57 protein-coding genes (2 of these 57 only partly in view) are annotated in these 56,026 nt (G+C 59.4%); 25 read left to right on the plus strand and 32 right to left on the minus strand.

Translation table 11 applies throughout. From position 1 onward, the window contains the following. Both lysA and ACR1XY_RS10235 read left to right on the plus strand, forming a co-directional pair. A protein-coding gene (gene lysA / locus ACR1XY_RS10230) for a diaminopimelate decarboxylase (protein WP_480592799.1) crosses the window boundary here: on the plus strand, window positions 1–11 show its 3' end. Its footprint begins 1,255 nt before the window's first position; only the last 11 of its 1,266 coding nucleotides appear in the window; the start codon falls outside the window, past its left edge; the stop codon is at window positions 9–11. A gap of 36 nt (window positions 12–47) precedes the next feature. After that, on the plus strand, window positions 48–2,585 hold the full coding sequence (locus ACR1XY_RS10235) for a TIGR02302 family protein (protein ID WP_480592801.1): 2,538 nt from the start codon (window positions 48–50) through the stop codon (window positions 2,583–2,585). Between the two features lie 18 nt (window positions 2,586–2,603). On the opposite strand, the gene ACR1XY_RS10240 is transcribed toward ACR1XY_RS10235, so the two are convergent. Then, entirely contained in the window at window positions 2,604–3,395 is a 792-nt protein-coding gene (locus ACR1XY_RS10240) for a zinc-ribbon domain-containing protein (RefSeq protein ID WP_480592803.1), read from the minus strand. Window positions 3,396–3,578: 183 nt separating this feature from the next. On the opposite strand from ACR1XY_RS10240, the gene ACR1XY_RS10245 reads away from it, so the two are divergent. The 4 genes from ACR1XY_RS10245 to ACR1XY_RS10260 are packed head-to-tail and all read left to right on the plus strand — an operon-like array spanning window position 3,579 to window position 6,484. Then, a complete protein-coding gene (locus ACR1XY_RS10245) occupies window positions 3,579–4,256 on the plus strand; it encodes a cell division ATP-binding protein FtsE (RefSeq protein WP_480592805.1) in 678 nt (225 codons plus the stop codon). Beyond that, on the plus strand, window positions 4,253–5,152 hold the full coding sequence (locus ACR1XY_RS10250; protein WP_480592807.1) for a cell division protein FtsX: 900 nt from the start codon (window positions 4,253–4,255) through the stop codon (window positions 5,150–5,152). Before ACR1XY_RS10245 ends, ACR1XY_RS10250 begins: the two co-directional genes overlap by 4 nt. After that, window positions 5,152–5,892 carry a lysophospholipid acyltransferase family protein gene (locus tag ACR1XY_RS10255; RefSeq protein WP_480592809.1) on the plus strand — a complete coding sequence of 247 codons (741 nt, stop codon included), beginning with the start codon at window positions 5,152–5,154 and terminating at the stop codon, window positions 5,890–5,892. The genes ACR1XY_RS10250 and ACR1XY_RS10255 overlap by 1 nt, the downstream gene beginning before the upstream one ends. Further along, window positions 5,879–6,484, plus strand: a complete 606-nt coding sequence (locus ACR1XY_RS10260; RefSeq protein ID WP_480592810.1) for a pyridoxamine 5'-phosphate oxidase family protein — start codon at window positions 5,879–5,881, stop codon at window positions 6,482–6,484. The genes ACR1XY_RS10255 and ACR1XY_RS10260 overlap by 14 nt, the downstream gene beginning before the upstream one ends. Window position 6,485: 1 nt before the next feature. Here the strand turns inward: ACR1XY_RS10260 and ACR1XY_RS10265 are convergent, their stop codons facing one another. The 12 genes from ACR1XY_RS10265 to mdh form a co-directional block, all read right to left on the minus strand. Next, on the minus strand, window positions 6,486–7,334 hold the full coding sequence (locus ACR1XY_RS10265; protein ID WP_480592812.1) for a TerB family tellurite resistance protein: 849 nt from the start codon (window positions 7,332–7,334) through the stop codon (window positions 6,486–6,488). A gap of 160 nt (window positions 7,335–7,494) precedes the next feature. Further along, a complete protein-coding gene (gene lpdA, locus ACR1XY_RS10270) occupies window positions 7,495–8,883 on the minus strand; it encodes a dihydrolipoyl dehydrogenase (protein ID WP_480592813.1) in 1,389 nt (462 codons plus the stop codon). 73 nt (window positions 8,884–8,956) lie between these two features. Further along, window positions 8,957–9,226 (minus strand): hypothetical protein, encoded by a 270-nt coding sequence (locus tag ACR1XY_RS10275; protein ID WP_170327189.1) that lies wholly within the window; start codon window positions 9,224–9,226, stop codon window positions 8,957–8,959. Between the two features lie 2 nt (window positions 9,227–9,228). Further along, window positions 9,229–10,740, minus strand: coding sequence for a 2-oxoglutarate dehydrogenase complex dihydrolipoyllysine-residue succinyltransferase (gene odhB / locus ACR1XY_RS10280; protein ID WP_480592815.1), 1,512 nt, complete (start codon window positions 10,738–10,740; stop codon window positions 9,229–9,231). 3 nt (window positions 10,741–10,743) lie between these two features. Next, entirely contained in the window at window positions 10,744–13,701 is a 2,958-nt protein-coding gene (locus tag ACR1XY_RS10285) for a 2-oxoglutarate dehydrogenase E1 component (RefSeq protein ID WP_480592816.1), read from the minus strand. Next, window positions 13,698–14,240 (minus strand): DUF805 domain-containing protein, encoded by a 543-nt coding sequence (locus ACR1XY_RS10290; RefSeq protein ID WP_480592818.1) that lies wholly within the window; start codon window positions 14,238–14,240, stop codon window positions 13,698–13,700. Before ACR1XY_RS10290 ends, ACR1XY_RS10285 begins: the two co-directional genes overlap by 4 nt. Beyond that, window positions 14,237–15,004, minus strand: coding sequence for a hypothetical protein (locus ACR1XY_RS10295; protein ID WP_480592820.1), 768 nt, complete (start codon window positions 15,002–15,004; stop codon window positions 14,237–14,239). Before ACR1XY_RS10295 ends, ACR1XY_RS10290 begins: the two co-directional genes overlap by 4 nt. A 68-nt stretch (window positions 15,005–15,072) precedes the next feature. Further along, window positions 15,073–15,954 carry a succinate--CoA ligase subunit alpha gene (sucD, locus tag ACR1XY_RS10300; protein WP_010443702.1) on the minus strand — a complete coding sequence of 294 codons (882 nt, stop codon included), beginning with the start codon at window positions 15,952–15,954 and terminating at the stop codon, window positions 15,073–15,075. 57 nt (window positions 15,955–16,011) lie between these two features. Next, window positions 16,012–16,647 carry a hypothetical protein gene (locus tag ACR1XY_RS10305; protein ID WP_480592822.1) on the minus strand — a complete coding sequence of 212 codons (636 nt, stop codon included), beginning with the start codon at window positions 16,645–16,647 and terminating at the stop codon, window positions 16,012–16,014. 6 nt (window positions 16,648–16,653) lie between these two features. Further along, the gene (gene sucC / locus ACR1XY_RS10310; RefSeq protein WP_480592824.1) at window positions 16,654–17,847 is read right to left on the minus strand and encodes an ADP-forming succinate--CoA ligase subunit beta; all 1,194 of its coding nucleotides are present in this window, start codon (window positions 17,845–17,847) and stop codon (window positions 16,654–16,656) included. Window positions 17,848–18,040: 193 nt separating this feature from the next. After that, the gene (locus tag ACR1XY_RS10315) at window positions 18,041–19,558 is read right to left on the minus strand and encodes a hypothetical protein (RefSeq protein WP_480592825.1); all 1,518 of its coding nucleotides are present in this window, start codon (window positions 19,556–19,558) and stop codon (window positions 18,041–18,043) included. A gap of 75 nt (window positions 19,559–19,633) precedes the next feature. Then, a complete protein-coding gene (gene mdh, locus ACR1XY_RS10320) occupies window positions 19,634–20,596 on the minus strand; it encodes a malate dehydrogenase (protein ID WP_480592827.1) in 963 nt (320 codons plus the stop codon). 161 nt (window positions 20,597–20,757) lie between these two features. Here mdh and ACR1XY_RS10325 point away from each other — a divergent pair, with 161 nt between their 5' ends. Beyond that, complete coding sequence (locus ACR1XY_RS10325) at window positions 20,758–21,513, plus strand: sulfite exporter TauE/SafE family protein (protein ID WP_480592829.1); 756 nt, start codon at window positions 20,758–20,760, stop codon at window positions 21,511–21,513. Here the strand turns inward: ACR1XY_RS10325 and ACR1XY_RS10330 are convergent. Next, window positions 21,510–21,809 carry a hypothetical protein gene (locus ACR1XY_RS10330; protein WP_480592831.1) on the minus strand — a complete coding sequence of 100 codons (300 nt, stop codon included), beginning with the start codon at window positions 21,807–21,809 and terminating at the stop codon, window positions 21,510–21,512. The genes ACR1XY_RS10325 and ACR1XY_RS10330 overlap by 4 nt on opposite strands. Before the next feature lie 169 nt (window positions 21,810–21,978). Between ACR1XY_RS10330 and ACR1XY_RS10335 the strand changes: the two genes are divergently transcribed. From ACR1XY_RS10335 to ACR1XY_RS10380, 10 genes are all read left to right on the plus strand, one after another. Then, window positions 21,979–22,836, plus strand: coding sequence for an HpcH/HpaI aldolase/citrate lyase family protein (locus ACR1XY_RS10335; protein ID WP_480592833.1), 858 nt, complete (start codon window positions 21,979–21,981; stop codon window positions 22,834–22,836). A 6-nt stretch (window positions 22,837–22,842) separates the two neighbouring features. Continuing rightward, entirely contained in the window at window positions 22,843–23,397 is a 555-nt protein-coding gene (locus ACR1XY_RS10340; RefSeq protein WP_480592834.1) for an NnrU family protein, read from the plus strand. Window positions 23,398–23,409: 12 nt separating this feature from the next. Beyond that, window positions 23,410–23,616, plus strand: coding sequence for a DUF1737 domain-containing protein (locus tag ACR1XY_RS10345; RefSeq protein ID WP_480592836.1), 207 nt, complete (start codon window positions 23,410–23,412; stop codon window positions 23,614–23,616). Further along, complete coding sequence (locus ACR1XY_RS10350) at window positions 23,616–24,644, plus strand: MaoC family dehydratase (RefSeq protein WP_480592838.1); 1,029 nt, start codon at window positions 23,616–23,618, stop codon at window positions 24,642–24,644. Before ACR1XY_RS10345 ends, ACR1XY_RS10350 begins: the two co-directional genes overlap by 1 nt. A 55-nt stretch (window positions 24,645–24,699) precedes the next feature. Next, the gene (locus tag ACR1XY_RS10355; protein ID WP_480592840.1) at window positions 24,700–25,362 is read left to right on the plus strand and encodes a DUF1194 domain-containing protein; all 663 of its coding nucleotides are present in this window, start codon (window positions 24,700–24,702) and stop codon (window positions 25,360–25,362) included. Window positions 25,363–25,575: 213 nt separating this feature from the next. Then, a complete protein-coding gene (gene sdhC / locus ACR1XY_RS10360) occupies window positions 25,576–25,959 on the plus strand; it encodes a succinate dehydrogenase, cytochrome b556 subunit (RefSeq protein ID WP_480592843.1) in 384 nt (127 codons plus the stop codon). Between the two features lie 11 nt (window positions 25,960–25,970). Further along, entirely contained in the window at window positions 25,971–26,342 is a 372-nt protein-coding gene (locus ACR1XY_RS10365) for a succinate dehydrogenase, hydrophobic membrane anchor protein (RefSeq protein WP_480592845.1), read from the plus strand. Between the two features lie 25 nt (window positions 26,343–26,367). Then, window positions 26,368–28,176 carry a succinate dehydrogenase flavoprotein subunit gene (gene sdhA / locus ACR1XY_RS10370; protein WP_480592847.1) on the plus strand — a complete coding sequence of 603 codons (1,809 nt, stop codon included), beginning with the start codon at window positions 26,368–26,370 and terminating at the stop codon, window positions 28,174–28,176. Between the two features lie 12 nt (window positions 28,177–28,188). Further along, window positions 28,189–28,968 carry a succinate dehydrogenase iron-sulfur subunit gene (locus ACR1XY_RS10375; protein WP_480592849.1) on the plus strand — a complete coding sequence of 260 codons (780 nt, stop codon included), beginning with the start codon at window positions 28,189–28,191 and terminating at the stop codon, window positions 28,966–28,968. A gap of 137 nt (window positions 28,969–29,105) precedes the next feature. Beyond that, window positions 29,106–29,252 carry a hypothetical protein gene (locus ACR1XY_RS10380; RefSeq protein ID WP_480592851.1) on the plus strand — a complete coding sequence of 49 codons (147 nt, stop codon included), beginning with the start codon at window positions 29,106–29,108 and terminating at the stop codon, window positions 29,250–29,252. Window positions 29,253–29,514: 262 nt separating this feature from the next. Here ACR1XY_RS10380 and deoD read toward each other — a convergent pair whose 3' ends face one another. The 3 genes from deoD to ACR1XY_RS10395 all read right to left on the minus strand — a co-directional run bounded on the left by deoD (window position 29,515) and on the right by ACR1XY_RS10395 (window position 32,655). After that, the gene (gene deoD / locus ACR1XY_RS10385; RefSeq protein WP_480592853.1) at window positions 29,515–30,228 is read right to left on the minus strand and encodes a purine-nucleoside phosphorylase; all 714 of its coding nucleotides are present in this window, start codon (window positions 30,226–30,228) and stop codon (window positions 29,515–29,517) included. 17 nt (window positions 30,229–30,245) lie between these two features. Next, window positions 30,246–30,563 carry an H-NS histone family protein gene (locus tag ACR1XY_RS10390; RefSeq protein WP_480592855.1) on the minus strand — a complete coding sequence of 106 codons (318 nt, stop codon included), beginning with the start codon at window positions 30,561–30,563 and terminating at the stop codon, window positions 30,246–30,248. 124 nt (window positions 30,564–30,687) lie between these two features. Next, the gene (locus tag ACR1XY_RS10395) at window positions 30,688–32,655 is read right to left on the minus strand and encodes a methylmalonyl-CoA mutase family protein (protein WP_480592857.1); all 1,968 of its coding nucleotides are present in this window, start codon (window positions 32,653–32,655) and stop codon (window positions 30,688–30,690) included. A 144-nt stretch (window positions 32,656–32,799) separates the two neighbouring features. On the opposite strand from ACR1XY_RS10395, the gene ACR1XY_RS10400 reads away from it, so the two are divergent. The 7 genes from ACR1XY_RS10400 to ACR1XY_RS10430 all read left to right on the plus strand — a co-directional run bounded on the left by ACR1XY_RS10400 (window position 32,800) and on the right by ACR1XY_RS10430 (window position 39,710). Next, the gene (locus ACR1XY_RS10400) at window positions 32,800–34,188 is read left to right on the plus strand and encodes a 1-acyl-sn-glycerol-3-phosphate acyltransferase (RefSeq protein WP_480592859.1); all 1,389 of its coding nucleotides are present in this window, start codon (window positions 32,800–32,802) and stop codon (window positions 34,186–34,188) included. 112 nt (window positions 34,189–34,300) lie between these two features. Continuing rightward, window positions 34,301–35,587: a crotonyl-CoA carboxylase/reductase gene (gene ccrA, locus ACR1XY_RS10405; protein WP_480592861.1), complete on the plus strand. Its 1,287-nt coding sequence runs from the start codon at window positions 34,301–34,303 to the stop codon at window positions 35,585–35,587. A gap of 205 nt (window positions 35,588–35,792) precedes the next feature. After that, on the plus strand, window positions 35,793–36,011 hold the full coding sequence (locus ACR1XY_RS10410; RefSeq protein ID WP_480592863.1) for a hypothetical protein: 219 nt from the start codon (window positions 35,793–35,795) through the stop codon (window positions 36,009–36,011). Beyond that, window positions 35,950–36,669 carry a helix-turn-helix transcriptional regulator gene (locus ACR1XY_RS10415; RefSeq protein WP_480592865.1) on the plus strand — a complete coding sequence of 240 codons (720 nt, stop codon included), beginning with the start codon at window positions 35,950–35,952 and terminating at the stop codon, window positions 36,667–36,669. Before ACR1XY_RS10410 ends, ACR1XY_RS10415 begins: the two co-directional genes overlap by 62 nt. Window positions 36,670–36,753: 84 nt before the next feature. Then, window positions 36,754–37,392: an acyl-homoserine-lactone synthase gene (locus ACR1XY_RS10420; protein WP_480592867.1), complete on the plus strand. Its 639-nt coding sequence runs from the start codon at window positions 36,754–36,756 to the stop codon at window positions 37,390–37,392. 60 nt (window positions 37,393–37,452) lie between these two features. After that, the gene (locus ACR1XY_RS10425) at window positions 37,453–38,985 is read left to right on the plus strand and encodes an ATP-dependent DNA helicase (protein WP_480592869.1); all 1,533 of its coding nucleotides are present in this window, start codon (window positions 37,453–37,455) and stop codon (window positions 38,983–38,985) included. Continuing rightward, window positions 38,982–39,710, plus strand: coding sequence for an SDR family oxidoreductase (locus ACR1XY_RS10430; protein WP_480592871.1), 729 nt, complete (start codon window positions 38,982–38,984; stop codon window positions 39,708–39,710). Before ACR1XY_RS10425 ends, ACR1XY_RS10430 begins: the two co-directional genes overlap by 4 nt. Before the next feature lie 3 nt (window positions 39,711–39,713). On the opposite strand, the gene ACR1XY_RS10435 is transcribed toward ACR1XY_RS10430, so the two are convergent. The 13 genes from ACR1XY_RS10435 to trpS all read right to left on the minus strand — a co-directional run bounded on the left by ACR1XY_RS10435 (window position 39,714) and on the right by trpS (window position 51,316). Then, a complete protein-coding gene (locus ACR1XY_RS10435) occupies window positions 39,714–40,481 on the minus strand; it encodes a TIGR02186 family protein (RefSeq protein ID WP_480592873.1) in 768 nt (255 codons plus the stop codon). 2 nt (window positions 40,482–40,483) lie between these two features. Continuing rightward, a complete protein-coding gene (locus ACR1XY_RS10440; RefSeq protein WP_480592875.1) occupies window positions 40,484–41,404 on the minus strand; it encodes a sulfite exporter TauE/SafE family protein in 921 nt (306 codons plus the stop codon). A gap of 344 nt (window positions 41,405–41,748) precedes the next feature. Beyond that, window positions 41,749–42,759 (minus strand): ABC transporter permease, encoded by a 1,011-nt coding sequence (locus ACR1XY_RS10445; protein ID WP_480592877.1) that lies wholly within the window; start codon window positions 42,757–42,759, stop codon window positions 41,749–41,751. Then, window positions 42,759–43,853 carry an ABC transporter permease gene (locus tag ACR1XY_RS10450; protein ID WP_480592879.1) on the minus strand — a complete coding sequence of 365 codons (1,095 nt, stop codon included), beginning with the start codon at window positions 43,851–43,853 and terminating at the stop codon, window positions 42,759–42,761. Before ACR1XY_RS10450 ends, ACR1XY_RS10445 begins: the two co-directional genes overlap by 1 nt. Before the next feature lies 1 nt (window position 43,854). Further along, window positions 43,855–45,384, minus strand: coding sequence for an ABC transporter ATP-binding protein (locus tag ACR1XY_RS10455; protein ID WP_480592881.1), 1,530 nt, complete (start codon window positions 45,382–45,384; stop codon window positions 43,855–43,857). Window positions 45,385–45,469: 85 nt separating this feature from the next. Then, complete coding sequence (locus tag ACR1XY_RS10460) at window positions 45,470–46,468, minus strand: BMP family lipoprotein (RefSeq protein ID WP_480592883.1); 999 nt, start codon at window positions 46,466–46,468, stop codon at window positions 45,470–45,472. A 159-nt stretch (window positions 46,469–46,627) separates the two neighbouring features. Beyond that, window positions 46,628–47,041: a GNAT family N-acetyltransferase gene (locus ACR1XY_RS10465; protein WP_480592885.1), complete on the minus strand. Its 414-nt coding sequence runs from the start codon at window positions 47,039–47,041 to the stop codon at window positions 46,628–46,630. After that, window positions 47,038–47,622 (minus strand): tRNA (adenosine(37)-N6)-threonylcarbamoyltransferase complex dimerization subunit type 1 TsaB, encoded by a 585-nt coding sequence (gene tsaB / locus ACR1XY_RS10470; protein WP_480592887.1) that lies wholly within the window; start codon window positions 47,620–47,622, stop codon window positions 47,038–47,040. Before tsaB ends, ACR1XY_RS10465 begins: the two co-directional genes overlap by 4 nt. Next, window positions 47,612–48,175, minus strand: a complete 564-nt coding sequence (locus ACR1XY_RS10475; RefSeq protein WP_480592889.1) for a NifU family protein — start codon at window positions 48,173–48,175, stop codon at window positions 47,612–47,614. Before ACR1XY_RS10475 ends, tsaB begins: the two co-directional genes overlap by 11 nt. Before the next feature lie 69 nt (window positions 48,176–48,244). Then, on the minus strand, window positions 48,245–48,838 hold the full coding sequence (locus ACR1XY_RS10480) for a DsbA family protein (protein WP_480592892.1): 594 nt from the start codon (window positions 48,836–48,838) through the stop codon (window positions 48,245–48,247). 9 nt (window positions 48,839–48,847) lie between these two features. Next, on the minus strand, window positions 48,848–49,303 hold the full coding sequence (locus tag ACR1XY_RS10485) for a universal stress protein (protein WP_480592894.1): 456 nt from the start codon (window positions 49,301–49,303) through the stop codon (window positions 48,848–48,850). A 61-nt stretch (window positions 49,304–49,364) separates the two neighbouring features. Beyond that, complete coding sequence (locus ACR1XY_RS10490) at window positions 49,365–50,228, minus strand: branched-chain amino acid aminotransferase (protein ID WP_480592896.1); 864 nt, start codon at window positions 50,226–50,228, stop codon at window positions 49,365–49,367. Window positions 50,229–50,287: 59 nt separating this feature from the next. Continuing rightward, window positions 50,288–51,316 (minus strand): tryptophan--tRNA ligase, encoded by a 1,029-nt coding sequence (trpS, locus tag ACR1XY_RS10495; protein ID WP_480592898.1) that lies wholly within the window; start codon window positions 51,314–51,316, stop codon window positions 50,288–50,290. Window positions 51,317–51,402: 86 nt separating this feature from the next. On the opposite strand from trpS, the gene ACR1XY_RS10500 reads away from it, so the two are divergent. After that, entirely contained in the window at window positions 51,403–52,089 is a 687-nt protein-coding gene (locus ACR1XY_RS10500) for a rhomboid family intramembrane serine protease (protein WP_480592900.1), read from the plus strand. On the opposite strand, the gene murJ is transcribed toward ACR1XY_RS10500, so the two are convergent. Next, window positions 52,090–53,631: a murein biosynthesis integral membrane protein MurJ gene (gene murJ / locus ACR1XY_RS10505; protein WP_480592902.1), complete on the minus strand. Its 1,542-nt coding sequence runs from the start codon at window positions 53,629–53,631 to the stop codon at window positions 52,090–52,092. Next, window positions 53,628–56,026, minus strand: the 3' portion of a protein-coding gene (locus ACR1XY_RS10510; RefSeq protein ID WP_480592904.1) for a [protein-PII] uridylyltransferase. It continues 421 nt past the right edge of the window; 2,399 of the gene's 2,820 nt are visible here — the last part of the coding sequence; the start codon falls outside the window, past its right edge — the gene reads right to left on this strand; the stop codon is at window positions 53,628–53,630. The genes murJ and ACR1XY_RS10510 overlap by 4 nt, the downstream gene beginning before the upstream one ends.

Below are 56,026 nucleotides of genomic sequence, written 5' to 3' on the forward strand. Positions count from 1 at the left end.
CGTGGCTTTGACGCGATGACCGCGCGGGCCCGTTCAGGAGGCCCGCCTTGACCGCAAGACCGAACCTGCCGATCCCGAGACTGTCCCTGTGGCTGACGCACGCAGGGATGCTGGCCGAGCAGGTTTTGCGCGCGTTTTGGCCGTTTTTCACGATTTGCATGGCGGTTTTGGCGGCTTTGATGCTTGGGCTGCAGGATCTTGTGGGCGTGGAAATCGTTTGGATTGTCGGTGCATTGGCCCTGTTGGGGCTGCTTGCTGCGTTAGTCCTGGGCGCAAGGCGATTCCATGTGCCATCACAGGCCGAAGCGCTGATGCGGCTGGATGCCGCTCTGCCGGGACGTCCGATTCAGGCACTGATGGATGATCAGGCCATCGGGGCGACGGATTTGGATTCAGTGGCGCTTTGGCACGCGCATCAGACGCGGATGGCGCAACGGGCAGCGCAGGCCGAGCCGGTCAAACCAGACCTGCGGCTGGCCGACCGCGATCCTTATGCATTGCGGTATTCTGCCTTGTTGGCGCTGGTGATCGCGGGTCTTTTTGGGTCGTTTTGGCGCATCGGTTCGGTGGCTGAGATGGCGCCGGGCGCGGCGATTGCCGGGCAGGGGCCAAGTTGGGAAGGGTGGGTCGAGCCGCCACGCTATACCGGCCTTCCGACGCTCTATCTGGCCGACCAGACCGATCCGACGCTGTCGATCCCGCAGGGCAGCCGCATCACCTTGCGATTTTACGGAGAAGTTGGCGCGCATAGCCTGACGGAAACAACCACGCCCTTGGGTACTCAGGACGCTGCCGAGCCAGAGCAGGAATTTGTGGCCGAACGCTCAGGTCAGCTAAAGATCGCAGGGCCGTCCGGGCGTGACTGGGCACTGGATGTGGTTCAGGATATCGCGCCCAGCATTGGTGTCGCGGACGTGGCCGAGGCCGAGGCGGGCGGACAGATGAAGCTGCCCTTTGCTGCCAGTGACGATTATGGCGTGGTGTCCGGCAGCGCAACGATCAGGCTGGATCTTGCTGCAGTGGATCGCCGCTATGGCCTCACCACATCACCCGAGGCGCGCGAGGCGATCGAGGTGGAACTGCCGATGCCGATCACCGGTGATAGGGCTGATTTCACCGAGGACCTGATCGAGGATTTCTCACAGCACCCCTGGGCGCATTTGCCGGTGACAATCACCCTGACGGCACGCGATGCAGCGGATCAGGATAGTCAGTCCGAACCCTATAGGACCAAATTGCCCGCGCGGCGGTTCTTTGATCCGCTGGCAGCAGCGGTGATCGAACAGCGCCGCGATCTGCTGTGGTCGCGGGACAACGCGCCGCGGGTTGCCCAACTGCTGCGGGCGGTTTCGCATCTGCCCGAGGGGCTCTTTCGCTCGGACACCGCTTATCTGCGTTTGCGTGTCACCCTGCGGCGGCTGGAGGCATTTACCAGATACGATCTGAAGCCCAAGCAGCAGGAAGAGATCGCGCAGGCCTTGTGGGATCTGGCGGTAATCATTGAAGAGGGCACGCTTGCCGATGCGCTGGAGCGGATGCGCCGGGCGCAGGAACGCTTGTCCGAGGCGATGAAGAACGGCGCCTCGGATGAGGAGATCGCAGAACTGATGCAAGAGCTGCGCGAAGCGACGCAGGATTACATGCGCCAGTTGCAGCGTCTGGCGCAGGAAAACGGAGAGTTCGACGAAAACCAGCAAGGCCAGAACGGCGAAACCCTGCAGATGACGCAGGATGATCTGCAGCGGATGATGGACCGCATTCAGGAACTGATGGAACAGGGCCGCATGGCCGAGGCGCAACAGGCGCTGGAAGAGTTCCAGCAGATGATGGAAAACATGCGCGTCACCCAAGGTCAGGGTCAGGGCCAGCAATCCGAAGGCCAGCAGGCCATGGAGGGGTTGGCTGAGACATTACGTGAACAGCAGGGGCTGAGCGATCAGGCCTTCCGCGATCTGCAGGAACAGTTCAACCCCGGTGCGCAGGCCGGTGAAAGCGAAGGCAACGAAGGCCGCAGCGGTGGTCAGGGCCGGGGGCAGAGCCATGAAGGCCAGGGCGGTCGCGGCTCGGATCAACAGGGCGGTAGCCAACAGGGTGAGGGATCGCTGGCCGATCGCCAGCAGGCCTTGCGGGATGAACTGGGCCGTCAACAACAAAGCCTGCCCGGCGCGGGAACGCCCGAGGGCGAGGCTGCACGTGATGCGCTGGGCCGCGCTGGCCGCGCCATGGATGAGGCCGAAGAGGCCCTGCGCAGCGACGATCTGGCAGAGGCCATTGACCGCCAGTCCGAGGCGATGGAAGCCCTGCGCGAAGGGATGCGGTCGCTGGGCGAGGCTTTGGCCCAGAACCAGCAGAACCAACCCGGCCAAGGCTCGCAGGAGGGCGATATGCAGGCCAACAACCGCGATCCTTTGGGCCGCAACCCGGGTACGAACGGATCGATCTCGACCGATGACAACATGCTGCAGGGCGAAGATGTCTATCGCCGCGCCCGCGAATTATTGGACGAAATCCGCCGCCGTACCGGCGAAACGGACCGTCCTCAGATCGAGTTGGAATACCTTAAGCGGCTGCTGGAGCGTTTCTGACGCTGTCCTGCAACCGGATCAGTTCTGTGCCGTACCCGAGGTCTGCATCTCAAGCCACAGCCGTGCCTGATCCACCATCGTCACATAGGGTTCAAGGATGGGATCGGCCTGCGGAACGGCCTGGCTGATTTTCTGCGCATTGCCATAGATCAGGATCAGCACAATTCCGACAATCAGGATCGCTGCAAAACCGCGCATGAACCCACCGGATTTGCGCTGAGCGGTGTCCTCTGTCCCCGCGGTGTCATCGCTTCGCAGGCTGGAATTGATCGCCTCGACATCCGGCAGCGCGTCCTTCTGCCCCGCATCTTCCGCGGTCTCGGTGGCCGTCAACTCCTTGACGGCGCGTTCCGTCTCGGGTTCGGGCTCGGGAGGGGCGTCCAGTGCCAGATCGGGTTGGGTCTCTAGGCTGCCGCCTTCCTGAGCGCGCAGATCAGCCTCGCGGGCTGCTTCTTCCTTGAGGATACTGGCTACCGCAGGATCGATATTCCCGTTCGCCGCAGGTTTTTCAGGTTCCGGCGCAGCCTCGGGTTCCGGCACGGGTTCGGGCTTGGGCGCCACTTTTACCTCGGTGGCAGATGCAGCCGCTTCCTCTGCTGGCGCTGGCTCTTGCTCTGCTGGTGCTGGCTCTGCCTCGGCAGGTGTCTCCTCGACTACAGACTCGACCGCCACAGGGGCGGGCAGGTCCGGGTACTTGGCCTGAAACCAGGTGTTCTCGCAATTCGAGCATTGCACGTCGCGGCCTTCTTCAGGAATGACCTCGTCTGGCACCTCGTACTGGGCGCTGCAATTCGGACACGTAAGACGCATACTGCCTCCTGGTCGGAACCTCGACCTGATAATAGTTTTTTCAGGGATGTTATTCCGTTAAGACACGACCGCAAAGGGTGTTTTCGGTTTCGCGGCACAAGTGTCACCAATTCGACCCGGTGCAGGCATTGAAACCACAACCGCGCTCGGGCAAGAAGGGCGGCAACTAGAATGGGGGCCCCTGTGATCGAGCTGGAAAATGTCAGCTACACCTATGGTGGAGGCGAACTGCTGAGCGACGTGTCGCTGCAGCTGCAACCAGGGTCGTTTCACTTTTTGACCGGCCCGTCGGGCGCGGGAAAGACCACGTTGCTCAAGCTGTGCTATGGCGCGTTGCTGCCCACATCCGGGCGGCTGAGCGCGTTGGAGCAGGATGTCGCCCGGCTGGATCGGGACCAGATGGCCCTATTGCGACGTCGGATCGGTGTCGTGCATCAGGACTGCCGGTTTCTGGATCACATGACGGTGGCAGAGAATGTGGCCTTGCCATTGATGGTATCCGGGCAGGCCGAGACCGCGAAGCGAGAAGACCTGAGCGAATTGCTGTCTTGGGTCGGTCTGGGCACCCGGCTGGATGCGCACCCGCCGGAGCTGTCAGGGGGTGAACGTCAGCGCGCCGCGCTGGCCCGTGCGGTGATCCTGTCGCCGGATGTGGTGCTGGCGGATGAACCCACCGGCAACGTGGACTGGGAGATGTCGCAACGCCTGCTGCGCCTGCTGGTCGAGCTGAACAAGATGGGCAAGACCGTGCTGATTGCCACCCATGACCTGAGCCTGATCCGAGCCGCCAAAAGTCAGGTGCAGGCGCGTGTGCTGCGGATCTCGCAACGTCAGGTCCAGCTTGCGGGGGCAGATCTATGAGCAAGGGGATGATTCGAAACCTGTTGCAACGGGACGCGCGTGCCGACCGGGTCGTGCCGCCCACCGGCTATACCGCGCATCTAACTCTGTTCGTGTCGGGCGCGATGGCGTTTCTGGCGGTGTTTGCGCTGGCGCTGTCGCTGGCCTCGGGGCGACTGGCGGATCGCTGGGCGAGTGAACTGGCCGGGGCCGCGACCCTGCGCATCAACGCCCCAGCCGACCAACTGGCGGCCCAGACCGAGGCCGCCCTGACTGTGCTGAGCCAGACACCTGGTGTTGCTTCGGCCCGGGCGCTGACGACCGAGGAGCAGGCCGCTCTGCTATCGCCATGGTTCGGCCCCGACCTGCCGCTGGACGCCTTGCCGATACCGCAACTGATCGAAATCATCGAAGGAGAGCCCGGTCTGGATGCAACCGGCCTGCGTCTGCGATTGGGGGCCGAAGTGCCGGGCGCCGTACTGGACGACCACACCCGCTGGCGCGAACCGCTGGTGGATGCGGCGATGTCGCTGCGGCGGCTGGGCTGGGTCTCGATCCTGCTGATCGGTGGGGCGACGGCCGCGATGATCACGCTGGCGGCAAATGCGTCGCTGGCGGCCAACGCCCAGATCATCGAGGTGCTGCGCCTGGTCGGTGCCCGCGACCGTTTCATTGCCCGCGCCTTTGTCCGGCGCTTTACCTACCGCGCGTTTTTTGGCGCGGTTGTGGGCGTCATTCTGGGCATGACCGGCGTGCTGCTGCTGCCCGAAGCCTCGGATGAGGGCGGTTTTCTGACCGGTCTGGGCTTTCAGGGCGCAGGCTGGATACTGCCGGCACTGATCCCGGTATTAGGTGCCACTGTCGCCTTTATGGCCACCTGGACTGCCGCCAGCCGTAAATTGAAGGAGCTTTCGTGATGGCCACAGCGTTTCAATGGATCCGTTCGCTGATCTTCATGATCGTGATCTACACTTGGATGCTGATCCTGGGCGTTGTCTTCGCCCCTTATGCTCTGTTTGCCAAAAGTGGTGCGCTGCGGGCCTGCAAGACCTATGCCCGCACAACCATGTGGCTGGCCCGCTGGATGGTCGGCATCCGCACCGAGGTCCGCGGGGCCGTGCCCAAGGGTGAGGTCGTGGTAGGCGCCAAGCATCAGTCCTTTCTCGACATCATCATAATTTTCGACGCGGTGCCCCACGGCAAGTTCATCATGAAAAGGGAACTGCTCTGGACACCGATCATCGGCATGTATGCCCGGCGCCTTGGCTGTATCCCGGTCGATCGCGGCAAGAAGGGTGCGGCCGTGGCCAAGATGGTCAAGGACGTGTCCAAGGAATTCAACGAACCCGGCCAGTTGGTCATCTACCCGCAGGGCACCCGCGTCGCGCCGGGGGTGCATCGTCCCTACAAGGTGGGCACGGCGGTTCTGTACGAAGGCCTGGGGTTTCCCTGCGTTCCAGTGGCAACCAACGCCGGCGTTTTCTGGCCGCGCACGGGCGTTCTGCGCAAACCCGGGCTGGCGATTGTCGATTTTCTCGATCCGATTGAACCAGGCGTTGGCCGCAAGGATTTCCTGCAACGGCTGGAAGACGTGATCGAAACGCGCTCTGATGCATTGATGAAAGAAGTGGGGTTTGACCCGGATGGAGTTCATTGAAGATATCGAAACGCTCGAAGGGCTGTACGGTACGCCCGCAGCGCCCTCACTGCGCAAGGTGGCGCATAGCCTGACGCCGCTGTACCGCAAGTGGATCATGGCCTCGCGGCTGTGCATTCTCAGTACGGTTGGCCCTGAAGGCACCGATGGCAGCCCGCGCGGGGACGATGGCCCGGTGGTGTTGGAACTTGGTCCAAAAACGCTGGCCCTGCCGGACTGGCGCGGCAACAACCGTCTGGATTCCCTGCGCAATATCGTGCGTGACCCGCGTGTGGCGCTGATGTTCCTGGTGCCTGGGTCGAACAATGTGGTTCGGGTAAACGGACAGGCGCGGTTAACGGCGGACGTGACCTTGCGCGCTCACTTCGAGAAGAACGGTAAGCAACCCGCGACCGTCGTAGTCATCGAAATCACCGAGATCTACACCCAATGCGCCCGCGCAATGATGCGGGCGCGGACATGGAACGCGGGCGACGAAAGTGCCGACCTCCCCACCATGGGAGAGATTCTGGCTGAGGTGAGCGAAGGGGAAGAAGGCGGCGCGCGTTACGATTCCGAGTGGGGGGCACGCGCCGCAAAGACCATGTGGTAAATCAGGCCGGGTTGGCGTTCGCGGCCTGAAACATCGTCATGAATTCGTCCACATTGATCCCCAGCCCGCGCGCCAGTTTCTGGACGAAAAGGGCCTCATCCTCATCCATATTGCCGTCTGCGGCTGCGATCATCAGCGTGGCCTGCAGTACCATGCGTTTCTGATCCGAGGTCAACCCGGTGCCAAAAGCGGCGAATTGTGCCTCGGTCGGTTTGGCCTCGGCCATATCGAATATGCGGCGGATGCGGGCCTCGTCAAAGGTTTCGCCGGTCATCTGCTTGGCAATATCGGCCATCAACGCAATCTCAGACGGGTCCAGCGTGCCATCCGCCTTTGCGGCGTGGCACATCGCATCCATCGCCCGCAAGGCCGCCGGATGTACATCGCCCATCTGTGCATGCCTCTGCGCCGTGCGCTTGGTTTGGCGAGCGGATTTCGCTACCGCTAAAAGCAAGAACACTGCAATGGCACCCAAACCCCAAAACCCCGAGATCATGTCGGCGATTGACATCGAGGGTTGATCCGGCAGGTCCGCAGGGTAAGTCCCCACCACTTTGCCCATCGCCAACTGTTCGGCGTTGACCGAGTAGTAACTGTCGCTGTCGCATTTGTTCGGGGCCATGACATAGCCGATCGAACTGCGCCACACGCCCGCGAACATGATGTGAGTCTTTTTGGTCAAATGGCACAGGGCCAGCTGTTGACCAGAATTGTCCGTGACATCGGTTTCAGCAACAAGGCTCATCTGTTCGGCCGTGCCCCAGACGCCGCCGCCGCGGGCCGCGTGCGCGTTCTGACCAGAGAACATGGTGAATAACAGCGCCACCGCGCAAAGAAGTGCAAACCGCATTTCCGCCTCGATAAATGTTTCGTTTCAATCAGTTCTGCCGGTTCTTCCCGGCAATCACAATCGAGTGATCAACCTATACGGTAGCAAAAGTAAGGTGGCGCAGCGGCAAGAAAAAGGCGGGCTTCTTGGCTCGCCTTTAAGGAGTTCTATCGTAAATCTATCAGCTGTGGATCGGACCATCGCCACAGGCCAGTGCGGCCTCACGCACCGCTTCCGAATAGGTCGGGTGGGCGTGGCAGGTGAGGGCCAAATCCTCGGCCGAGGCACCGAATTCCATCGCGACGCAAACCTCGTGAATCAGGTCACCCGCGGCCGGACCGATGATGTGGCAACCCAGAATGCGATCGGTTTCCTTGTCGGCCAGAATCTTGACGAAGCCATCGGCGGCAAAGTTCGCCTTGGCGCGGCCATTGCCCATGAACATGAACTTGCCGACCTTGTAGGCGCGGCCCGCGGCCTTGAGCGTCTCTTCGGTTTCGCCCACGTTCGCCACTTCGGGCCAAGTGTAGATCACGCCCGGGATGACGCCATAATTGACATGACCATGCTTGCCCGCGACTTGCTCGGCGGCAGCCATACCTTCATCCTCGGCCTTATGTGCCAGCATCGGGCCTTCGGTCACGTCGCCGATGGCATAGATGCCCGGAACGTTGGTCTGCCAGTCTGCACCAACTTTGATCTGACCGTGCGGGGTCATCTCAACGCCCAGAGCCTCAAGCCCAAGACCGTCCGAGAACGGCTTGCGCCCGGTCGCGACCAGAACGGTGTCGGCGTCGATCACGTGCTCGCTGTCATCCTTGCGCAGCTTGTAGGTAACCTTGGCCTTGGTCTTGGTGGCTTCGGTTTTTTGCACCGCTGCTCCCATCACGAATTTCAGACCCTGCTTCTTGAGGATGCGCTGGAAGGTCTTCTGCACCTCAGGGTCCATGCCCGGAGTGACTACGTCGAGGAACTCGATCACGGTGACCTCGGCCCCCAGACGCTGATAGACGGACCCCAGCTCCAGACCGATAACACCCGCGCCGATCACGACCATCTTTTTCGGGATCTTGCCCAGTGACAACGCACCAGTCGAGGTCACGACGACCTTTTCATCGACCTCAACGCCCGGCAGCGAGGCCGGCTCGGACCCGGACGCGATGATGATGTTCCTGGCCGAGTGGACCTCATCGCCCACCTTCACCTGACCGGCCGCTGGGATCGATCCCCAACCCTTGAGCCAGTCGATCTTGTTCTTCTTGAACAGGAACTCGATGCCCTTGGTGTTGCCCTCGATGGTTTCTTCCTTGTATGCCTGCATCTGTTTCCAGTCGACCGAGGGGCTTTTGCCCTTCAGGCCCATCTTGGCAAAGTTATGCTCGGCCTCATGTAATTGATGAGAGGCGTGCAGCAGAGCCTTGGACGGGATACAGCCCACGTTCAGACAGGTCCCGCCCAGGGTTTCACGCCCTTCGACAACGGCGGTTTTCAGACCCAGCTGGGCGCAGCGGATGGCGCAGACATAGCCGCCGGGGCCGGCGCCGATTACGATGACGTCATAGTTTGCCATTATACTCTCCTAAGTCGACCGGATGGACCGGTGGCTGCATGATCCAGCATGGCCGGTTCATGCGGTGTTTTCTTCAAACCGGTTCCAGCAGCTTGATCGTGATATGTGCAATGCCGCCCCGTTCGTGGTGCATCGCCAGCTCTTCCGAACCGAAAAAGGCACGGGCCTTGTCCAGGTTCGTGACCTCGAACATGGCGATGGCATGGTCGCGTTGGTCCGGGTCGCGCCAGACGTGCAGGTCGCGAATACCCGCGGCCTTGCGCATAGGTTTGTCTTCGCGGAACACTTTCAACCAGGCATCGAAATCGGCCACATCGGCCTGCCACAATACATGAGTTGCCATAATTACAGATCCATCAGCAGGCGGCGCGGATCTTCCAGCGCCTCTTTTACACGTACAAGGAAGGTCACGGCGCCTTTGCCGTCAACGATCCGGTGATCGTAGGACAGAGCCAGATACATCATCGGGCGGATCTTGATCTCACCGTTGATGACCATCGGACGGTCCTGGATCTTGTGCATGCCCAGAATACCCGACTGCGGGGGGTTCAGGATCGGCGACGACATCAGAGAGCCGTAGACACCACCGTTCGAGATGGTGAAGGTGCCGCCCTGCATTTCGGCCATCGAAAGCTTACCGTCACGGGCGCGCTTGCCCTTTTCGGCGATGGCTTTTTCGATCGCGGCAAAGGACATGCTGTCGGCGTCACGGATGACTGGAACAACCAGACCTTGAGGCGTACCGGCGGCAACCCCCATGTGCACGAAGTTCTTGTAAACGATGTCGGTGCCATCGATCTCGGCATTCACCTCGGGCACTTCCTTCAGAGCATGGCAGCAGGCCTTGGTGAAGAAAGACATAAAGCCCAGACGCACGCCGTGCTTCTTCTCGAACTGGTCCTTGTACTGGTTGCGCAGAGCCATCACCTCGGTCATGTCCACCTCGTTGAAGGTGGTCAGGATCGCAGCGGTGTTTTGCGCGTCCTTCAGGCGCTTTGCGATGGTCTGGCGCAGGCGAGTCATGCGCACGCGTTCCTCGCGAGATGCATCCTCGGCCGCTACTGGCGCGCGTGGTGCAGGCGCAGGGGCCGGAGCCGCAGCAGGAGCCGGTGCGGCTGCGGTTGCCACGGCGCGGGCTACGTCCTCTTTCATAATGCGGCCATCGCGACCGGTGCCGGAGACCTGATCAGGGGATAGACCGGCTTCGGCCATCGCTTTTTCGGCCGAGGGCGCATTGGCCACGTCCATGCCCGTGGCCACCGTCGCTGGGGCGGCGGCAGCGGCTGGAACAGCGGCAGGGGCTGCAACGGTACCTTCACCCGAGATCACCGCCAGCTTGGCCGACGCGTCCACGGTGGTGCCTTCGGGGGCCGCGATTTCCGCCAGAACGCCAGCGGTCGGGGAAGGGACCTCGACCGAGACCTTGTCGGTTTCCAACTCACACAGCATTTCGTCCTGCGCGACGGCATCGCCAACCTGTTTGAACCAGGTGGATACGGTGGCCTCGGTAACCGACTCGCCCAAGGTGGGAACCATGACGTCGACGCGGCCTGCACCAGCGGCCGGGGCGGCCTCGGCTGCGGGGGTCGCAGCTGGTGCAGGGGCCGGGGCGGCGCCTTCACCTGCAGCGATTGTTGCTAGCAGGGCATCGACGCCAACGGTTTCACCCTCGGCAGCTACGATCTCGCCCATCACACCCGCCGTGGGCGAAGGCACTTCGACGGTCACCTTGTCGGTTTCAAGCTCACAGAGCATCTCATCCACGGCTACGGCATCACCGGGTTTCTTGAACCACGTCGCAACCGTGGCTTCGGTGACGGATTCGCCAAGCGTGGGAACACGAACTTCAATGGTCATCGTTTACTTTCCTTCGATGCTCAGCGCTTCGTTCACGAGCGCCTCTTGTTGGGCTTTGTGTTGGCTGGCCAGACCCGTGGCGGGCGAGGCCGAAGTTGCGCGACCGACATAGCGGGGCCGGGTATGTTTGGCCTTAATACGGGTCAGAACCCATTCGATATTGGGTTCGATAAATGTCCAGGCACCTTGGTTCTTGGGTTCTTCCTGACACCAGATGATCTCGGCCCCCTTGAAGCGCTCAAGCTCGTTAATCAGCGAATGCGCCGGGAACGGGTAGTACTGTTCGATCCGCATCAGGTAGACATCGTCAATGCCGCGTGCGTCACGTTCTTCCAGCAGGTCGTAATAGACCTTGCCGGAACACATCACGACACGTTTGATCTTGTTGTCCTTGACCAGCTTAGTCTCGGAGTTGCCCTGCTGCGCATCGTCCCACAGCACCCGGTGGAAGCTGGAGCCGGTGGTGAACTCTTCGGCGGTGCTGACCGCCAGCTTGTGACGCAGCAGCGACTTCGGCGTCACCAGGATCAACGGCTTGCGGAAGGTCCGGTGCAACTGCCGGCGCAGGATGTGGAAATAGTTCGCGGGCGTAGTACAGTTCGCCACGATCCAGTTGTCCTGACCGCACATTTGCAGGAAACGTTCCAGACGCGCCGAACTATGCTCGGGGCCCTGCCCTTCGAAACCGTGCGGCAGCAGAGTCACTAGGCCGGACATCCGCAGCCATTTGCTTTCGCCCGAGCTGATGAACTGGTCGAACATGATCTGCGCGCCGTTGGCGAAATCACCAAACTGTGCTTCCCACAGGGTCAGCGCGTTGGGTTCTGCCAGCGAATAGCCGTATTCGAAGCCCAGAACCGCGTATTCCGACAGCATCGAGTCGATCACGTCGTATTTCGACTGACCGGCACGGATGTTGTTCAGCGGGTAATACCGCTCTTCGTTTTCCTGGTGCACAAAGCCCGAGTGGCGTTGGCTGAACGTGCCGCGTGTCGCGTCCTGACCGGACAGGCGAACCGGGAAGCCTTCGGTCAGCAAAGAGCCAAAGGCCAGCGCTTCACCGGTCGCCCAGTCAAAGCCCTTTCCGTTGTCGAACATCTGTTTCTTGTGATCCAGCAGACGACCCACAGTCTTGTGCAAGGCAACGTCCTCAGGCGCGTGCGTCAGAGCCTTGCCGATCTCGGCCAGAGTGTCAGGCGTGATCGCGGTTTCGCCGCGCACGTATTCTTCTTTGTTCTTGTCCAGATGCGACCAGCGCCCGTCCAGCCAGTCGGCCTTGTTGGGCTTGTAGTCCTTGCCGGCCTCGAACTCATCGTTCAGATGCGCCTGGAAGGCGGCTTTCATGTCCTCGATCTCACCTTCCGGAATCAGGCCATCCTTGACCAGGCGTTCGGTGTACAGAGACAACGTAGTCTTATGTGTCTTGATCTTCTTGTACATGATCGGGTTGGTGAACATGGGCTCGTCGCCCTCGTTGTGACCAAACCGGCGATAGCAGAAGATGTCGATGACCACGTCCTTGTGGAACTTCTGACGGAACTCGGTCGCTACCTTGGCGGCGTGGACCACGGCCTCGGGGTCGTCGCCGTTCACGTGGAAGATCGGCGCCTCGACCATCAGCGCTATATCTGTGGGATATGGGCTGGAGCGCGAGAAGTGCGGCGCGGTGGTGAAGCCGATCTGGTTGTTGACCACGATATGCATGGTGCCGCCGGTCTTGTGACCGCGCAAACCCGACAGGCCGAAGCCTTCGGCCACAACACCTTGGCCGGCAAAGGCCGCGTCGCCATGCAGCAGGATGCCCATCACCGCGGTACGGTCAGTGTCGTTTAACTGATCCTGCTTGGCGCGGACCTTGCCCAGAACCACCGGGTTCACCGCCTCAAGGTGCGAGGGGTTCGCAGTCAGAGATAGGTGCACGCTATTGCCGTCGAATTCGCGGTCGCTGGACGCGCCAAGGTGGTATTTTACGTCGCCCGACCCGTCCACATCCTCGGGCTTGAAGCTGCCGCCCTGGAATTCGTTGAAGATCGCGCGATAGGGCTTGCTCATCACGTTGGCCAGGATATTCAGACGGCCCCGGTGCGGCATCCCGATGACGATATCCTTGATCCCCAGGGCGCCACCGCGCTTGATGATCTGCTCCATCGCGGGGATCAGCGCCTCACCGCCGTCCAGACCGAACCGCTTGGTGCCCATATATTTGACGTGCAGGAACTTCTCGAAACCTTCGGCCTCGACCATCTTGTTCAGGATCGCCTTGCGGCCTTCCTTGGTGAAGGCGATTTCCTTGCCATAGCCTTCGATCCGCTCTTTCAGCCATGCGGCCTGTTCGGGATCCGAGATATGCATGTATTGCAGCGCAAACGTGCCGCAATAGGTCCGCTTCACGATCTCGACGATCTGGCGCATACTGGCCATCTGTAAGCCCAGCACGTTGTCGATAAAGATCGGCCGGTCCATGTCGGCTTCGGTAAAGCCATAGGTCTTGGGGTCCAGCTCGGGGTGTGTACTGGCGGCGCGCATCCCCAGCGGGTCCAGATTGGCGGCCAGGTGGCCCCGGATCCGATAGGCCCGGATCAGCATCAGCGCCCGCAGACTGTCCAGCACGGCGCGCTTGATCTGGTCCTCGCTGACCTCGACGCCTTTATCCGCGGCCTTGTCTTTGATCTTTTTGCCCGCCGCTTTGGCGTCAATCTCGGCCCATTCGCCGGTCAGCGCACCGGTCAGATCATCTGCTGGCATCGGTGGCCAGTCGGTTCGCGCCCAGGATGGCCCTTCGGCCTCGCGCTGAACATCCGGTGACGCATCCCCCATGGCCTTAAAGAACTCGGCCCAGGCGGCATCCACCGCGCCGGGGTTCTTGGTGTACTGGGCATAAAGCTGCTCCAGATACTCGGCATTGTGCCCCTGCATAAAGCTCGAGGCGTGAAACGCGGAATTGGGCGTATGTTCGGTCATTGGGCTACCTCATATGGGTTGGGACCGTATTGGTTGGTGCCTGGTTGAGACGGGCGGGTCAGCCACCACAGAACCAGGAGGGGCGACACAAACAGAATCAGCAGTGTCGGAAGAACGACCAGCAAAGTGGCGCGGGTGAACAGGATGTCCAGGTTGCCGCCATGCTGGAAGCTGGACGCAAGGCCGATGCCAAAGATCAGAACACCAGCGGCCCCGACGATCAGCAGGATCGGCAACAGAGCGTAAAGCCCGCTGCGCCCGGTATCATGCATCCGCCGCCACGCGGCGGCCAGATGCGGGAAAAAGACGACCAGGCCGACGATGCTCTGCACGGGCGCAGAGGACGTGGCGGTGACTTGTTTGACTTCATCGGTCTGCGTCGTGGCGACCTGAGTGAAGAACTGCCAGTCGATGATCCCGGCGATAATGTTCCAGATCACGATGAACAGGAAAAAGAACCAGTATTCGGGCCGCGAGGCGCGACCCGAGAAGGTGAAGAACTTGGAGAAGCAGGTGCGGATGGCGTCAGAGAAGGTCATGGCTTGGCTTCCTCATTTCGCCGAGAGATTTCTAATGCCAATGCCGCATTGGGTTTTCTCGAATATTGCTCTTCGAATTCGGAACGTTCAAACCAAAAAAACTGCACTCTCGCAGGCCCCATGCCTACTTGAGGTTCCAGAATCGGGCGATCAACAAAAACGCCCAGCTTCACAAGAACACTAGCAGCACCAGAAAGCGGTTTGTGTAGCTCGTCTCCAATCGTCGTCGCACTCACAGTTCGAGCCGGACCAAGAGATACTTTGTGCTCGTCACCCGGGTATTGATAAACTGCATCAGAAACCAATGTTGCATCTTGCAAAGAAGAACTAAAGAAGCGGCATCCAAGGTCTTCGCCAAGTTTTCTATTCCCGCCCTTGTCATGGATCATCAAAAACGCGCGGGTGTCTCCATCCCACCAGAACGCATCATAGACACCGCGCTGTGAGACATCGGATATGGTGTCCAGATGCTCAATCATGTCGGGAATAATGCCAGTTTCTGTATCCAGACCGAAAAAGTTGTATCTCTCATCAATTAGGGCACGGAAGAGTCCGCCATCGGCCAAAAGCGAAGCAAGTGCTTCGGGATAGGGCGCACGGAACTTTTTCCATCCGCGTTCGGTGAATTCTTGAGCAATCGACGCGCGACTCTTAGACGACCAAGTACAGAGGTCAATTATGTCCTGTGTTGGCTTTGTGAACTCAGGGGATGCGCTTGCAACACCTGCACACATCGAAAGCAGGCCGCCAAATACAAGGGCCAAGACATGCTTAAAGCGAGGAGATTTCTCTCCCCGCCTCGTGTAGCGTATGCCTTGGTGCGCCATCGCGCTTACCCAATCGCTTCCAGCACAGCCTCACCCAGCTGCGCCGGGCTTTCGGCCACGACGATACCAGCTGAGCGCATGGCTTCGATCTTGTCTTCGGCACCGCCCTTGCCGCCGGCGACAATCGCGCCTGCGTGGCCCATGCGGCGGCCCGGAGGGGCCGTGCGGCCTGCAATGAAACCGGCGGTCGGCTTTTTGCGGCCCTTCTTGGCCTCATCCGCCAGGAACTGCGCGGCTTCTTCCTCGGCCGAGCCACCGATCTCACCGATCATGATGATCGACTCGGTCTCGTCATCGGCCAGGAACCATTCCAGCACGTCGATATGCTCGGTGCCTTTGATCGGGTCGCCGCCGATGCCCACACAGGTGGACTGGCCCAGACCCACATCGGTGGTCTGTTTGACGGCCTCATAGGTCAGGGTGCCCGAACGTGACACAACACCGACCGAGCCGCGCTTGTGGATGTGGCCGGGCATGATGCCGATCTTGCAGGCATCAGGCGTGATGACGCCGGGGCAGTTGGGGCCGATCAGGCGCGAGTTTGAGCCTTCCAGCGCGCGTTTCACCTTCATCATGTCCAGAACCGGGATGCCTTCGGTGATGCAGACGATCACTTCCATCTCGGCATCAATCGCTTCGAGGATCGAGTCGGCCGCAAACGGCGGCGGCACATAGATCACCGAGGCATTGGCTTCGGTCACATGCTTGGCCTCGTGAACCGAGTTGAACACGGGCAGGTCGAGATGGGTCATCCCGCCTTTGCCGGGGGTCACGCCGCCGACCATCTTGGTGCCATAGGCGATGGCCTGTTCCGAGTGGAATGTGCCCTGCGAGCCGGTAAAGCCCTGACAGATCACTTTGGTGTTTTCGTCGATGAGGACTGCCATTTGGCGTTCTCCTGTTGTTGAGCCGAAGGTCTCACCTTTGGCATTAGATTTTGAGCTTCACAGGCTGGTGAATCTGACTCTCGTGCCCGAAATATAGTGTGTGACGGTATGGTAGGTCCGTTTGGTTGTGCCGCCGGCTTCCATGATTTCCACTTTGAAATTCACGCCGTCACGCCGGTAAGTACCTGTGTACGCAACAGTTTTAGTCCCCACTGATGTGGTTCCTGTCGCCCGGCTGATGGGTTTGACAGTTTGAAATCCGTTGGCGGTGAGTTCCTTTCCAAGTTCAACGGCAAACTCATCCGCCCATGTTCCACTGAAGTCTGCTGAGCAACTGTATCTGTTGAATACAGTCCCCTTGGGAACATCTTCTAAACCACCACCATTTAGGACGCTTGGGTCCGTTTGAATCCTGAATCTGGCTTTTCCGTAGTGATTGAAATCATCCCAGCCAGGCAGATCAATGGACAAGCCAATTTTATGGTGTTGAGTTACGTCCTTTGCCTCAACGAATGTAACTGGCTTGCGGAGGCATAGATCGCGCATCGTAAGAAACACTTGCTGTGCTTCGAGTTGTCGTGCGGCAGGGTTGTCCAATAGCGACTTGGATACTTCTCCACCGGTGCTGTCCTCGCAGGCCGATAGGCCCACGAGGCAAGCACCAATTGTCAGAAAACGTGCGAAAATGCCCATCAGGACTTAACCCTTAACCGCCTTCACGATCTTCTCGGCACCGTCTTTCAGGTTGTCCGCCGCGATCACGTCCAGGCCAGAGGTGTTGATGATCTCTTTGCCTTTCTCGACATTCGTGCCTTCCAGACGCACGACCAGCGGAACTTGCAGGCCGACCTCTTTCACGGCAGCGACAACGCCCTCGGCGATGACGTCACAGCGCATGATGCCGCCGAAGATGTTGACCAGAATGCCTTTGACCTGCGGGTCCGAGGTGATGATCTTGAACGCCTCGGTCACTTTCTCTTTGGTGGCACCGCCGCCCACGTCGAGGAAGTTGGCAGGCTCGGCACCGTACAGCTTGATGATGTCCATGGTGGCCATCGCCAGACCGGCACCGTTCACCATGCACCCGATCTCACCATCCAGCGCGATGTAGTTCAGGTCGTATTTCGAGGCTTCCAGTTCCTTGGGATCTTCCTCGGTCGTGTCGCGAAGCTCGGCGATGTCGGGGTGGCGGTAGACCGCGTTGCCGTCAAAGCCGACCTTGGCGTCAAGCACTTTCAGATCGCCCTTGTCCGAGATGATCAGCGGGTTGATTTCCAGCATCTCCATGTCCTTCTCGACGAAGGCGTTATAGAGTTGACCCATCAGCTTGACGCATTGCTTGACCTGCACGCCTTCCAGACCCAGCGAGAAGGCGATGCGACGGCCGTGATAGGGCTGATAGCCGGTGGCAGGGTCGACCGAGAAGGACAGGATTTTCTCGGGCGTGGCGGCCGCCACCTCTTCGATGTCCATGCCGCCTTCGGTGGAACAGACGAACGAGATGCGGCTGGTCTGGCGATCCACCAGCAGAGCCAGATACAGTTCGCGTTCAATGCCGGAACCGGCCTCGATATAGATGCGGTTGACCTGCTTGCCTGCCGGGCCAGTCTGGTGGGTGACCAGTGTACGGCCCAGCATCTTCTTGGCTTCTTCGGCGGCTTCTTCTACCGACTTGGTCAGACGGACACCGCCCTTTTCACCGGCGTCGGCCTCTTTGAAAGAACCCTTGCCGCGGCCACCCGCGTGGATCTGTGCTTTGACAACCCACAGGGGGCCATCCAGTTCACCGGCTGCGGTTTTGGCTTCCTCGGCGCGCAGTACCGCGCGACCCTCGGAGACCGGAGCGCCATAGCTGCGAAGAAGAGCTTTGGCCTGATATTCGTGAATGTTCATCGAAACTGTCCCGTCTGACTACGATTACACCGTTATAGAGGTGCCTAGGGGGCATCTATAAAGGGTTTTTTTATGCCAAAGCGGTTTTTAGTGGAGATTTTTCACTTTTGTGATCACAGGTTTTTGGGGTGTGATCACAAAACTTTTTTATCGATTCGAATCTAATTGACGAAATCCCGGGGCGGGCAGCGCGTCAGTTGAAATAAAGCGCGAAACTTCCGGCGTTACCTTGTGTCATCCGCTGGAAAGCCAGCCAGTTTGCATTGGTTATCTTGGGGCCCTTGGCGGCATAAGGTATGGCGGCCCGTCCGTGAAGCCAGGATAGTAGATCAATCGGTGCAGGATCGTCGAACCAGGCCGAGACGTCTATCCCGTACTCTGCGGGCAAGAACGGATGCGGGGCCAGAAGGCGGCCTTCCAAAACGGCCTGCGCGTCGTCCAGAACGCTCTTCCAGGCCCGAATCGTTTGGTCGTCCAGTGTTATGCCCAATGCACTTTTTTGGTTCGGGTTCGCAATCCACTCGCGGTCATTATCCGTTTCACGCGCCAACGCATCCCAGAATATGCGGTTTTGCGCCAGCATGTTCAGCCAGTGATCCCTCGCGCGTGCAATTCTTACGGGGTCGGGTTCGGAGTCCAGTGCTTTGATCAACGCGTAAACTGCGTTGCGTGTTTCGTCCGGTATTGAATCGCGAACTATACGATTCATCTGCCGTTCTATGTTGTGGAAGCTGAGTTCATTGGAGTCATCGGCAAATACTTCCGCTGGAAGCTTGCTCTCATGCGCTCGGATCTCTCGGCGTATCAGTCCATGTTGTCGCATGGCTCTTTGGCTCGCATCAAAAACAATGCTGGTTTGCTCCGATACGTCTTCCCGCTGCAGTTCCAATTCGGTCCGCTCTTCTCCTTCGGGCAGCGCTCTGATTTGCTCATCCAATTCACGCTGCCGCTCGCGCAACTGTTCAAGCGCTTCCCTCTGTTGAACCTGGAGTGTCCGCAGATCATTCCGTTCAACTTCCAATGCCGCGATCTTTAGAACGATCGCATCAACAACATAGGTGTTGGGAATTGTTGGCGCATCCGCCAACATGGCCTCGGCAAATAGCAAGTCGGCAAAAATGGGTGAAGGGTCAAAGGCCAGAATGCCCTCGGCCACGCCCGACAGCATGTAGGTATACGCCGTCAGCCATGCATGATCGGCCCCGTCGAAGCGTACGGTGATGGGCGCGACGGCCTCACCTTTGTCGGGACGCGCAGTGCGGGGCACAGCAAATTGAACCAACAGGTTCGAAACATTCTCACTTTCGTCCAAAACTCCATTGCGGTTGATGTCGAGCCACAGATCGGTCACCACTAGCTCGAACGGTTTCGCTGTCTCGGGGTTCGTATGCGCCAGTGTCCCTCGGGCCAAATCGAGGTTGGCGGCGAAGGCCTGAGTCATCTCGGCAAAGGTTGACGGCGTACGGCTTTCCGGCTCGGGGTTGGCGAGTCCGCCGCGTCCCATTCCAAAAACCCGGCCAAACCCACGACCTATCCCATATTGGTATTGGGTCTGCAGCAGAACTTCCACTGCGCGCAGCGTCTCAAGCGTTCCGCGCTCGAACGACCCTTCGTGGGCTGTTTCCAGACGTTGCGTCAATGTCGGTAGGGTCGTTTGGGCGGCAGTGCCAGTGGCGATGCCCAACAGGGCGATCAAAAGCAGGTTCTTCATAAGTATATGGCCTGTAATAGAAAAACGCGCCGAGTTGCCCCGACGCGTTTAACCTTACGATCAATGCGTGTATCGTCAAGCCAGCGAGCTGTCGATGCCCTTGCACGCTTCGATCAGGCCCTTCACGGCGTTGACCGAGTTGTCGAAACCGGCCTGCTCTTCTTCGTTCAGCTTGATGTCGACGACACGCTCGATGCCGCCCGCGCCGATCACGGTGGGCACGCCCACATACATGCCTTCAACGCCCAGTTCGCCGTTGCAATAGGCGGCGCAGGGCAGAACGCGCTTCTGGTCTTTCAGATAGGCTTCGGCCATTTCGATTGCCGAAGTTGCAGGCGCATAGAAGGCCGAACCGGTTTTCAGCAGGCCGACGATCTCGGCGCCGCCGTCACGGGTGCGCTGCACGATCGCGTCCAGCTTTTCTTGTGTTGTCCAGCCCATCTCGACCAGATCGGGCAGCGGGATACCTGCAACGGTCGAGTAACGAACCGACGGCACCATGGTGTCGCCGTGGCCGCCCAAAACGAATGCGGTCACGTCGCGCATCGACACGTTGAATTCTTCCGACAGGAAATGAGCGAAACGGCCCGAGTCCAGAACGCCAGCCATACCGCAGACCTTGTTGTGCGGCAGGCCCGAGAATTCGCGCAGAGCCCAGACCATCGCGTCCAGCGGGTTGGTGATGCAGATGACAAACGCGTCAGGCGCGTTGGCGGCGATGCCTTCACCGACCGATTTCATGACCTTCAGGTTGATGCCCAGCAGGTCGTCGCGGCTCATGCCCGGCTTGCGCGGCACACCGGCGGTCACGATGCAGACGTCTGCGCCTGCGATGTCTTCGTAGGACTGGGTGCCTTTCAATTTGGCGTCGAACCCTTCCGAAGGACCGGACTCAGCGATGTCCAGCGCTTTGCCTTCCGGGATGCCTTCGGCGATGTCGAACAGGACGACGTCACCAAGTTCCTTCATTGCTGCGAGGTGGGCGAGCGTGCCGCCGATCTGACCTGCGCCGATCAGCGCGATCTTGGGTCTGGCCATTTGGAATATCTCCGGTCGGTTTTGAAATCGCGGTTGTGCTAGTCGGTAAATGGTTTTCGCGCAAGGGTTATGCTGCGTGGCATACAACCGCATACTGTTTGCACTGTACTTGGTGATTGCGCTAAACGGCCTGTTAGACAAGCCTATTTACGGGATGCCGCATGTTCGAATTGAACCTGATGTTTTTTGCTGTGGCAATCCCGGCGGTGATCTTTGCCGGTATCTCGAAGGGTGGGTTCGGCTCGGGCGTGGCCTTTGCGTCGTCGTCGATTCTGGCCCTGATCCTCACGCCCGGGCAGGCGTTGGCGCTGATGTTGCCGATACTGATGGTGATCGATGTGACCACTCTGGGGCCGTACTGGAAGCGTTGGAGCTGGCCGGATTCACGGCTGCTGATATTGGGTGCCGTACCGGGTGTCGCACTGGGTGCATGGCTTTATCGTGCAACAAATGACGACCTGCTGCGCCTGCTGATTGGCGGGATTTCGGTCGGTTTCGTGATCTGGCACATGGCGCAGAGCAAAGGTCTGATCCGCGGTTTTGCCAATCGCCTGCCTGCCCCCGCTGGGTTGTTCGCGGGTCTGGTCGCGGGCTTCACCAGTTTTGTCAGTCACGCAGGCGGTCCGCCAGCCGCCGTCTATCTGCTGTCTCAGCGCCTGTCGAAAACCGAGTTCCAGGCCTCGACCGTATTGGTCTTTTGGGTCATCAACGGCGCGAAGTTCATCCCCTACGCCTATTTGGGCCTGTTTACCTGGCACACGGCGTTGGCGGATCTTCTGCTGACCCCATTTGCAATCCTAGGTGCGTGGCTGGGCGTCCGGGCTCATTTCATGCTGTCCGAGCGCCTGTTCTTTGGCATAGCGTATGTACTGCTGACCATTACCGGCAGCAAACTGATCTGGGACGCGCTGACCTAGACGTTGGGGGGCAGCGCCTCGGCCATCTGCTCATAGGCTTGGCCGGTCGCGATCAGGCAAGTCATTCCATCCGGCAGTGTCACCGTTATGGTCCAGCTTCCGGTCTGATCCGAGGCATAGACCTCCATCATCGCACCCTGCCGTGCAATGCCGATGCCGCGGCGTGTCTCGCCATAGGCCCCGACCAGCCGTTTCACCACGTCTTCGCGCGGGGCGCAGGTGCGGGCCTGTACCTGTTGCGCGGCCAGAACCATGAGCCCAAGGCCCATCGTCATATTGAAAAGCGTCTTTTTCATCTCTCACCCCTTTCGATTCCATCTGCAAACAGGGTGCGGGTGGGGTGCAGATATCTGGTTAAAACTCCGCGCGTTGCGTCACGTATGCTGCGTTGCGGCAATTTTCCTCTTGAACTTTCCGGCAAAAAATGGCCCATTCCGCGCAACAATCTTTCAAAGGGAGAGGCCAATGGACCCCCGTCAGCGCCCCTATCGTTCCGTTCTGTATATTCCCGGCTCGCGTGACCGGGCGCTGGATAAGGCGCGTAACTTGCCGGTGGATGCGATCATATTTGACCTCGAAGATGCAGTTTCGGCAGATGAAAAGGCAAACGCCCGCGAAACACTCAAAACTGCCTTGGCGGCCGGGGGCTACGGCTCGCGGGTCAAGATCGTCCGCATCAACGGGTTGGACACCAAATGGGGTCGCGCCGATGCCGAAGCGGTGCGTGAGATGGATGCTGATGTGGTGCTGCTGCCAAAGGTGAATTCTGCCGCTGATGTGGAAGCGTTGGCTGCGATTACTGGCGACATGCCGATCTGGGCGATGATGGAGACTCCGCGCGGCATGCTGAACGCTGCCGAAATCGCGGCGCACCCATTGATGGCCGGGTTCGTCATGGGCACCAACGACTTGGCCAAGGAGTTGCAGACTCGTTTCCGCCCGGATCGCCTGCCGATGATGACCTCTCTGGGTCTGTGCTTGCTGGCTGCAAAGGCTGAGGGTCTGATCATTGTCGACGGTGTCTATAATGCCTTCAAGGATGGCGAGGGTCTGGCCGCCGAATGCGAACAGGGCCGTGACATGGGTTTTGACGGCAAAACCCTGATCCATCCTGCACAGGTGGATATCACCAATGCGGCCTATGCCCCGTCGGATACCGAAATCGACCTGGCCCGCCGCCAGATTGCGGCTTTTGAAGAGGTTGAGTCGCAAGGGCAGGGTGTTGCTGTCGTCGATGGCAAAATCGTTGAAAACCTGCATGTTGTAACTGCCCGCGAAATTCTGGCAAAAGCGGAGGCGATTTCAGCTTTGCAAGCGGGGTAAGCCAGCATGGGCTTTGTTCTTCTGATTCTTGGGGTGGCGCTTTGGTGGGCCGCCCATCTGTTCAAGCGCGTGATGCCGGCGCAGCGCGCGGCCATGGGCAATGGTGGCAAAGGCGCAGTGGCGCTGGCGCTGGTCGTAGCGATATTGCTGATGATCTTCGGCTATCGCATGACCGACTTCATCCATGTCTGGTCGCCGCCGTCCTTCATGATCCACATAAACAACCTACTGGTGCTGATTGCTATCTACATGATGAGCCCCGCTGGTCAGAAAGGTCGCCTGCTGAACAAGATGCGCCACCCGATGCTGGCCGGTTTCCGTGCCTGGGCCTTTGCACATTTGCTTGTGAATGGCGATCTGGCCTCGATTATCCTGTTCGGTGGTCTGTTCCTATGGGCCATGGTTGAGGTGGTCGTGATCAACCGCGCCGAGCCTGACTGGTCTCCGGCTGAGCCCGGCACCTACGGCAAGGACGCGATGTTCTTTGTGGCTTCGATCGTGCTGTTCGGGATCATCGGTTACATTCACGGACTGGTCGGCCCATCGCCGTTCCCGTCATAAGGAGCAGACAAATTGGCAAAACTCTATCGTCTGTTGACCGAAGAAGACACTTCCGCCTTCTGCCACAAGGTGTCGGATGCGCTAGCAAAAGGGTGGGAACTGTATGGCGACCCCTCTTATGCCTATGACGCCGCCAACAGCGTCATGCGTTGTGCGCAGGCCGTGACCAAAGAAGTCAAGGCCGACTATTCTGCCGAAATGAAACTGGGACAGCAATAATGGCAAAAACCAATCCGGGCCGCTTTTTCGAGGACTACTCCGTTGGGCAGGTGCTGCACCACGCAGTGCCGCGCACCGTAACCGACGGTGAACGGGCGTTGTATCACGCGCTCTACCCCGCGCGACATGCGCTTTATTCCTCGGACGAGTTTGCCCGGGCCAGTGGTTTGCCGCAAAGTCCGATAGATGATCTGGCGGCGTTCCACGTAGTGTTTGGTAAAACCGTTCCCGATATCTCGCTGAATGCGGTTGCCAATCTGGGCTATGCAGAGGGGCGCTGGCTGAAACCGGTCTATTCCGGTGATACGCTGCGGTCTGAGTCCGAAGTGATCGGGGTCAAACAGAACTCGAATGGCAAGACCGGTGTGGTCTGGGTGCGCACACGCGGACTGAACCAGCGCGATGAGGTGGTAATCGAGTATGTGCGCTGGGTGATGGTGCGCAAAGCGAACATCGACGCCCCCGCGCCCGAGGCGGTGGTGCCGGACCTGAAAAAGGCGCTGGAGCCGGGCGATCTGGTTGTGCCTGAGGGACTCGATTTTTTGAACTATGATTTTGTTCAATCCGGGGAAGCCCATCGCTGGGGCGATTACGAGATCGGTGAAACCATCGACCACGTTGATGGTGTGACCGTCGAAGAGGCCGAGCACATGTTGGCCACCCGCCTGTGGCAAAACACGGCCAAAGTGCATTTTGACCTGACCTTCCGCCCGGATGGTCGGTTGATCTATGGCGGGCATGTGATCTCGATGGCGCGGGCGCTGTCGTTCAACGGTCTGGCCAATGCGCAGATGATCGTTGGTCTGAATGGTGGCGCACATGCCAACCCGTGCTTCTCGGGCGACACGATCAAGGCTTGGTCCGAGGTTCTGGACAAGGCCGAAACCGGTGTGCCTGGTGTGGGCGCCATCCGACTGCGACTGGTCGCCACCAAGGGTGGTGCGCCGTTCGAACTGAAGGGTGAAGATGGGCGGTACAAGCCCGAGGTGCTGCTAGATCTGGACTATTGGGCGCTGATGCCTATCTGAGGTCGCCCCACATTCATTTGATCGCAGCCTGCGACATTCATGCTAGGCTGCGGTCATGGTCCTGTTCCGCTCACTTGCTGCCTGCCTGTTCCTGACCCCGCCCGCGCTGGCCTGCGATCTTGCGCTGGCTTTGGCGGTGGATGTGTCCGGGTCGGTCGATACAAGCGAATACCGCATTCAGATGGACGGGCTGGCCGCAGGTTTGCGTGACCCCCTCGTGTCCGAGGCGCTGGTTCGCGGGCAAGCGCAGTTGATGCTGGTGCAGTGGACCGGAGCATCGCGCCAGAAGGTGACGATCCCGTGGACCCGGATCGACAGTTTCGACACGCTCGAACGGTTTGCCGATCAGGTGGCTGCCGACCCCCGGGTCTGGCGCAATTTTTCGACCGCAATAGGTGAGGCGCTTGAGATGACGCTATCCAGCTTTGACGACGTGTCCGAGTGCACGCGGCATCTGATCGACATTTCGGGCGACGGAGTGTCCAACGAAGGGGTCGAGCCGACCGAGGTGCACGGCGTGTTACGCAATCGGGGGGTCACGGTCAACGCAATCGCAATCGAGGAAAGCGAGCCCGACCTGACCGCCTATTTCTTTGAAAACGTCATTGTTGGCGAAGGGGCGTTTGTCGTCTCGGCCTCCGGTTTTGCTGACTATCCCGAACGGATCCGGAAAAAGCTTTTACGCGAAGTGACGCAGCAATCCGCCGCTTTAAAGTGAGTGCTACAGATTCGTGATCACAATGATCGCAACCTTGGGACGCTAACATTGATTTGACTGTATAAGTTTTGTGATCACAGTATTATTTTGTGTGATCACAATTTCCCGAAATCTGCGGTTTTGTCCCCATTTTACCTGTTTTTGCGCACGCAGCACGTGACAGATTGGCAAAAACGAGTAAAACGACTGGTAGCCAACGAAAGAGGAGCCGACATGGCCGATGTCAATCGGGGCAACCGCCCGCTCTCGCCACATATTATGATATATCGCCCCCAGATGACGTCTCTGTCTTCGATCATGGTTCGTTTGACCGGGATCGGGGTGTTCGCCGTTGCAATTCTGGTTGTCTGGTGGCTGCTGGCCGCGTCGACGTCGGAAAGCGCATTTGCGGGGATCGACGGGTTTCTACGCAGCTGGTTCGGCGACCTCATCCTGACGGCTGCGACTTGGGGGTTGTGGTATCACACGCTGGGCCGCCTGCGGCACGTGCTCTGGGATTTCGGCTATTGCCTTGACATCGAGACCGCCGAGAAACTGGGGCTGGGCATGTTCGTTGGTGCGACCGTCCTGACCCTGATCACCGTGCTTGTGGTTTAAGGAGACGGCACATGCGATATCTGACTGACCGCAAGCGCGCGCAGGGTCTGGGCGCAGGGAAATCCGGCACACTCACTCATTGGCGGACAATGGTTCGGGCGATGATCCTGACCGTGTTGATTCCGATCTTCATCTTCACCTTCGGCGCTGGCATTGGCGGAACCCACGAAGAGGTGGTGGCCTATTTCAGCCGTCCGTTCCCGGCGCTTGTCACGGCGCTCACGCTGATCGTGGGGCTGCTGCAACTGATGTACGAGGCGCAGGAAGCGATTGAGGACTATGTGCACGGCGTCATGGAGAAAGTCTCTCTCGCTGCAATGTGGGCCCTGGGCTACACGCTGATGGCGGCCGGGCTGTTTGCCCTGGTCAAGCTGGCCCTGTGATGATGCGCGGTAAGGAACAAGAACAATGACAGCAGCATATGAATATGAAACCCACGAATACGACGTCGTTGTCGTAGGCGCTGGTGGTGCAGGTCTGCGGGCGACGTTGGGCATGGCGGAACAAGGCCTGCGTACGGCTTGTGTCACCAAGGTTTTCCCGACCCGCTCGCACACGGTTGCGGCGCAGGGTGGTATCGCCGCATCGCTTTCCAACATGGGCCCGGACCACTGGCAGTGGCACATGTATGACACCGTCAAGGGCTCGGACTGGCTGGGCGATACCGACGCGATGGAGTATCTCGCGCGTGAGGCACCCAAGGCGGTTTACGAGCTGGAGCACTATGGCGTGCCCTTCAGCCGGACTGAAGAAGGCAAAATCTATCAGCGTCCCTTTGGTGGCCACACCACAGAATTTGGCGAAGGTCCCGCCGTGCAGCGAACCTGTGCCGCCGCTGACCGGACTGGCCACGCGATCCTGCACACGCTGTACGGTCAATCACTGAAAAACAATGCCGAGTTCTACATCGAGTATTTCGCCATCGACCTGATCATGTCCGAGGATGGGCAATGTCAGGGTGTTGTCTGCTGGAAGCTCGACGATGGCACGATGCATGTTTTCAACGCCAAGATGGTTGTACTGGCGACCGGTGGTTATGGCCGGGCCTATTTCAGCGCGACCTCGGCCCATACCTGCACCGGTGACGGTGGCGGGATGGTGGCCCGCGCAGGTCTGGCGCTCCAGGATATGGAATTCGTTCAGTTTCACCCGACCGGCATCTACGGCTCTGGTTGCCTGATCACTGAGGGCGCACGCGGCGAGGGTGGATACCTGACGAACTCGGAAGGCGAGCGGTTCATGGAGCGTTATGCGCCCCAGTACAAGGACCTCGCGCCCCGCGACTATGTCTCGCGCTCGATGACCATGGAAATCCGCGAAGGTCGTGGACATGGCGACAATGGCGATCACATCCACCTGAACCTCAGCCACCTGCCCGCTGAGGCACTGGCCGAACGTCTGCCCGGGATTTCGGAATCGGCGCGCGTTTTTGCCGGTGTCGACGTCACCAAGGAACCAATCCCGGTTCTGCCGACCGTGCACTATAACATGGGCGGTATTCCGACCAACTATTGGGGTGAGGTACTGAATCCCACCGCTGATAACCCAACCGGCGTCGTACCAGGTCTGATGGCCGTGGGTGAGGCCGGGTGTGCCTCGGTCCACGGCGCGAACCGTCTGGGTTCGAACTCGCTGATCGACCTTGTGGTGTTCGGCCGCGCGGCCGCGATCCGGGCGGGTGAGGTTGTTGACGCCAAGGCACCGAACCCAGTTCTGAACCAGGCTTCGGTGGACAAGGCGTTTGACCGGTTCGACGCGGTTCGCAACGCCAACGGTGCAATCCCGACCGCCGATCTGCGGCTTGAGATGCAGCGGACCATGCAAGAAGACGCGGCCGTGTTCCGGACCGCCAAGACCATGGCCGAGGGTGTTGAGAAGATGACGGCAATCGCCGCCAAGATGGACGACTTGAAAGTCACCGACCGCTCTCTGGTCTGGAACAGTGACCTGATGGAAACGCTGGAACTGACCAACCTGATGCCGAGCGCTCTGGCCACCATCGTCGGTGCCGAGGCTCGTAAGGAGTCCCGTGGCGCGCACGCGCATGAGGACTTCACCGAGCGTGATGACGAGAACTGGCGTGTCCACACCGTGTCGCGCGTTGAAGGCAACAAGGTAGACCTCAGCTATCGCCCGGTCATCGTTGATCCGCTGACCACCGAAGACGAAGGCGGCATCAGCCTCAAGAAAATCGCGCCCAAGGCGCGGACGTTCTAAGGAGAGGAACTTATGGTACAACTGACCCTCCCCAAGAATTCGCGCATCACGACGGGCAAAACCTGGCCCAAGCCGGAAAGCGCGACCAATGTTCGGAAGTTCCAGATTTACCGCTGGAACCCGGAAGACGGCAAAAACCCGCAGCTCGACACCTATTTCGTTGATATGGACAGCTGCGGCCCGATGGTTCTGGACGCGCTGATCAAGATCAAGAATGAGATCGACCCGACGCTGACTTTCCGCCGATCCTGCCGCGAGGGCATCTGCGGGTCCTGCGCGATGAATATCGACGGCATCAACACGCTGGCCTGTATCTATGGCATGGATGAGATCAAGGGCGACGTGAAGATCTATCCGCTGCCGCATATGCCGGTGGTCAAGGACCTGATCCCCGACTTGACGCATTTCTACGCCCAGCACGCCTCGATCATGCCGTGGTTGGAAACCAAGACAAACCGTCCCGCGAAAGAGTGGAAGCAGTCTATCGAAGACCGCAAGAAACTTGACGGTCTCTATGAATGCGTGATGTGCGCCAGCTGCTCGACCTCGTGCCCGAGCTACTGGTGGAACGGCGACCGTTATCTTGGGCCGGCCGCACTGCTGCACGCCTATCGCTGGATCATCGATAGCCGCGATGAGGCCACAGGAGAGCGTCTGGATGAGCTGGAAGATCCGTTCAAACTGTATCGCTGCCACACGATCATGAACTGCGCCAAAACCTGCCCGAAAGGTCTGAACCCGGCCAAGGCAATTGCCGAGATCAAGAAGATGATGATCGATCGCGGAGTTTAAGCGACGCCTAATTGTCAGCACTTGCCGCATTGCGGCGAGTGCATGGCGAGATTGCAATACTATGCAATGCAAACCGTTCTGTTCAGGTCTATCCTGCCTGCAGGGAGGAGTGATGGAACCGAAACGGGATCGCTCCGATGCAAGAACAAAAAGCAGAAAACACCAAAGCAGCCGAAGCTCTGGCTTTGTTGGAACAGGCCTGGGCCTACTACACTCCTGAACCTGCGCTCGTGTCTCAAGAGCAGCACGAACCAGAGCTGTTCGAATACGCGAACGCCGCCTGACGCTTGAATTCACGCAGAGATTGGGCAATGCATAAGCATGCCCATTCTTTTGCTTTTACTGGCCGCTGGCGTGTTTGCCTACTTCGTCTGGCGGTCACGGACGTCCTCTCTGACACGCGATTGCCGATGGCGGCAGCACCGAAAAGAAGGTGTCTGGATTTGCGCCTATTGTGGGGCGCGGCAAGACGGGGAAAACGCCCCGACAGCCTGCCTGCAGGGCAAACAGTAAAACAACAAGGCGATGTCGCGCCCTTTTTTTTGTTTATGCAGTGTCCGAAAAAGCCGCCTGCAGGGCAATCTCAACCATTTCGCCGAAGCTGCTTTCGCGTTCCGACGAGGGCAGAGCCTCACCCGTCAGAAGATGATCGGACACGGTCAGGACCGCCAGCGCCCGGCAGTTGTGGCGTGCGGCCAGAATGTACAGCTCGGCGGCTTCCATCTCGACACCCAGGATGCCGTGCCGCACCATCTGTTCGTTCAGATCGGGGCGTTCGTCATAGAAGACATCGGACGAATAAATCCCGCCAACATGGGTGGGCGTGCCTTTGGCTTCGGCAGCTTTGGCTGCAGCCTGCAGCAAGCCCCAATCGGCGCAGGGCGCAAAGTTCAACTCTTTCAGGATGCCGCGCGATGGCGTGCTGAGGGTGGTCGATGTCATCGCCAGGATCACATCGCGGATTTTGACGCTGTCCTGCATCCCGCCGCACGAACCGATCCGGATCAAAGTTTTGGCACCATAATCGTGGATCAGTTCATTGGCATAGATCGACAGGGACGGCATTCCCATCCCGCTGCCTTGAATTGTAACCGGGTTCCCTTTCCAGGTACCGGTATAACCCAGCATGCCGCGCACGTTATTAACGAGTTTTGCATCCTGCAAAAACGACTCTGCGGCCCATTTCGCCCGATACGGATCGCCGGGCATTAAAACGGTTTCAGCGATTTCACCTTTTTCGGCACCAATATGAATTGTCATCTCTGATCCAATTCCCGTCAGATTTCCAAATCCGAAATATCAGCGCCGGCATTCAGTGCATCGTGAACCCATTGCGGTTTGCGTCCGCGACCGGACCACGTCTGGTCAGGGTTGGCAGGGTTTTTGTATTTCGCGTTGGATTTTGGGCTTTTGGTCGACTTTGCTGCGCCTGCTGAGAGTTCCGAAAGAGAGAATCCAAATTCAGCGGCGGCTTTTTCTGCGGCTTTCAGCGCCGCAATACGCTCGCGCTTTTCCGCGCTTTTTAGGGCAGTTTCCACCTGATCACGCAATTCCAGCAGTTCTTTGCGTGACATTTTCTCAAGGCTGATCGCCATTTCTTTCTCCATTTCGAAATACACCACGAATAGGCGTAATAGCCTACCGTAAGTTGAAATCGGGGTTTTATCCATCCCTTACTTAAAGGCAATGGATTTGGAGATAAAAACAAAATCGCGGCCGTTACTGGGCCGCAATGTTCTGCGGATCGACCAGAGTCACAATATCGCCCATAATTGCATTTAGCTCGAAATTCTTGGGCGTATAGATCTTGGACACACCCATTGCCGTGAGTTTTGCAGCATCGTCATCGGGAATGATCCCCCCGACGATCACGGGAACACCGTCCAAACCGGCCTCGCGCAGGCGCGTCATGACGTCTTGCACAAGCGGGATATGGCTGCCGGACAGGATCGACAGGCCAATTACGTGGGCCTTGTCCTCGATCGCGGCGGCGATGATTTCCTCGGGTGTCAGGCGGATACCCTCATAGCTGATATCCATACCGCAATCGCGGGCACGAAAGGCGATCTGTTCGGCGCCGTTGGAGTGGCCGTCCAGACCCGGTTTCCCGACCAGAAATTTCAGTCGGCGCCCCAATTTGTCGCTGACCGCATCAACGGCGGCGCGCAGGTCGTCCAGACCTTCGGTCTTGTTCGACACGGAACCGGACACGCCGGTCGGGCCGCGATAGGTGCCGTAGACCTTGCGCATTTCCTCGGCCCATTCGCCGGTGGTGACGCCGGCCTTTGCGGCGGCAATCGACGGCTCCATGACATTGGCCCCGGTCTGCGCCGCTTCGCGCAACGCGGACAGAGCCGCCAAAACGGCCGCGTCGTCACGTTCGGACCGCCACTCGTTCAGCCGTGCAATCTGTTCCTGTTCCACGGCCGGATCGACGACCATGATGCCGCCATCTTCAGTTTGCAGCGGCGAGGGCTCACCCTCGGTCCATTTGTTCACGCCGACAACAACGGTTTCATTGCGTTCGATCCGGTTCAGACGTTCCGCATTCGAATCGACCAAACGCGATTTCATGTATTCGATCGAAGCAACCGCACCACCCATCGAATCCAGGTTGGCCAATTCGGCCCGCGCGCCGGCTTTCAACTCTTCGACTTTGGCATCCACTGCCGGGTTGCCGTCAAACAGGTCGCCGTATTCCAGCAGGTCTGTCTCATAGGCCAGGATCTGCTGCATTCGCATCGACCATTGCTGATCCCAAGGGCGCGGCAGGCCAAGCGCCTCGTTCCATGCGGGCAGCTGCACTGCGCGGGCGCGCGCCTTTTTCGACAGGGTCACGGCCAGCATCTCGATCAGGATGCGGTAGACGTTGTTTTCCGGCTGCTGCTCGGTCAGGCCCAGCGAGTTCACCTGCACCCCATAGCGGAAGCGGCGGAATTTAGGGTCTTCGACGCCGTAGCGGTCCTTCAGAATCTCATCCCACAGATCAACAAAAGCGCGCATCTTGCACATCTCGGTGACAAAGCGGATACCGGCGTTCACGAAGAACGAAATCCGGCCGCAAAGCGCCGGGAAATCCTCTGCCGGGACGCGGGGGCGCAACTCGTCCAGTACGGCGATGGCGGTGGCCAGCGCGTAAGCCAGCTCCTGCTCGGGCGTCGCACCTGCCTCTTGCAGGTGATAGGAACACACGTTCATCGGGTTCCATTTGGGCACGTTGGTATAGCAGTACTCGGCCACATCCGCGATCATCTTCAGCGACGGTTTTGGTGGGCAAACATAGGTACCACGGCTCAGGTATTCCTTGATCAGGTCGTTCTGAACGGTGCCCTGCAGTTTCGCGACATCCGCGCCTTGTTCCTCGGCCACAGCGATGTACAGCGCCAGCAGCCAAGGGGCCGTGGCGTTGATCGTCATCGAGGTGTTCATCTGCTCCAGCGGAATCTGATCGAAAAGAACCCGCATGTCGCCCAGATGGCTGATGGGAACGCCCACTTTGCCCACCTCTCCGCGAGCCAAAGTATGGTCGCTGTCATACCCGGTCTGAGTCGGCAGATCGAAGGCTACAGACAGACCCGTCTGACCCTTGGCCAGGTTGCCACGATACAGCGCGTTCGACGCCTTGGCGGTGGAATGACCGGCATAGGTTCGGATGAGCCAGGGGCGATCTTTCTGCGTCTGCGTCATAATGGGGCCTCGTGCTTTGCGTGGGCAAGAAAATTACGTTCAAGCGTTCTAAAGCGCAATTTTCGGGATATGTCAATTCGCTGCGTCGCGGCATACTTGGTTCTTCAGATTGTAGGTGTCCCAGTTTGGTGGCAGGGTGCGCCTATGACTCAGACCGTGGAACTTCCGCTTTGGCTGTTTTTGCTGATCCTGGTATTTGCCGCGGTCACTATGGCCTCGCACTTCTTGTTTCCTTCGGTGCGCTGGTTTTTTCGCCGCCGGCTTGAGCGGGCGGTCAAACGCCTGAACAAACGCCTGCAGCGACCGATTCAACCGTTCAAGCTGGCGCATCGGCACGACATGATTCAGCGACTGATCTATGACCCGCAGGTCGGGCAGGCGGTTCAGAATTTTGCACGCGAGGAACGTGTTCCCGAGGCCGTGGCCTTTGAAACGGCCCGCCGCTATGCCCGCGAGATCGTTCCGTCCTTTTCCGCGGTGGCCTATTTTAGCATCGCCATCCGCCTGGCGCGCATGCTGAGCAATGCCTTCTATAATGTCCGGCTCAGCTATGTGGATGAGAAGGCAATCAGTGACATCGACCCCGATGCAACGGTTGTATTCGTCATGAACCACCGCAGCAATATGGATTATGTGCTGGTCACCTATCTGGCGGCGCCACAATCGGCCTTGTCCTATGCCGTAGGCGAATGGGCGCGGGTCTGGCCGCTCAGCCGGCTGATCCGGGCGATGGGCGCTTACTTTATTCGTCGTAAATCGGGCAGTGAGTTGTATCGGCAAGTGTTGGCCTGTTACGTGCGCCACGCGACTGAGGCCGGAGTAACGCAGGCGATGTTTCCCGAGGGTGGTCTCAGCCTGACCGGTGCGCTTGGGCGACCAAAGCTCGGGTTGCTGAAATACATCATTGACGCAACGGTGCCCGAAGGGCGCGACGTTGTGTTTGTGCCGGTTGCCCTGAACTATGACCGGGTGCTCGAGGATACGATTCTGACCAAGGCCGCCCTGGGCAACGAACGCCGGTTTCGCGCCCGGATCGGGGTGATCACGTGGTGGATACTCAAGCAGATCGGGCGGCGGATGATCGGGCGCTATCAGCGATTCGGCGTGGCCTCGGTTCGGTACGGGCGACCGGTCTCTCTTCAAGCGTTCCGCGCGGAACATGAAACCAACCTGATGACGGACCTGGCCCGTGATCTTATGGCAGGTATCGGGGCGGCGATTCCTCTGGTTCCGGGGCCTGCGGTGTGCTGGCTTACGCGCGAGATGGGCGAGATCTCCGAAGTTGACGCAGTGCAACTGATCGACCGGCTTATGCGTCGTAACGGTTTCTCCACGCCGTTGGAGCGCGCGGAAATCGAGGCTGCGATCCAACAATTGGTCGATCGCCGCATTCTTAAACGTGAGAACGGGAAAATATCCGTTTCAGGTCAAAGGGTTGACCTGCTAGACTACTACGCGGCTTCAGCGCCATTGGACGCGAAAACAGCTTTTGCTGCATCCGCAAAAGAAATTTCTGCACCTGCTGGGTCATAAAATTACAAAATGCACTCAAAATATGTTGCAATATTTCTCTCTGACCAATATCTCATCGTTTAGAGCGCGCGATTCTGCATCGCGGCAATGATTTGGAATAAAGGAGGCCAACATGGCTCTGGACACCGACAGCGGTATCGCGTCTTACGACGCGCCGGAAAAAGACCTCTATGAGATGGGTGAAATCCCTCCGATGGGGTTTGTGCCCAAAAAAATGTACGCATGGGCGATCCGCAAAGAACGCCACGGCGAGCCGGACACCGCGATGGTGCAGGAAGTGGTGGACGTTCCCGAACTGGACAGCCACGAGGTGCTGGTGCTGGTGATGGCCGCAGGTGTGAACTACAACGGCGTCTGGGCTTCGCTGGGCAAGCCGATCTCGCCGTTTGACGGACACAAGGCTCCGTATCACATTGCTGGTTCGGATGCGTCGGGCATCGTCTGGGCGGTGGGTTCGAAAGTGACCCGCTGGAAAGTCGGCGACGAGGTCGTCATCCATTGCAATCAGGACGATGGAGACGACGAACACTGCAACGGCGGTGACCCGATGTATTCGGACAGCCAGCGGATCTGGGGTTATGAGACGCCGGACGGATCGTTTGCGCAGTTCACCAACGTTCAGGCTCAGCAGCTGATGCCGCGTCCCAAGCACCTGACCTGGGAAGAAAGCGCCTGCTACACGCTGACGCTGGCAACTGCCTACCGGATGCTGTTCGGTCACGAGCCGCACGATCTGAAGCCGGGCCAGAATGTTCTGGTTTGGGGCGCTTCGGGCGGTCTGGGCTCCTACGCGATTCAGCTGATCAACACTGCAGGCGCCAATGCGATCGGTGTGATCTCAGACGAAAGCAAGCGCGATTTCGTCATGGGGCTGGGTGCCAAAGGCGTTCTGAACCGCAAGGACTTCAACTGTTGGGGCCAACTGCCGACGGTGAACACACCGGAATATGCTGAGTGGTTCAAAGAGGCTCGTAAGTTCGGGAAAGCCATCTGGGATATCACCGGCAAAGGTGTGAACGTGGACATGGTGTTCGAACACCCGGGTGAAAGCACTTTTCCGGTCTCGACCTTCGTGGTGAAAAAGGGCGGCATGGTTGTGATCTGCGCTGGTACCACCGGCTATAACCTGACCTTCGACGTCCGTTACATGTGGATGCACCAGAAGCGCCTGCAAGGATCGCACTTTGCGCATCTGAAACAGGCCGCGGCAGCCAACCAGCTGATGGTCGAGCGCCGTCTGGACCCCTGCATGTCGGAAGTGTTCACCTGGAATGATCTGCCCGAGGCGCACATGAAGATGCTGCGCAACGAGCATAAGCCGGGCAACATGTCGGTCCTGGTTCAGGCGCCGCAGACCGGAATGCGCACTCTGGAAGAGGTTCTGGACGCTCGCGGTTGAATCGCACGCAAATAAATCTCTGGCGCCCGCGAATCGACTTATCGGTTCGCGGGCGCCGCTTTTTTTGAATAGATTTATTCTTTTCAGCGAGTTACCGATTCTAGCTTCGCTTTTTTTGGGGAGTAGAAACCAGTGAATAGGCTAAAAAACAACGCACATGTTATGGTTGTGTTAACCCTTCGTTAACCGTTTCGGAGCGACCCTGATGGCGCACAATGAGTGGATACTGGACGTGTTGTCGGACCTCAACGCCTTCGCTGTTGAGAATGGTTTGATCGCGCTGGCCGAGCAACTGGACGACACTAAGCTGGTTGCCGCAGCCGAGATCGCGTCCATGAAGGCTGAGGTACGGACGCCCGCAGATGGGAACAAAACTCGATATGAGCCAGGTCCTGGAGGACTTGGAAAACACCAGCACGCTTGATGAGTTAAGCAATGTCGCCATCCGATTGCGCGACAGGCTGAAGGTCGAACATCTCATTTACCATTGGGTCGATGGCGCCGGGGAACAGTACGGCTATACGACCTATCCCGATGCCTGGGCTGAGCGATATCTGGAAAAGAACTATCACCGCATAGACCCTGTCATTCTGGGCTGCTTTCAGCGGTTTCATCCGGTCGATTGGAAAACCCTGGACTGGTCCGGCAAGGTGGCCAAGGCCTTCTTGATGGACGCGCAAAGCCACGGCGTCGGCATTCAGGGATATTCGATCCCGATCCGCGGACCGAAAGGGCAATTTGCCCTGTTCACGGTGAACCATTCCTGCAGTGATGAAACCTGGAAAGGATTCATCGACCGTCATGGCCGCGAGTTGATTTTGATCGCGCATTACTTCAACCGCAAAGCACTGGAATTCGAAAGTGACCGTCAGCCCGACTCGTCCCGTGGCCTGTCACCGCGAGAGGTGGACGCGATGACCCTGCTGGCGCTGGGCTACAGCCGTGCTCAGGTAGCCCATTCGCTGTCAATTTCTGAGCATACGCTGCGTGTTTACATCGAAAGCGCCCGCGCCAAGCTTGGGGCGCAGAACACCACCCACGCCATCGCCACGGCGCTGAGCCGGGGATTAATAGTGGTTTAACAGGTGCACGCCCCACAAACGGGAAATTAACCGTGACTTTGTACCCCCTTCGTTCCTGCACAGGACGACAAGGGGAAAAAAGTCATGTTGCGTTATCTGTTTGCTGACGAGCTTCACAAGTTTCCGGACCTGGCCGACGGAATGTTCCGAGACCGCGCGGATCAGTTCAAGACCCGGCTGGGCTGGGACGTCCAGGTCAACGATAAAGGAGAGGAGCGGGATCAGTATGACGACTTGAACCCTTTGTACGTCATCTGGGAAGAAGAGGATGGCCGCCACGGTGGGTCCATGCGTGTTCTGCCTACGACCGGACCTGTAATGGTGAATGAGGTCTTTGGCCACCTGACCGGGGGCAAACCGATCCACAGCCCTCTGATCTGGGAGGTGACCCGGTTTTGCCTGTCCCGAACAGCCAGCCCGCATACGGCGGGTGCGATCATGCTCAGCGGTGGTGAAATGATGGAAGGGTTCGGTCTGACCCATATTGCGGGCGTTTTCGATGCACGGATGATCCGGATTTACCGGCTGATCGGATCTTCGCCCATTGTTCTCGGCACCGAAGGGAAGGGGCGTGACCAGATTTCAGTCGGGCTTTGGCCGTATTCCGCCGCGGATTGCAACCGTGTCGCAGAACGTGCAGGTATCCCTCGCGAGCTGTCCCGCCTGTGGTTCAAGACCGCTTTTGGCACCGGCCGACAGCACCGGTTCGCCCTGTCGGCCTGACCGCGCGAAATCCTTAATCCCTCTCTGGTGATAGCTGGCGCGTCCCTGTAGGGTCGCGCCATGTCTATGCCCCCCGTTACCTTTTCCGAAGACCAGGCCGCCGCCTATGACAGCATCGCCGAGATGCTGCGATCGGCCGGTGTTGACCTGGATGATGACGCTCTGCTGAAGCTGCCGGGAGCGGGTAAATCCGGTGTCATGGCGGTGATCGGGAAGGCGGGGTCGGGTAAAACCCTGTTGCTGGCCGAACTGTACAAGGCGCTGGCCGAAACCGGAGTGCAGATCGTCTCGGGCGATTTCGAGAGCCGCAAGGCGAAGGAAAAGCGCAGCCTGGCGATTCTGGCGCCCACTAACAAGGCGGCCAGCGTGTTACGCTTGCGTGGTGTTCCCGCGACGACGATTCACCGCATACTCTACACGCCGGTTTATGACCCGGAATATGAGCGCATCGCTGAATGGCTGGCGGGCAATGACGAACGCCCTGAGATTGAGGGGCTGACCGATGAGGCGCTGGACCGCGCCGCCACCTTTTATCAGAACAACAAGTCCATCCCCGGTGCGTTGGCTGCCGCGGGTTTGCGCGGGTCGGATTTCATCACCGGCTGGAAACGTCGGGATGAACCGTTGGATATCGGGTTTGTGGACGAAGCCTCGATGCTGGATGACCGGCAGTTCGAGGACCTGCAGGAGATCTTTCCAACCCTGCTGCTGTTTGGCGACCCGGCACAGCTGGCGCCGGTCAATCAATCCGGCAGCATGGTGTTTGAGGCCCTACCGGAACCACGCAAACAAATCCTGCACCGGGTTCACCGGCAAGAGGCGGACAACCCGATTCTAGACCTTGCCCACGCGCTGGCCGATCCGCAGATGGGGTTTGAGGATTTCGAAAGACTGGTCGAACAGACCGCTCGTCAGGATGACCGAGTGATCTGGGGGCAGCGAGTCGAGGTCGACCTGATGGCCCGCAGCCCAGTGCTGGTCTGGCGTAACGCCACTCGTATTCGTCTGATCCAGGCGTTCCGGCACGTCCACGGCGCGCCGGATACCGAGTTGCTGGAGGGCGAGCCGCTGATCTGCGACGGCATCGAGCTGCCGCTGAAGCACCGCAAGAAACGTCTGGACCTTGAGGCGCGCGGGCTGATCAAGGGCGCTCAGGTGATCTATCTGGGGCCGGGGCGCAAGCCGGGATTCTCGCGCCTGCACGTGATGGGGGCTGAAGACCCGCAGGTCAGCGCCGCCTCCATCGTCAAGATTGAGAAACCGGATGAGGAAGAGCCCTTCATCCCCTTCGCCGCGCGCATGGGCGCGACCTTTCTGCATGGCGCGGCGGTGACCATTCATAAGGCGCAGGGCTCGCAGTGGGACACGGTTCAGGTCTTTGCGCCTGATATTTACGCCGCCGCGCGCATGGGCCGGGCCGAGGCCGGGCAACCGCTGTGGAAGCGCTTGGCCTATGTGGCGATCACCCGCGCGCAGGAGCGTCTGATATGGGTGGTGCGGAACCGTCTGGCCAAACCCACCCATCCGCTGCGCGTGGACGACCTGCGCGCCGTTCCGGCGGCATCGCTGACACTGGAGGCGGAAGAGACATGAGCACCATCATCGTAACCGGCGCAAGCTCGGGCATCGGGCGCGCCACGGCGGAATTGTTTCTGGCCGAGAGGTGGACGGTTGGTCTTCTGGCGCGCAGTGCGGACAAGCTGCACCAGATGGCCACGGGCCACGATAACGCCATCCCTTTGATTGCGGATGTGACCAACGCGGATGCGGTTCAGGCCGCGTTTAAGACCTTTCAGGACAAGACTGGTCGTCTCGACGTGCTGTTCAACAATGCCGGTATTTTTGCGCCCGGTGGCACCATTGACGAAATCGCGCTGGAGGACTGGTATCAAAGCGTCAACGTTAACCTCAACGGCATGTTCCTGAGTGCGCGCGAGGCGTTTCGGATCATGCGCCACCAGTCGCCGCAAGGCGGGCGCATCATCAATAACGGCTCGATTGCTGCTTATGTGCCGCGTCCAAACTCGGTGCATTATTCGGCCACGAAACACGCCATCACCGGCCTGACCCGCAGCCTGTCTCTGGATGGGCGACCGTTCGGGATTGCCTGTGGTCAGATCGATATCGGCAATGCCCGCACACAGATGGTGCAGGGGTTGGTGGATGCAGCCGTCGAGGCCGGACAGCAGCCCGACCCGACCATGGCCGTCGAGGACGCCGCGCGCTCGGTGCTGCATATGGCCAGCCTGCCGCCCGAGGCCAATGTGCAGTTCATGACCGTAATGGCCACGACGATGCCCTATATCGGTCGCGGGTAGGCTTTAATTCTCGCGCAACAGTCGGAACGCGGTGGACGCGCCCCAACCGGCCGCAATCGCGATGACCAGCGACATTAGCCCGTACCAGACCGGTTGCTGGCGGGACAGGTTGTAGAGGAACCTCTCCAACCCCACCTTGCGCACATCGATTGTGGTCTCAAACTGCGAGACGACTTCTTTGCCGCGGGTCAGGAAGATACGCGCCTTGTAGTCGCCCTCGGTCAGGTCGGCGGGCATTGCGATCGAGGTACGGAACAGGGTCTGTTCGTCCACCGCCACGGTTTTTTCACGGATCGAATACAGCCCCTCATCCTCGCGGATGCGCACCACGGCGTCAGCGAATGACTGCGCGCCGCGGATATGCATCGCCGCCCCGACCGAGCGGATAGCCCGCTCGATTGAGATGCGGTAGCGCAGATCCTCGGTATCCGAGAGGATATCTTCCAGCAACCCGCTGGTGGCAACCGCGTAAAAGCTGGGCGCGAGGTCGACCAGAACGCTGTCGGTATTGACCCAAATCCCCAGTTTGCGGTCCTTGCGTCGGACCATCACCGGACTGGACGGCCCGGCCACGGCCACGATCACTTCAAGCGGCGGACCGGGTGGAATGGGGGTTTCCCGTTTGACGGCGCCAAAGATCAGGATTTCCGAGCCGTCAAAGGTCGCGGTGATGGCGACGCGATCCTGGCTGAGACCCAGAACAACCTGCTCATCAACTGCAAGGGCAGGGGTGCAGCACAGGATCAGCAGGGCAATCAGGCGTTTCAGCATGATCAGTGGCCCCCTTCGCTGCCAAGCGAGTAAAGCTCGGATGGTTCAATCAGCAGGTCCAGCGCTAGCTTGCCACAGACCACCAGAACCAAAGCCGCCAGAAGAACCCGCAGCTGCTCGGCCGGCATTCGCGCGCCGATCACCGTGCCGATCTGCGCCCCGACGACACCTCCGACCAACAGCAAAACCGCCAGGACGATATCGACCGTATAGTTCGTGGTGGCGTGCAGCATGGTGGTGAAGGCCGTCACGAAGATGATCTGAAACAGCGAAGTACCGACCACGACCTTGGTGGGCATCCCCAGCAGATAGATCATCGCAGGTACCATGATAAAGCCGCCGCCGACCCCCATGATCGCCGACAGAACGCCGACGCACAGCCCAACCATCACCGGGGGGATGACCGAGATATAGAGGCCCGATGTGCGAAAGCGCATCTTGAACGGCATCGCATGGACCCAACCACGCTGTCGTCGTTTCACAGGGGCTCCGCCGCCCTTTTTCGCCTTGCGCAGCGCACGCAGGCTTTCGATGAACATCAGGCTGCCAACCACGCCGAGGAAGACGACGTAACAAAGGGTGACCAGCAGATCGACCTGGCCCAGGCTCTTGAGGTAGTTGAACACCACCACCCCGAGGGCGGCGCCTATTAATCCTCCGGTTAACAGGACTGTGCCCATTTTCAGGTCCACTGTCTTGCGTCGGAAATGTGCTAATACACCGGAAAAGGAAGAAGCGACGATCTGGTTGGCTTCCGTCGCGACGGCGACGGCAGGGGGGATACCGATGAAGAACAATAGCGGCGTCATCAGGAACCCGCCGCCCACGCCGAACATGCCAGACAGGACACCGACCATCCCACCCAGCCCCAAAAGCAGGAAGGCATTGACGGAGACTTCGGCGATTGGAAGGTAAATCTGCATTTGGAATTACCGGATGAGGTCGGCCGTGCCGCATTGGGTGACTCGGACAGTCTCAAACCATTTGGGTGAGGCGTTTATGCGGCGCGTCGGGGACAAACCCCACTGCCACATGGCGAATATCGAACGTCTGGGCAGGCACCCGGTACTCCGATTTGGCTGAAGAATGCGAACAAGCCCGAATAGCGGGCGTTCTTGTGTTTCCGGCACCCTGATATGGGAAAGTCCGATCTCGGCTATAACAGGAAACACACTCATACCCTTTTAAAGCGGTTGCCGCATGCAAAATCAACTCTGCATGCGGCACTGCGGCGAACTGGACCGACAGGAGTTCGGAACTGGACCTGTCAGCGCTCTTTCACATAAGGCTCGCCCCCGGCGCGCGGCGGAACGGCCTTGCCGACGAACCCGGCCAGAATGACCACGGTCAGGATATAGGGCAGAGCGTCCATGACCTGCACCGGAATGACCACCCCGCCCAGATCGATGTTCTGGAACCGCAGCGCGATCGCCTGCAGCAGACCGAACAGAAGACAGGCCCCCATCGCGTGCCATGGTCGCCATTTCGCGAAGATCAGCGCGGCCAGAGCTATGAACCCACGTCCAGCGGTCATTTCTTTGACAAACCCGGCCTGCAGGGCTGTGGCAAGATAGGCCCCAGCAATCCCGCACAACACGCCGCAGATGGCGACGGCAGCAAAACGCAGGCCGACGACCGAGACACCGGCGGTATCCACGGCCGCCGGGTTTTCGCCCACCGCGCGAAGACGCAGCCCGAACCGGGTCCGGTACAGAATCCACCACGTCAGCGGCACCATAAGAAACGCCACATAGACCAAGATGGAATGGCCGGATAACAACTCGGAGTACACCATGTGAACTGAATTGGCGTCAGACATCAGTTCAGAGACCGGTTGCCCAGTCAGTTCAGCATCTTCGGGACCGATTGCATAAGGGAACTCTGCGGATTCGAATCGAGCTCCGCCGAAGAGAGAAGGCGTACGCCCGCCCTGCTTGAACCAACTTTGTGCGATCAACACGGTAAGGCCAGATGCAAGGAAGTTGATCGCTACACCCGAAATCAACTGATTGCCCCTGAAGGTGATCGAAGCCAGCCCATGCAATCCGGACAGAACCAGTGAGGATGCGATGCCTGCCAGCAGGCCCAGCCAGACCGACCCAGTTACAGCGGCAATTGCTGCCGAGAAGAAAGCCGACATCAGCATCTTGCCTTCAAGACCGATGTCGAAAATGCCCGCACGTTCGGAATACAACCCGGCCAGACAGGCAAGCAGTAGCGGCGTGGCCAGGCGGATCGTTGAATCGAGAACCTGGATGAGTGTAACGAAGAACTCCATCACTTTGCCTCCTTCCGAAGGCTCAGGAACAGCTTTTCAAGCGGCATCCTGACCATGTTGTCCAACGCTCCGGTGAACAGGATCACCAGCGCCTGAATGACCACGATCAGCTCACGCGGGATCGACGTCCACAAGGCCAGCTCGGCGCCACCTTGGTACAAGAACCCGAACAGAAGCGCGGCCAGGAACACGCCGAAGGGATGTGACCGCCCCATCAGCGCCACGGCGATGCCGATAAAACCTGCGCCTTCGGTGGAGTTCAGAACCAGTCGTTCCGCCTCGCCCATGACGTTGTTGATTGCCATCAAACCGGCCAGCGCGCCCGAGATCAGCATCGCCACAATGGTGATGCGAACGGGTGAAATGCCTGCATAGACGGCTCCGGTTTCGGAATGGCCGTAAGCACGGATTTCATAGCCCAGTCGCGTGCGCCAGATCAGCGCCCAGACAACGATACAGGCCAGAATAGCTACGAAGAAAGAGATATTTGCAGGGGCACCGCGGAAGACAATGTTTTCAGCGGTCGAGAACATCGACTGGAAAGTCGGCAGATGCACGGCTTCGGGAAACCGTGCCGTCGCGGGGTCTTGCGAGCCCTGCGGGCGCATCACGTTGACCAGCATGTAGTTCAGGAAGGCGGCGGCGATGAAGTTGAACATGATCGTGGTGATCACGATATGACTGCCGCGCTTGGCTTGCAGATAGGCTGGGATCGCGGCCCAAGCTGCACCGAACAGGGCCGCAGCAAGCCCGGCGCCCAGCAAGGCAATGCTCCAATGCGGCCACGGGATGTACAAGCAGGCCATGGCAACACCAAGCCCGCCCAGCATCGCCTGACCTTCGCCACCGATATTGAACAACCGGGCGTGGAAAGCCACGGCCACCGCCAGCCCCGTGAACATGAAGTTGGTCGCGTAATAGAGCGTATAGCCCCAGCCATATGTTGACCCCAACGCGCCGGTGACCATCAGGTTCACCGCCTCGACCGGGTTTTCGCCGATGGCGAGGATAACCAGCGCTGAAAGGATCGTGGCCAGTATCAGGCTGATCAGGGGGATCAGGACGACATCGGCCCATTTGGGCATTTTTTCCATGTTACGCCGCCTCTCCCGCAACTCCGGCCATCAACAGGCCCAGTTCTTTTTCATTCGTCTCATGAGGCAGACGCTCGCCCATGATATGTCCGTCAAACATCACCGCGATCCGGTCGGACAGCGAGAAGATCTCCTCAAGCTCGACCGAGACCAGCAGGATCGCCTTGCCCTGATCGCGCAGGGCGACGATCTGTTTGTGAATGAACTCGATCGCGCCGATATCCACGCCGCGGGTGGGCTGGCCGACCAGCAACAGGTCGGGGTTCCGCTCAATCTCGCGCGCGACGACAATTTTCTGCTGGTTCCCGCCCGAGAAACTTTTGGCGGTCAGCCAGCCATTGGGCGGGCGCACGTCGAATTTCTCGATCTTGGCTTCGGTATCAGCACGCAGGGCGGCATTGTCCATGAAGACGCCGCGTTTGTAAGCCGGGTCGCGGTGATAGCCGAAAGCCACGTTCTCCCACGCGTGGAAATCCATGATCAGGCCTTCGCGCTGGCGGTCCTCGGGGACGTGTGCGATGTGTTGCGCGCGCCGGGCCTGCCCATCAGATCCATGTCCGGTAAGGGCCAGCGGCGCACCGTTCAGCTTGATCGAGCCCTGGCCGGGGCGCATTCCGCCCAGAACTTCGAGCAGTTCGGATTGACCGTTCCCCGCGACACCGGCAATGCCGACAATTTCCCCGGCCCGCACGGTCAGATCGATGCCCTTGACCCGCTCGACACTTGCTGAATCGAAGACGCGCAGATTTTCGACTTCCAGAATGGGTTTGCCCGGTTTTGCAGGTACCTTGTCGACCTGCAGCAGGACCTTGCGGCCCACCATCAACTCGGCCAGTTCTTCGGGGCTGGTCTCAGCGGTTTTTACCGTTGCGGTCATCTGGCCGCGCCGCATGACCGAAACAGTGTCGGTGTTTTCCATGATCTCACGCAGTTTATGCGTGATCACGATGATCGTTTTACCTTCTGCCCGCAGCCGGTCGAGGATGCGGAACAGCTGATCCGCCTCGGCCGGGGTCAGCACGCCGGTGGGTTCGTCGAGGATCAGTATCTCGGCCTTGCGGTACAACGCCTTCAGGATCTCGACCCGCTGCTGCATCCCCACGCCGATCTCGTCGATGCGTTTGTCGGGGTCGACGAACAGCTCGTATTCTTCTTCCAGTTCTTTCAGCTCTTTGCGGGCCTTGGCCAGAGACGGGGCCAACAACCCACCGTCTTCGGCGCCCAGAACGATGTTCTCCAGAACGGTAAAATTCTCGACCAGTTTGAAGTGCTGGAATACCATCCCGATGCCCGCGGCAATCGCCGCCTGACTGTCAGGGATGTCGGTCTTGGTGCCGTTGATCCAGATCTCACCTTTGTCGGCTTTGTAGAAGCCGTAGAGAATGCTCATCAGCGTGGATTTGCCCGCACCGTTTTCACCGATGATCCCGTGGATCGTGCCGGGGGCGACGCTGATGGAAATGTCTTTGTTGGCCTGAACCGGCCCAAAGGCTTTGGAAATCCCTTTGAGCTCAATGGCGGGGACGGTCATGTCTTGTCCTCAGATTGCCGAAGGGCCGCGCGGGCCGCGCAGCAGAGTGGATGCGAGGCGGAGGTCACCCCCGCCCCGCCCGATATCAAAACTGCAGTGCCGGGCAGCTATCGTTCTCGTAATAGCTGACAACACTCACGTTACCGTCGATGATGTCCTGACGGGCTTTTTCAACGGCTGCTTTCATCTCATCCGAAACCAGCGCGGCGTTGTTGTCGTCTATCGCTACGCCAACACCTTCTTCGGCCAGACCCATGGCAAACACGCCGGTTTCCAGATCATCACCTGCATTCATCGCGTCGTAAACGGCGACGTCAACGCGTTTCAGCATCGAGGTCAGAACCTTGCCCGGGTGCAGGTGGTTCTGGTTGCTGTCCACGCCGATCGACAGGATGCCTTCGTCGGCTGCGGTTTGCAGAACACCAACGCCCGTGCCGCCAGCGGCAGCATAGACTACGTCAGCACCTTGGCTGATCTGCGCTTTGGTCAACTCGGACCCTTTCACCGGGTCATTCCATGCGGCCGGAGTGGTGCCGGTCATGTTTGCAACCACGTTGATATCCGGGTTCACAGCCTTGGCACCTTGCGCATAGCCGCAGCCGAAATGGCGGATCAGCGGGACATCCATACCGCCGATGAAACCGATTGTGCCGGATTCCGAGGCCATGGCGGCCATCATGCCAACAAGATAAGAGCCTTCATGCTCGGCAAAGCCAACCTGACGCAGGTTCGGTGCGTCCAACCAGTTCACGTCGACCACGACAAATTTCGTGTCGGGATAGTCGCCGACAACCGTGCTGAGCGGATCGGCCATTGCGAAACCCATGGTGATGATCGGGCTCAGACCGGCTTCGGCAAAGCGGCGCAGGGCCTGCTCGCGCTGGGCTTCGGACTGCAGTTCGATCTCACGGTAGGTGCCGCCGGTTTCTTCGGCCCAACGTGACGCACCGTTATGCGCGGCCTCGTTGAACGACTTGTCGAATTTACCGCCAAGGTCAAAGATCAGGGCCGGTTCGGCCAAAGCCGCGCCAGCAGTCAACGCGACGGCGGCGGCAGCGCCCATCAAGGATTTCATCAGGGTCATTTCATACTCCCGTTTGTTATTGTCGGTTGGGGCCAAGATAGTCCCGTTTACCCACTGTGAGCGAGCATAACTGTTGTGATGGCGGGAATTAAGGGCGTTTGCAACCGGTCCGGTCAACTGATTTTTGACCGGATGGTCGAAAAAAAGCAGCCTCGGGCTTCAAACAAGGTTGCATTCCATGACGATCGCGTCGATTTTTCCTGTTTTTTCGCGCAGATAATAGCCCTTGCGCAGTCCACAGGGCGTGTATCCGCACCGCTTGTACAAGGCGATAGCAGGGTCGTTGTCTGCCGCAACGTCCAGAAAGGCGCGGGTTGCGCCCAGATTTCGGGCCGTCGCGTGCCATGCCTGCATGGACTTCAATGCCAGACCCTGCCGTTGATGGCTGGGATGGGTGGCAATCGTCAGTAATTCTGCTTCATCCGCGATGACCTGGAACAAAGCAAAAGATTCAGCATTACCAACAGTATGGGTAAACCGGTTATCCAACAGATCGGCGAATTCCCGATCCGTCCAGGGGCGCGATTGGGTAAAGGCCGCGGCGTGGGTATGGGCCAGGTCCTGCGGGGTCATCCGTCCAGCAAAACCGGGGGCGTGTCTTTCGACGGGGCCGCATCCGCAGGCCGTACGTAAAGCGGGGCTGGGGGCGTCGTAACGCGCTGCCAGTTTCGTGCCGCCAGCTGGGCGATAGCCCGCACCTGCGCGTCCGCGTCGTCGTTCAGGATCAGGGCCCCGAGTGATTCTGCGTGATCCTGCGCCATCAGGGCCGGGTCTTGCCCGGGCAGCGCGACATAGACCTGTTCGCGCGGGGCGCGGATTGCGGGCAGCCCGTCTCCGACCTCAGTTAGTGCATCGAAGCCCGAAACGCCCACGGCCGGGATGCCAAGCCCCAGCGCCAACCCCCGTGCGGCAGAGACCGAGATACGGATGCCGGTGAAATTCCCCGGCCCAATCCCAACACCGATGGCCGTCAGGTCGCGCCACGAGCAGCCCGCTTCGGCCAGAACTTCCTCCAGCAGGGGCATCAACCGCTCGGCCTGACCGCGTGACATGGATTCGGTGCGTGACACGAGGATGCTGTCACCCCGCAACAAAGCGGCCGCGCAATGCGCGGCCGATGTGTCAAACGCCAGAATCAGCGGATCAGACGGCAACGGGGCGCACCTCGGTCACCTCTGGGATATAGTGGCGCAGCAGGTTCTCGATCCCCATTTTCAATGTCAGGGTCGAGGAAGGGCAGCCTGCGCAAGCACCCTGCATGTGCAGGTAGACCACGCCCCGGTCGAACCCGTGGAAGGTGATGTCCCCACCATCCTGAGCCACCGCCGGGCGTACGCGACTGTCCAGCAGGTCTTTGATCTGATTGACGATCTCTGCGTCCTCACCGGTGTGTTCGGCGTGGCCCGAAGCGGCCTGTGCGTCCGAGCCCAGAACCGGCTGACCGGATTGGAAATGCTCCATCACGGCGCCCAGAATGGCGGGTTTGATGTGATCCCACTGAACGTCGTCAGATTTAGTCACGGTTACGAAGTCATTGCCCAAGAATACGCCGGTCACACCACTGACTGCGAAAATGCGCTTGGCCAGGGGCGATCTCTCCCCGGCCTCCGCCGTGGGAAAGTCTGCGGTTCCGGCCTCCAGAACGATCTGGCCCGGCAGAAATTTCAGCGTTGCAGGGTTCGGCGTGGATTCGGTCTGGATGAACATGTCACGGCTCCGTTTCAGTTGTGACTGATATGCGGGCCCGCGCCGGGGAAGTCAAGATTTGGAACCATTCTAAATTTCAGTGGCTAGTTGCATGGCCTCATCCAGCCGGTCATCGCCCCAGAACAGCTCATCCCCCACCAGAAAACTGGGGGCTCCGAAAATCCCGTTGGTCTGAGCCGTTTTCGTTTGTTCAATCAAGGCAGCCTTGATGTCCGGGTCGTGACAGCGGGTCAGCGTTTCCGCAGGCAGGCTGGCCTGTGACAGGCAATCAACCAGCACATCGTCGTCCGAGATGTTCAGGCCATCGACAAATTCCGCAGCATAAACGGCACGAACAAACGCGGCCCTTTGGGGTTGGGCGTCGATCGACAACACAAGCCGCGCGGCCTTAAGGCCATTCTGCGGAAATGGATCAGGCCGTGTGAACCGTAGGCCGCGCCGAGCCGACAACCGTTCCATATCACGCCACATATAGCGCCCTTTGGCCGGGTAAATGTTGAACGGGGAATTGTCCCAGCCTTGCGCTGCAAAAATAGGGCCGAGCAGGAACGGGTGCCATTCGACCGAGATCCCGTGCTGGGCCGCCAAATCCTCGATCCGAACCGCGCTCAGATAGGAATAGGTCGAGGCGAATTCGAACCAGAACTGGATGTTGCGGGGCATGAGCGGGCCTTAGGTGATTTCTTCCAACTTTTCCTTGCTCAGATCGCCGGGAACAATAGTGATAGGGATCGGCAGACTGCCTGAGTTTTTGGTCAGCTGCGTCACCAGCGGGCCAGGGCCTTTCTTTTCGACACCCGCGCCCAGAACAAGCACCCCGATCTCGGGGTCTGACTGGACGTGTTCGATGATCTGCGCAACCGGGTCACCTTCGCGGATCGCCAGTTCCGGATCCACGCCCTGCTTGTCGCGCATCCACTTGGCGAACACCTCGTAATGGGCGTGAATACGCTCGCGCGCTTCTTCGCGCATGACTTCGGCCACGCCGATCCAGTGGTTGAATTCATCCGGCGGGATGACCGACAGGATCGTCACACCGCCGCCGGTATGGGCCGCACGCATGGCGGCAAAGCGCATAGCGTTCAGGCATTCGCGGCTGTCATCCAGAACGACCAGAAATTTGCGCATGGAGTGTCCTCATTCATTTCGGCCGATCATGCCCGACCAGATGCGTGCTGGCAACCAGAGCCTAGCGCGTGCTTGCTGCCCAGTCCCAATACATCTCTCGCGCGCGGCGGGCTATGGGGCCGACCTGATACTGCGTGTCTTCAATCGCAGTGACCGGAGTGATCTTGCTCATGTTTCCTGTCATGAAAACCTCATCTGCCTTGTGGAAATCATCAAAGCTGAGAATGGCTTCGTGCACGATTACGCCGTCGGCGCGCAGGTTTGCGATATGGCGGGCGCGGGTGATCCCGGCCAGAAAGGTACCGTTGGGGGTGGGGGTGAACACTTCACCATCCCTGACCATGAAGATATTGGCGGTTGCGGTCTCGGCCACATGGCCCAAAGCGTCGGCAACCAGCGCGTTGGAAAACCCTTTGGAGCGTACGTCTTGCAGCATCCGCGCGTTATTTGGGTAAAGGCACCCGGCCTTGGCGTTCACGACCGAGGATTCCAGCACCGGACGGCGGAACCGCGTGTACCCCAGCGTGGCCGCGGCGGTTTCGGGGGCCATTGGAATCTCTTCCAGACAGATTGCAAAGCCGGTGCTGTTTTCCAGCGGAACGATGGCGGTCGCGTCGCCGTCGATGCCCCAATACATCGGGCGGATGTAAACGGCGGATTCCGGGCCGAAAGCTTCCAGCCCCTCGCGGACGATCTCGACCATTTGTTCGGTCGTCACCGAGGGCGTCAGCATCAGCGCCTCGGCGGATCGGTTCACGCGGTCGCAATGCGCCTCAAGGTCCGGGGCCATGCCTTCGAAGTAACGCGCGCCGTCAAAGACCGACGATCCCAGCCATGAGCCATGATCTGCAGCCCGCATGATCGGGGCGTTCCCGTCATGCCACTGACCTTCGAAATAGGTGCGGATGTTCTTGCCGACTGCCATTACGCCCTCCCAAGCTTTGCGGCAAACCTAGGAAGGCGCTGAGGTAACGTCCAGAGCAATCAGCGCTGTTTTGCGCCGACCATGCCCACGATTTCGTAGGTCTGCTGCAGGATCGGGGCTGCAATCGCCCGCGCCTTTTCTGCACCTTTGGCCAGAATCTGGTCGATCTCAGCCTCTTCGCCCATCAGGCGGGCCATTTCGGTCGAGATCGGCGCCAGTTTCGAGACCGCCAGGTCGGCCAGCATCGGCTTGAACTCGCCGAACTGTTTGCCACCCACCTCGGCCAGAACCTGTTCGGCTGTCTGGTCGCTGAGCGCGGCAAAGATGTTCACCAGATTGCGTGCCTCGGGACGTTCCGACAGGCCGTCGAGTTCCGAGGGGAGGGCGTCCGGGTCGGTCTTGGCCTTGCGGATTTTCTTGGCGATGGCGTCAGCATCGTCGGTCATGTTGATGCGGGTCATGTCGGACGGATCCGAGGATGACATCTTGCGGGTGCCGTCGCGCAGGTTCATCACCCGCGGCGCCGGGCCACCGATCACCGGCTCGGTCACTGGGAAGAAATCGACACCATAGTCATGGTTGAACTTGATCGCGATGTCGCGGGTCAACTCCAGATGCTGTTTCTGGTCCTCACCGACCGGCACATGCGTTGCGCGATAGGTCAGAATGTCCGCCGCCATCAGAGCCGGATAGGCAAACAGTCCAAGCGACGCGTTCTGCGCGTTCTTGCCCGCCTTGTCCTTGAACTGCGTCATTCGCTGCATCCAGCCCATGCGGGCGACGCAGTTGAAAATCCAGGCCAGTTGCGTGTGCTCGGCCACCTGGCTTTGGTTGAACAGGATTGATTTTTCGGGGTCCAGGCCGGCAGCGATGAAGCCCGCACAGACCTCGCGCGTCTTTTCACGCAAACGGGCCGGGTCTTGCCAGACAGTGATCGCGTGCAGGTCGACCATGCAATAGATGGTCTCGAACTCAGGCCCCTGCATATCCACGAACCGCTTCAGCGCACCCAGATAGTTGCCTAGGTGCAGGTTTCCCGATGGCTGGATGCCGGAAAACACGCGCGGCGTGAACTTGGTTTCGGTCATCGAAGGGAACTCCCGTCTGGAAAAATAAGCCTCCGTCGCTTACCCATGAGGCCAAGGGACGTCAACCGCCGCGAAAGGCCAGCCCAATGAGCAGTGAGAATTTTACACCCGCCGTGAACCCCCTGCCGCCCGTGGTGGTGGCGTTGGTGCTGTTCATTATGGGAGTGGAACTGGCCTTTACCCTGGGTTCTCGCGGCTTGATCGGAGGGCCGTCGGCTGTGGGATGGCGTCTGGATGCGTTGCAGAGCTATTCGTTTTCGCCCGATATCTTCGACTGGATGGTTGAGAACGGGCGCTGGCCGTTCGAACATGTTGTTCGTTTCGTAACCTACCCGTTCGTTTCGGGCAGCTTCACTCAGGCTGTCTTTGTCTGTGTCTTTCTGCTGGCAATGGGCAAGATGGTGGCCGAGGTCTTTGGTGGGTTCCAAATGCTGGTGGTATTTGTGTTGTCTGGTGTCGGCGGAGCGCTGGCCTATGCGCTGCTGCTGGACCCTAGCTATCCTTTGGTCGGAGGATTCCCGCCGGTTTACGGTTTGATCGGCGCGTTCACATGGTTGCTGTGGCGCAAGCTGTCACTGGTCGGGGAAAACCAACACCGGGCCTTTGGCCTGATCGCGGCATTGATGGGTATCCAACTGGTGTTTGGTCTGCTCTTCGGTGGCACCTCGCATTGGGTGGCTGATCTGGGCGGGTTTGCTACAGGCTTTGGACTTTCTTTCTTTCTGGCCCCGGGCGGTTGGGCGCGGATCGTTCGGCGCATTCGCCGCGACTGATCACGACCGGCGCAGAGCCTTTTTGAACTCGGATACTTCAAAGGCGCCGAACAGGTGGCCGAGGAAGAAATAGGAAGCGGCTGCAACTTTGATCAGGACAATCAACGCCAGATACCGCCATCCGGGCAGGTCGAAGGTCCAGCCGAACAGGTGGATGGCGGCGTAAAGCACAACGCCCATCCCCAATGACGCTGCCACGATGCGCCATGCCCGGTGTTTGAACCGGTCATCGAACCGCGCCTCTTCGCCCATGCGTCGTGCGCCGAGGATCAGTAGACCGACCATGGCCCAACCCGCAGCCGAGGCCGCAATCGCGGGTGCGATCCAGCCGACCAGCGGATAAAGACCGAAGGCGAGACCGGCATTCACGATCATTGCGAAGATGGCATAGTGGAACGGACTCCGCGTATCCTCGCGCGCGAAAAAAAGAGGTTGCAGCAGCTTTTGCAGCATGAAGGCGGGCAGTCCGATGCCATAGACGGCCACCGCCAGCGCTGTGGCCGTTGTGTCCTCGGCGCTGAACTGACCGCGCTCGAACAGGACCGAGACGATTGGGTTGGGCAGAACAACAAAGGCCACGGTCGAGGGGATGGTCAGTAGCAGGGTGAATTCGCCAGCACGGGAAAAGGCGTTGCGTGCGCCGTCCTTGTCTCCTGCCCGCAGGCGCCGCGACAGATCGGGCAGCAGGACGATACCGACGGCAATGCCCACGACGCCCAGAGGCAATTGATACAGCCGGTCCGCCGCAAACAGCCAGCTAACCGCCTTTTCAGTTTTCGAGGCCACAAGCTGCCCCACCACCAGATTGACCTGCGTGACGCCCATGGCGAGCGCTGCGGGGACGGCAATTCGAACCATACGGCGCATTTCGGGGCTGAGTTTAGGCAAGCCCGGACGAATGCGAATGCCCGCTCGTTCGGTGGCGATCCAGACCAGCGCCAGTTGCGCGATGCCGGCCAGCGGGATGACGGAGGTCAGCCATCGTATCACCTCGCCGCCCATCGCCGCTGAGGTGATAAGGGCTGCACAGGCAAAGATGTTCAGCAGAACTGGCGCGGCGGCGGCGGCGGCAAAGCGTCCGGTGGCATTCAGAACACCGGAAAACAGCGCTGCCAGCGACATGAACAGGATATAGGGGAAAACCACATACCCGTAGTCCACCGCCAGATCGAACCGTTCATCCCCGTGGAATCCCTCGGCAGTGATCCAGACCAAAGCGGGCATGAACACCATCGCCAGCCCGACCAGAGCCAGAACGGACACAGCCAGCAGGTTGAACGCGTCCTGCGCAAATCCTTCGGCGTTTTCATCCCCCTCCAGCCGTTTTGAAAACATCGGCACAAAGGCCGCGTTGAACGCGCCCTCGGCAAAGAAACGGCGGAACATGTTGGGCAGGCGGAAGGCGGCGACAAAGGCATCCATCACCGGACCCGGCCCGATAAAGGCGGTCAGCAGGATTTCCCGCAGGAACCCCAGAACCCGGCTGGCCAGCGTCCAGAAACCGACCGTAAACAGGCCTGAAAACAGCCGAATCTGTTTCATGAGGCCGCGCGCTCGGCGCCTTCGGTGATGGCTTTGCGCAGCTTGCCCTCAAGCGTGCGCTGCTTGCTTTCCGAATGGTATTTCAGCCCAAACATGTCCTTGACGTAAAACGTGTCCACTACCTGCTCGCCATAGGTCGCGATCACCGCATTGGCGATATAGACATTGGCGTCAGCCAGCGTGCGCGTCAGGTCGTACAGCAGGCCGGGACGGTCGCGGGTGTCGACCTCGATAATGGTGTAAATCTCGGACCCGTCATTGTCGAAGGTGACATGGGTCGGCACGTTGAATGCGCGCTCGCGTTTCTTGATCTTGTCGCGCGATTTCAGCGCGTCGCGGGCAACAACCTCGCCTTTCAGCGTCTTGTGGATCATCTGGGTCAGGCGCGGCAGGCGGCTGGCTTCGAACGGATGGCCCTCGGCATCCTGAATCCAGAACGCATCGGTTACGTAGCCGTCCTTGGTGGTATAGCTGCGGGCGTCCACAACATTCGCCCCGACCAGCGCCAGAGCCCCAGCGATCCGCGCAAAGATTCCAGGATGGTCACCCATCGCGAAACAGGCGCGGGTAGCGTCGCGGTCTTCGTCGGGATGCAGACGAATTTCCATCTCACCGGGGTTGCCGCTGTGTTCCAGTGACCGCAGCATCTCGGCAAATTCTACATGAGTCGACAGGTTCAGACCCTGCCAATACGGCGGATAATGCCGCCCGGTCTCTGCCTTGAGGTCGGCTTTGGACCATTCAACCAGTTCAGCGCGCAGGGCCTTCTTGGCTTCGGTGCCGCGATTGGCGCGGTTGAGGTCTTCCATCCCGGTTTCCAGCGCGCGCTTGGTTTCGGCGTGCAGGGCGCGCAGCAGGGTGGCCTTCCAGTTGTTCCATGTATTCGGTCCGACGCCGCGAATATCGCAGACCGTCAATACCGTCAGCAGGTCCAACCGCTTGACCGTCTTCACCGCCTTGGCGAAATCGCGCACCGTGCGCGGGTCCGAGATGTCGCGTTTCTGCGCCATGTCCGACATCAGCAGGTGATAACGCACCAGCCATTCTACGGTTTCCGAATCCGCCTTGTTCAAACCCAGCCGGGGCGCAACCTTGCGGGCGATCTGCGCGCCAAGGATCGAGTGATCCTCAGGTCGTCCTTTGGCGATATCATGTAGTAGCAAAGCGACATACAGAACCTTGCGATTGACCCCGCCCTTCAGGATCGACGAAGCCAGAGGCAGGGATTCCACCAACTCTCCGCGTTCGATTTGGTTCAGGTTGACGATGCACTGGATCGTATGTTCATCGACTGTATAGCTGTGATACATATTGAACTGCATCATCGCCACGATGTGCTCGAACTCAGGCAGGAAGGCCGACAGGACGCCCAGTTCGTTCATCCGCCGCAAGGCGCGTTCGGGGTTGCCGTGTTTTAGCATCAGATCAAGGAAGATACGCCGCGCTTCCTTGTTTTCGCGCATCTCTTCGTCGATCAGGTTCAGGTTGGCGCTGACCAAACGCATCGCATCCGGGTGGATCAACATGCCCGTCCGCAGGCCCTCTTCGAACAGGCGCAGCAGATTCAACTTGTCAGCCAGAAACGTCTCGGGATCGGCTACGTCCAGACGACCATGCACGACGGTATAGCCCGCCTTCACACGGGGACGGCGGCGAAAGATACGCTCCAGCAACGGCGCGCTCTTCACATGGGTCGCTTCCAGCTTGGTCAGGAAGATGCGCGTCAGCTCACCCACCCGCGTGGCTTCGCGGAAATAGCGCTGCATGAAGACTTCGACGCCGCGGCGTCCGGCGCGATCCTCGTACCCCATGCGGGCGGCAACCTCGACCTGCATGTCAAAGGTCAACTGCTCCGTTGCGCGACCGGTGACCAGATGCAAGTGAGAGCGCACCGCCCAGAGGAAATCTTCGGCCTTTACGAAAGTTTCAAACTCATCCGGTGTGAACAGGCCCAAGGGCACCAGTTCGGCCACATCCTGAACACCATAAATGTATTTCGCGATCCAATAGAGGGATTGAAGATCGCGCAGCCCTCCCTTGCCCTCTTTGACATTGGGCTCAACCACGTAACGCTGGCCCTGTTTCAGATGGCGCTCGTCGCGTTCCTGCAGCTTGGCTTCGATGAATTGTCGCTCGCTGCCCTTGAACAGGTCGGACTTCAGACGGGTTTCCAGTTCAACCCCAAGTTCCTTTTCCCCGGCCAGATAACGCTGTTCCAGCATGGCAGTACGGATGGTGAAATCCTCCGCGCCCAACCGCAGGCAATCTTTGATAGTGCGCGAGGAATGCCCGACCTTTAGTCGCAGATCCCAAAGGATATAGAGCATGGATTCAATCACGCTCTCGGCCCAGGCGGTGATCTTGTAGGGGGTCAGAAACAGCAGGTCGACATCGG

Source organism: Ruegeria sp. AD11(2025) (genome assembly GCF_056542405.1).

Excerpts from the sequence above, each read along its gene's own strand:
- ACR1XY_RS10240 (WP_480592803.1), bottom strand. The coding sequence starts at position 3,395 with ATGCGTCTTACGTGTCCGAATTGCAGCGCCCAGTACGAGGTGCCAGAC.
- ACR1XY_RS10250 (WP_480592807.1), top strand. The coding sequence starts at position 4,253 with ATGAGCAAGGGGATGATTCGAAACCTGTTGCAACGGGACGCGCGTGCC.
- ACR1XY_RS10255 (WP_480592809.1), top strand. The coding sequence starts at position 5,152 with ATGGCCACAGCGTTTCAATGGATCCGTTCGCTGATCTTCATGATCGTG.
- ACR1XY_RS10260 (WP_480592810.1), top strand. The coding sequence starts at position 5,879 with ATGGAGTTCATTGAAGATATCGAAACGCTCGAAGGGCTGTACGGTACG.
- ACR1XY_RS10265 (WP_480592812.1), bottom strand. The coding sequence starts at position 7,334 with ATGCGGTTTGCACTTCTTTGCGCGGTGGCGCTGTTATTCACCATGTTC.
- lpdA (WP_480592813.1), bottom strand. The coding sequence starts at position 8,883 with ATGGCAAACTATGACGTCATCGTAATCGGCGCCGGCCCCGGCGGCTAT.
- ACR1XY_RS10275 (WP_170327189.1), bottom strand. The coding sequence starts at position 9,226 with ATGGCAACTCATGTATTGTGGCAGGCCGATGTGGCCGATTTCGATGCC.
- odhB (WP_480592815.1), bottom strand. The coding sequence starts at position 10,740 with ATGACCATTGAAGTTCGTGTTCCCACGCTTGGCGAATCCGTCACCGAA.
- ACR1XY_RS10285 (WP_480592816.1), bottom strand. The coding sequence starts at position 13,701 with ATGACCGAACATACGCCCAATTCCGCGTTTCACGCCTCGAGCTTTATG.
- ACR1XY_RS10290 (WP_480592818.1), bottom strand. The coding sequence starts at position 14,240 with ATGACCTTCTCTGACGCCATCCGCACCTGCTTCTCCAAGTTCTTCACC.
- sucD (WP_010443702.1), bottom strand. The coding sequence starts at position 15,954 with ATGGCAGTCCTCATCGACGAAAACACCAAAGTGATCTGTCAGGGCTTT.
- ACR1XY_RS10305 (WP_480592822.1), bottom strand. The coding sequence starts at position 16,647 with ATGGGCATTTTCGCACGTTTTCTGACAATTGGTGCTTGCCTCGTGGGC.
- sucC (WP_480592824.1), bottom strand. The coding sequence starts at position 17,847 with ATGAACATTCACGAATATCAGGCCAAAGCTCTTCTTCGCAGCTATGGC.
- ACR1XY_RS10315 (WP_480592825.1), bottom strand. The coding sequence starts at position 19,558 with ATGAAGAACCTGCTTTTGATCGCCCTGTTGGGCATCGCCACTGGCACT.
- mdh (WP_480592827.1), bottom strand. The coding sequence starts at position 20,596 with ATGGCCAGACCCAAGATCGCGCTGATCGGCGCAGGTCAGATCGGCGGC.
- ACR1XY_RS10325 (WP_480592829.1), top strand. The coding sequence starts at position 20,758 with ATGTTCGAATTGAACCTGATGTTTTTTGCTGTGGCAATCCCGGCGGTG.
- ACR1XY_RS10330 (WP_480592831.1), bottom strand. The coding sequence starts at position 21,809 with ATGAAAAAGACGCTTTTCAATATGACGATGGGCCTTGGGCTCATGGTT.
- ACR1XY_RS10335 (WP_480592833.1), top strand. The coding sequence starts at position 21,979 with ATGGACCCCCGTCAGCGCCCCTATCGTTCCGTTCTGTATATTCCCGGC.
- ACR1XY_RS10340 (WP_480592834.1), top strand. The coding sequence starts at position 22,843 with ATGGGCTTTGTTCTTCTGATTCTTGGGGTGGCGCTTTGGTGGGCCGCC.
- ACR1XY_RS10350 (WP_480592838.1), top strand. The coding sequence starts at position 23,616 with ATGGCAAAAACCAATCCGGGCCGCTTTTTCGAGGACTACTCCGTTGGG.
- ACR1XY_RS10355 (WP_480592840.1), top strand. The coding sequence starts at position 24,700 with ATGGTCCTGTTCCGCTCACTTGCTGCCTGCCTGTTCCTGACCCCGCCC.
- sdhC (WP_480592843.1), top strand. The coding sequence starts at position 25,576 with ATGGCCGATGTCAATCGGGGCAACCGCCCGCTCTCGCCACATATTATG.
- ACR1XY_RS10365 (WP_480592845.1), top strand. The coding sequence starts at position 25,971 with ATGCGATATCTGACTGACCGCAAGCGCGCGCAGGGTCTGGGCGCAGGG.
- sdhA (WP_480592847.1), top strand. The coding sequence starts at position 26,368 with ATGACAGCAGCATATGAATATGAAACCCACGAATACGACGTCGTTGTC.
- ACR1XY_RS10375 (WP_480592849.1), top strand. The coding sequence starts at position 28,189 with ATGGTACAACTGACCCTCCCCAAGAATTCGCGCATCACGACGGGCAAA.
- ACR1XY_RS10380 (WP_480592851.1), top strand. The coding sequence starts at position 29,106 with ATGCAAGAACAAAAAGCAGAAAACACCAAAGCAGCCGAAGCTCTGGCT.
- deoD (WP_480592853.1), bottom strand. The coding sequence starts at position 30,228 with ATGACAATTCATATTGGTGCCGAAAAAGGTGAAATCGCTGAAACCGTT.
- ACR1XY_RS10390 (WP_480592855.1), bottom strand. The coding sequence starts at position 30,563 with ATGGCGATCAGCCTTGAGAAAATGTCACGCAAAGAACTGCTGGAATTG.
- ACR1XY_RS10395 (WP_480592857.1), bottom strand. The coding sequence starts at position 32,655 with ATGACGCAGACGCAGAAAGATCGCCCCTGGCTCATCCGAACCTATGCC.
- ACR1XY_RS10400 (WP_480592859.1), top strand. The coding sequence starts at position 32,800 with ATGACTCAGACCGTGGAACTTCCGCTTTGGCTGTTTTTGCTGATCCTG.
- ccrA (WP_480592861.1), top strand. The coding sequence starts at position 34,301 with ATGGCTCTGGACACCGACAGCGGTATCGCGTCTTACGACGCGCCGGAA.
- ACR1XY_RS10410 (WP_480592863.1), top strand. The coding sequence starts at position 35,793 with ATGGCGCACAATGAGTGGATACTGGACGTGTTGTCGGACCTCAACGCC.
- ACR1XY_RS10415 (WP_480592865.1), top strand. The coding sequence starts at position 35,950 with ATGGGAACAAAACTCGATATGAGCCAGGTCCTGGAGGACTTGGAAAAC.
- ACR1XY_RS10420 (WP_480592867.1), top strand. The coding sequence starts at position 36,754 with ATGTTGCGTTATCTGTTTGCTGACGAGCTTCACAAGTTTCCGGACCTG.
- ACR1XY_RS10425 (WP_480592869.1), top strand. The coding sequence starts at position 37,453 with ATGTCTATGCCCCCCGTTACCTTTTCCGAAGACCAGGCCGCCGCCTAT.
- ACR1XY_RS10430 (WP_480592871.1), top strand. The coding sequence starts at position 38,982 with ATGAGCACCATCATCGTAACCGGCGCAAGCTCGGGCATCGGGCGCGCC.
- ACR1XY_RS10435 (WP_480592873.1), bottom strand. The coding sequence starts at position 40,481 with ATGCTGAAACGCCTGATTGCCCTGCTGATCCTGTGCTGCACCCCTGCC.
- ACR1XY_RS10440 (WP_480592875.1), bottom strand. The coding sequence starts at position 41,404 with ATGCAGATTTACCTTCCAATCGCCGAAGTCTCCGTCAATGCCTTCCTG.
- ACR1XY_RS10445 (WP_480592877.1), bottom strand. The coding sequence starts at position 42,759 with ATGGAGTTCTTCGTTACACTCATCCAGGTTCTCGATTCAACGATCCGC.
- ACR1XY_RS10450 (WP_480592879.1), bottom strand. The coding sequence starts at position 43,853 with ATGGAAAAAATGCCCAAATGGGCCGATGTCGTCCTGATCCCCCTGATC.
- ACR1XY_RS10455 (WP_480592881.1), bottom strand. The coding sequence starts at position 45,384 with ATGACCGTCCCCGCCATTGAGCTCAAAGGGATTTCCAAAGCCTTTGGG.
- ACR1XY_RS10460 (WP_480592883.1), bottom strand. The coding sequence starts at position 46,468 with ATGACCCTGATGAAATCCTTGATGGGCGCTGCCGCCGCCGTCGCGTTG.
- ACR1XY_RS10465 (WP_480592885.1), bottom strand. The coding sequence starts at position 47,041 with ATGACCCCGCAGGACCTGGCCCATACCCACGCCGCGGCCTTTACCCAA.
- ACR1XY_RS10475 (WP_480592889.1), bottom strand. The coding sequence starts at position 48,175 with ATGTTCATCCAGACCGAATCCACGCCGAACCCTGCAACGCTGAAATTT.
- ACR1XY_RS10480 (WP_480592892.1), bottom strand. The coding sequence starts at position 48,838 with ATGCCCCGCAACATCCAGTTCTGGTTCGAATTCGCCTCGACCTATTCC.
- ACR1XY_RS10485 (WP_480592894.1), bottom strand. The coding sequence starts at position 49,303 with ATGCGCAAATTTCTGGTCGTTCTGGATGACAGCCGCGAATGCCTGAAC.
- ACR1XY_RS10490 (WP_480592896.1), bottom strand. The coding sequence starts at position 50,228 with ATGGCAGTCGGCAAGAACATCCGCACCTATTTCGAAGGTCAGTGGCAT.
- trpS (WP_480592898.1), bottom strand. The coding sequence starts at position 51,316 with ATGACCGAAACCAAGTTCACGCCGCGCGTGTTTTCCGGCATCCAGCCA.
- ACR1XY_RS10500 (WP_480592900.1), top strand. The coding sequence starts at position 51,403 with ATGAGCAGTGAGAATTTTACACCCGCCGTGAACCCCCTGCCGCCCGTG.
- murJ (WP_480592902.1), bottom strand. The coding sequence starts at position 53,631 with ATGAAACAGATTCGGCTGTTTTCAGGCCTGTTTACGGTCGGTTTCTGG.